Here is a 56,359-nt window from a genome sequence, read left to right on the forward strand (position 1 = left end):
AGCTCGGAATTGCTGAAAGTACATGTGGCGTAACTGGCTGCGCGGTCAGCTCGACGAGATCGAAAAGCGGGGGCTCTACCGTCGGCGCCAGGTCGTCGAAGGGCCTCAGGGCGCCGAAGTCACCGTCGACGGACGGCGTGTGGTCAACTTTTGCAGCAACGACTATCTTGGGCTCGCGAACCATCCGGCCGTCGTCGCAGCGTTCCGGCAGGGAGCCGAGCGCTATGGCGTCGGGGCCGGCGCGGCTCACCTGGTCTGTGGTCACGGTCGCGCTCATCATGCATTGGAGGAAGAACTGGCCGAATTTACCGGCAGGGAACGCGCCTTGCTGTTTTCCACCGGCTACATGGCCAATCTCGGTGTGATTTCCGCTTTAGCGGGGCGCGGCGATGAGGTTTTCGAGGATCGCCTCAATCATGCCTCGTTGCTCGACGCTGCGCTGCTTTCGGGCGCCCGGCTCAAGCGTTATCCCCATTCCGATCCTGCGGCGCTGGGGCGCGAGCTGGAGCTCTCCGCCGGAAAGCGATGTCTCATAGCGAGCGACGGAGTATTCAGCATGGATGGCGATCTCGCTCCGCTTCCCGCTTTGGCGGCGTTGGCCCGGCAACGGAGCGCTTTGCTGATGATCGACGATGCCCACGGTCTCGGGGTAACGGGAGACGGCGGGCGCGGCAGCCTGGCTCGGTTCGGTTTGACTCCGGACGATGTGCCGGTGCTCGTCGGCACTCTCGGAAAGGCATTCGGCACCTTCGGCGCATTCGTCGCCGGTAGCGCAGATCTTATCGAGTTTCTGATCCAGCGCGGCCGTACCTATATTTACACGACGGCCATGCCTCAAGCCGTGGCGGAAGCAACCCGGGCCAGCCTGCGCCTGATTCGGGAAGAATCCTGGCGGCGGGACAGAGTGAACGGTCTGGTACATCGCTTCCGCACCGGGGCTGCGCAGATAGGGCTGCGTCTCATGGAATCCGATACCCCGATTCAGCCGATCGTGGTAGGCGACAATCAAAGCGCCGTGCGAGCGAGCGAGGTCTTGCTGTCCGCCGGCTTCCTGGCCGCCGCCATTCGGCCGCCGACCGTTCCGGCGGGTACGGCGCGCTTGCGTTTCACATTTACCGCCGAGCATACCGAGGCTCAGGTGGACCGGCTTTTGGGGGCGCTGGCCGATCTGCCGCTTGAAACATTCGGCAGCAACGGGGGTGAGGATCGTAGTATGACCAACGAGGCCCTCCCGTCTCCCGCAGGTCATTCGGGATGAGAAAGCGAGATCTGTTGTACCGGGAAACTTTCGGTCAAGGGCCGGATCTCGTTATGGTGCATGGCTGGGGAATGCACAGCGGTATTTGGCGGGATTTTGCGGAGATGCTGGCCGCCAAGGCTCGGGTCACTTTGGTCGACCTTCCGGGGCATGGGCGCAGCGAAAGCATCGCCGACTTTTCCATCGATCATCTTGCCGATGCCTTGATGGAGACCGCGCCGGAGCGTGCCCACTGGCTGGGCTGGTCGCTGGGAGCTTTGCCCGTGCTGCACATTGCGGATCAATGCCCGACCCGCGCGAAAAGCATCATCGTCGTGGCCGGAAGTGCGCGTTTCGTGGCCGACTCGAAGAACCGCGGAGCGGAAAACGATTGGCCGGGCGTCGATCCCGCGCTGCTCGCGGAGTTTGCTTCAGCCTTGGAAGAGGATTATGAAGGCACGATCCGGCATTTTCTCGGGCTTCAAATCTTCGGCATGGAGAACGCGAGGCTACTGGTCAAGGAGTTGGCGGCGAAAGTGGCGGAATGCGATCCCCCCGATGGGGCGGCGCTGCACAGCGGGTTGAATTTGCTGCGGCAGGCCGATTTGCGCGAAGTCTTGCGTCGATCAATCGTTCCCAGCTTGATTATTCTGGGGGCGCGGGACCGATTGGTTCCCAAGTCCGCCGGGGCGTCGATGCAAGCGCTGAACCCTCGAAGCGAATTGCATGTGATCGATGGGGCGGCCCATCTGCCGTTTCTCACGCATCCCGCGGAGACCGCCTCGTTCATTACGGATTTCGTCGCAAGACATGATGGCTGTTGAATCTTTGCCAACCAGCGAATGCGGCTCCGACGGCCGTCCCGATAAGCGGTTGATCGGTCGTTCTTTTGGCGCAGCCGCGGAACGTTATGACGGACTCGCTGAATTGCAGCGCAGGGTAGGCGAGAAGCTGCTGTCCCGTTTGGCGGGTATGAGCCTCGCTCCGGAGAGAATCGTGGATGCTGGTTCCGGAACCGGGTATTTGGCGACACGGCTGATTGAGCTGTATCCAAAGGCGGACCTCGTGGCTTTGGATATCGCTGAAGGCATGCTGCGTTTCGCCAAGTCGCGGTATGGCGAGTCGGGGGCCGGACGGTTGGTATGCGGCGATGCCGAGGCAATGCCATTTCGGGACCGTTCGATCGACCTGGTTTTTTCCAATGTGGCGATTCAATGGTGTTCCGGCCTCGACTCCGTATTTCGCGAAATCGGGCGCGTCTTGAGGCCGGCCGGTATCGCTCTTTTCAGCACGTTTGGTGCCGAGACGCTGAAGGAACTTCGGTCCGCATGGGCATCGGTCGACGATTACTCCCACGTCAATCGGTTCGGCGATTCTGCGGCGGTGAGGTCGGCCCTGCGAGAGGCGGGATTCCAGGAAATCGATGTCGCCGCCGAGGTCCATAGGCTGGAGTACGGCTCGGTTTATGACTTGATGCGAGAATTGAAGGGCCTTGGTGCTCATAATGTAACGCTAGACAGACCGCGCCATTTAACCGGCAAGGGCGCGTTGCGGCGCATGATCGCGGCCTATGAACGGCAATCGGGCGGCAGTGGTCTGGATGCCACCTTCGAGGTCGTTTATGGGTGTGCCAGAGGTCCCGCGAAATGTCGTTGAAGGCGCGCGGTATCTTCGTGACGGGTACCGACACCGGCGTCGGCAAGACCATCATAAGCTTGGGGTTGATGCGGCTGTTACAGGACGCCGGACTGAAAGTGGCGGGCATGAAACCGGTGGCGACCGGAGCATTTTGGCAGGATGGACGGTTGGTCAACGAGGATGCCTTGACGCTTCAGGCGAATGCGTCGATTCGGCTGGACTACAATCAGGTCAATCCATTCGTTTTCGAACTCCCGGTTTCGCCCCATATCGCCGCCAAGAAGTCGGGCCGAGAAATCGACTTTCAGCGTATTCTGCAGGTCTACGAGGAATTGGCCGGGTCCGCCGACTACGTGGTGGTGGAAGGTGTCGGCGGCTGGGAGGTGCCTTTGAACGAGCGGCAGCGGGTGGCCGATCTAGTCGGGGTGCTTGGCCTCCCTGTGTTGCTTGTGGTGGGGTTGCGTCTCGGTTGTTTGAATCATGCTTTGCTGACCCAGTGTGCGATCGAAAATGCCGGCGCGAATTGTATAGGCTGGATTGCCAACCAAATCGAACCGGATTTTTTATTGTCTACCGAAAATATCGAGACCTTGGATCATTCGCTCGATTGGCCGTTGCTGGCCGTCGTGCCGTTTAATAGTGAGAAAGAGTTTGTTGCGCGGGATATTTTCCCTACTGTGGTAAAGGATAAAATCTTGCATGCGCTGTATTCATAAGTTACAGTCTCGCGGCTTAAGCTGCGCTAGCTGCAGGCCGGTTTTCTCAGGTGTTTTTGGTTCTGTTTGAGCCCGGACTCGAGTTGGTGTCCGACTCATGAATCGTGCCGAGGTCGGAAGTTCGAATGATCGAGTCAGAACGGGATGCTAGGCCTGGCAGCCAACGATTCGTACTGACGCCGAATGCGTCCCTAAACGGTCGTCAAGCATCGTTTCTGATGCTCGGAATCGCCTTGGTGATGGCGGTTATCGCAGGGAGCTTTGCATCGATGGGTGCGTGGCTCGTGTTGCCATTTTCCGGGGCGGAATGGGTTCTATTGGCCTATTGCTTCAGGCTTGGTCTGAGAAACTGTAGGATTCGCGAAGTCATTACGGTCACGGAGACCTTGGTTCAGTTGGAGCGAGGTTATGGCACACCGGAGCAGATCTACCGATTTCAGCGCGCATGGGTTGCGCTCGATTGGACTGAATCGCCGATAAAAGGGTACCCAAGCCGTTTGTCGTTTCGCTCCCATGGAAAGGAAATTGAAATCGGCCGATTTTTGGCCGAGCCCGAGCGCGCGGCGCTCGCGAGCGAATTGCGAAAGATTTTGTTTGATAGCAAATGATTAGACACAAAGCATTTCTATAGACTGAGGAGAGGGCTCCGTGAATAAGATAAGACGACTGCTTGCTGGGTTGGGGTTAGTGTTATGGGGGGAAGCGCACGCCGACTATGCACTTAACATGACGCCGGGCGTCACCGAGGTCAGCCGCGATATCCACGATTTACACATGTTGATTCTGTGGATTTGCGTAGTGATCGGCGTAGGCGTGTACGGCCTCATGATTTACTCGATCATGCATCACCGGAAATCCAAAGGAGTGGTGCCGGCGCAGTTTCACGAAAATACAAAACTCGAAATCGTTTGGACGGTTATTCCTTTCCTCATTCTTTTGGGCATGGCTATCCCGGCAACCAGCGTGATGGTCAAGGCTTATGACACCAGTGGAGCGGACATGACCGTCAAGGTCACCGGCTATCAGTGGAAGTGGCGCTATGAATATCTCGACGAAGGCATCGATTTCTTCAGTACCTTGGATGCCAAAAGCAATGAAGCCCGCCAATTGGGTGCCAATATCGATCCCGCCTCAATCCCTAATTATCTGCTGAACGTCGATAATCCTTTGGTGGTCCCGGTCAACAAAAAGATACGGTTTCTGTTCACGGGCGCCGACGTGATCCACTCCTGGTGGGTACCTGACCTCGGCTGGAAGAAAGATACCATTCCAGGCTTCGTGACCGACGCTTGGGCGAAGATCGAGAAACCGGGCATTTACCGCGGGCAGTGCGCGGAACTTTGCGGCCGCGATCATGGCTTCATGCCTATTGTCGTAATCGCCAAGACCAACGAGGAATATAAACAATGGGTTGCCGAGCAGAAGACTAAGGCTGAAGTAGTCAAGGCCGAAGCGACCAAGGCTTTCACCATGGATGAGCTGATGGCGAAAGGGAAGGAGGTTTATAACTCCAGTTGCGCGGGTTGCCATCAGGCCAATGGCGAAGGCATCCCGGGAACTTTCCCGGCGATCAAGGACAGTCCGGTTGCGACCGGCTCGATGGATGAACACCTTAACGTCGTACTGAAAGGCAAGGGAGACATGATGCCTGCATTCGACGATTCGCTCAATCCGGTGGAAGTCGCCGCCGTAGTGACTTATCAGCGGAACGCCTTCGGCAATAACAAGGGCGACATGGTTCAGCCGTCCGAAATCAAGTCGCAACATTAATCGATTAACAGTAGATGAGGTGAAGTGCTATGTCATCAGCAGTGGCAACTCATGATGAGCATCATGACCATGGCCCCGCCAAAGGGATCATGAGATGGGTGTTCACTACCAACCATAAGGACATCGGAACCCTATACATGACCACCGCCCTGATCATGTTCCTGGTCGGAGGCGCTATGGCACTGGTCATTCGTGCCGAGCTGTTCGCACCCGGCATGCAGTTCGTGGATCCGATGTTCTTTAACCAAATGACCACATTGCACGCCCTGGTCATGGTGTTTGGCGCGGTCATGCCGGCTTTTGCAGGCTTGGCAAACTGGATGATCCCGATCATGATCGGTTCGCCGGATATGGCTTTGCCCCGGTTGAATAACTGGAGTTTCTGGCTTCTGCCTTTCGCCTTGCTGCTCCTCGCGAGCACGCTGTTCATGGAGGGCGGTGCGCCGGCAGCCGGGTGGACGCTCTATCCGCCTCTGGTTCTCCAAGGCGGCGCGCATCTGCCGTTTGCCATCTTTTCGGTCCACTTGCTGGGTATCTCGTCGATCATGGCGGCGATCAACATCATCGTCACCGTGTTCAATATGCGCGCGCCCGGCATGACGCTGATGAAGATGCCATTGTTCGTGTGGACCTGGGTCATCACCGCATTCCTCTTGATCGCCGTCATGCCGGTGTTCGCAGGCGCGGTGACCATGCTCCTGACCGACAAGTTCTTCGGCACGAGCTTCTTTAATGCAGCCGGTGGCGGCGACCCAGTGCTTTATCAGCACTTGTTCTGGTTCTTCGGGCATCCCGAGGTTTACATCATGATTCTGCCCTCGTTCGGGGTGATTTCCATGATTATCCCGACGTTTGCGCGCAAGCCGCTGTTCGGTTACAGCTCGATGGTTTATGCCACGGCTTCGATCGGGCTCCTGTCTTTCGTCGTCTGGGCGCATCACCAGTATACCGTCGGCATGCCGCTTGCCGGGGAGCTGTATTTCACCTACGCCACGATGTTGATCGCCGTGCCCACCGGGGTGAAGGTGTTCAACTGGGTCTCCACGATGTGGAAAGGCGCGATGACCTTCGAAACGCCGATGCTATTCGCCATCGCTTTCGTGGTCCTGTTCACGATGGGAGGCTTCACTGGGCTGATGATGGCTATTTCGCCTGCCGACCTCCAGTACCATGACACTTACTTCATCGTCGCCCACTTCCACTATGTGTTGGTGCCCGGTGCGGTATTCGCGCTCTTCGCGGCGACCTATTACTGGCTGCCCAAGTGGACCGGCCACATGTATGACGAGCGTTTGGGCAAGCTACATTTCTGGCTGTCGACCATCTCGGTCAATCTGTTGTTCTTCCCGCAGCACTTTTTGGGACTGGCCGGCATGCCGCGCCGGATTCCGGATTACGCGACCCAGTTTGCGGAATTCAATGCTTGGTCGAGTGTCGGTGCCTTCGTTTTCGGTTTCTCGCAACTGATTTTCGTTTACGTGATCATCAAGGCCATCCGCGGCGGCGAGAAAGCGACCGACGAAGTTTGGGAAGGCGCGCACGAGCACGGTCTGGAATGGACTTTGCCGTCTCCGCCGCCCTACCACACTTGGACGACGGCACCCGAGATCAAATAGGAAACGAAGCGGTCCCCGCCTCTAGGGCGGGGACTGTGGTTTAACGCTATGGATATTCGAAAAAAGAACGTACTGTTGGCGGTCGTCATCGCGATTATCGCGCTGATGCTCTACATCGGTGCGATCCTTAAATTAATTACTACGTCATCCGGTCAGTGAACGATTCAGAAAGCAGAAAAGTCAATAAGCGATTGATTTGGTCAATCGTCTTAGTGGCTGTCGGAATGTTCGGTTTCGGCTTCGCCATGGTTCCGCTGTACAACGTGTTCTGCGAGGTTACGGGACTGAATGGAAAAGTGAAAACGGAGGCGGTCGCGGACGCCGCTTATGTAGTCGATCAATCGCGGGAACTGACGATCGAATTCATCACCTCGGTCAATGAGAACATGCCGCTCGCTTTCCGTGCGGAAAAAAACAAGATGAAGATACATCCGGGGCAGTATTACACGGTCAAGTTCTATGCCGAAAATACGACCGATAACAAAATGGTCGGGCGTGCCATTCCCAGCGTAGCTCCCGGCGTGGCCACGGAATACCTGAACAAGACCGAGTGCTTTTGTTTTTCCGAGCAAGAATTCGAACCGCACAAATTGCGCGAAATGCCGGTTCGATTCGTGATTGATCCGTCCATTCCGGAAAACGTGAAGGATATGACCCTTTCCTACACGTTCTTCGATATCACCGACAAGAACCAGAACTGACGAGAGAAAGATCAACAATTTCAAAAGCAGGGGAATGTAATGGCTACGAAAGACGCGTACTATCTACCGCACAAAGCGAACTGGCCCATCGTGGGATCGATCGGCCTGACGACTTTGCTCGTGGGATTTGCTAATTATCTTAACGGATCGAGCATCGGTGGAACCTTAATGGTGCTGGGAGCGGGCATCGTGATCTTCATGATGGCCGGATGGTTTGGCTCGGTGATAAAGGAAAGCGTCGCCGGGTTGTATAACCAGCAGGTGGACGGTTCGTTTCGAATGGGGATGATTTGGTTCATTACCTCGGAGGTATTCTTCTTTGCCGCATTCTTCGGCGCGCTCTTTTACGCACGTATCTACTCGGTGCCGTGGCTGGGCGGAGAAGGTAATTTCTCTGCCGGAGCGACTGGAGACTTGTGGCAGGGCTTTCAGGCGATGTGGCCGACCAACGGACCGGGACAGGTGGGCGGCGAGTTCGAACCCATGGGCGCGTGGGGCGTTCCGGCTCTGAATACTCTGATCCTGTTGAGCAGTGGCGGAACCGTTACCTGGGCGCACTGGGGATTGCTGGCGAATAATCGCGGACAATTGATCAAAGGTCTGATCGCCACGGTTGCCCTAGGTTTTCTGTTCGTGATTCTGCAGGGGGTCGAGTACCACGAGGCCTACACCGACATGGGGCTGACCTTGGGCTCTGGAATCTACGGCTCGACGTTCTTCATGTTGACCGGGTTCCACGGTTTGCACGTGACCATCGGTGCCATCATTCTTACGGTTGTCTTGCTACGGAGCATACGCGGACACTTCAACCCGGAACACCATTTCGCATTTGAAGCGGCAGCCTGGTATTGGCACTTTGTCGACGTGGTGTGGTTGGGCCTCTTCATTTTCGTCTACTGGCTGTAACCCGCCACTGCTTTTTACCAAAAGGGGCGCTACTCTCCTCGGGTAGCGCCCCTTTTGTCTATCCGCCCGGAAATTCGAATAAAGGTGTCAGGCCGATTATTGTCGAGTCGGGGAAGACGGAAGTCTTATTTCATTGGTAAATAGGCCGCCGATATCGACGCGGTCGAAATGATAACGGCGGTTGCAGAATTCGCAGCCAACCTCGACTGAATCCTCTTGCTCCAAAATCGATTCCACCTCGTGATTCCCCAAGGTGAGCAGGACGGATTCGATGCGCTCCCGCGAGCATCCACAGCGGAAGGAGATCGGTTCCGAGTCGAAAAGCCGTACCGACTCTTCATTAAAGAGGCGATACAACAGTTCTTGACTGGGTAAATTCAGTAACTCCCCCTCGGTAACCGTATCCGCCATGTATTCGACGCGCATCCAATCGTCGCGATCGCGCTGTTTGGCGGGCAGTTCCTGGATGAGCAATCCTGCTGCGCGCTGTTCGTCGGCCGCTAACCAAAGTCGTGTCGCCAGTTGTTCCGAGCGTGAAAAATACGTTTCGATAGCGCCGGCCAGATCGTCTCCCTCGAGAGCGACGATACCCTGGTATGGTTCGGAATCCTCGTTCTGGACCGTCAACACCAAGTGCCCCGGACCGTAGATGTCGGACAGCGTTTCTCCCGTTACTTCGCCGCGCCAGTGTGCGAGTCCGCGAATAGTTCTCTGGTGCGTTGCCTGCGCCACTAAAGTATTCAGCGGTCCGTGGCCTTGAGCCTGAAGAATCAAAGACCCCTTGAACTTGATGGTGGCGGATAGCAATAGCACGGCAGCAAGTGCTTGTCCCAACTGGCTCGAGACGGCAGGGGGGTAAGGATGGCGTTCGAGCACGGCTTGCCAACTCGCGTCGAGCCGTACGAGTTCGCCTCGTATCCCGAGATCTTCAAACAAGAACCTTTGGAAACTGTCGAATTCACTCATCGTCTAACCAAAAAGTTTTAAGGAATGTCACTTTGCCTTTTAATAGGCAGAAACTGCTAGTCTACAAGGTTCTGCTGGCGATATTCATGCGGCTTCTGATTGACAGATCACCGAAGAGTAAATTCCATGTTTACGAAAAAGCTTTCGCTGCCTGATGACGATTCCGCTCTTCCCGGCCGAATGGAAAAAATGCCGGTTCCGGAGTTGCATTTTGTAAATGGACATCGGATGGAGCCGCCTTATCCGGAAGGATCGGCAATTGCGGTTTTCGGTCTTGGCTGCTTTTGGGGTGCGGAGCGGAAATTCTGGCAGACTCGCGGTGTTTATGTAACGGCAGTCGGCTACGCCGGCGGAACTACGCCCAATCCCACTTACGAAGAAGTATGTAGCGGGATGACCGGTCACGCCGAGGTGGTACGCGTGGTCTACGATCCTAATAAAGTCCGTTACCAAGATTTGCTGAAACTATTTTGGGAGTCCCACAACCCTACACAAGGCATGCGCCAGGGCAACGACATCGGGACGCAATACCGCTCGGTCATTTTCACCTATACGCCACGCCAGAAAGAACTGGCTATCGTTGCCCGCGATGCTTATCAAGCAGCCTTGAGCCAAAAAGGATATGGGCGAATCACCACCGAAATCCGCGAGGCTCCCGAATTTTTCTATGCGGAACCCTATCACCAGCAATATCTGGCCAAGAATCCCGGCGGATACTGCGGTTTAGGCGGTACCGGAATAAGTTGCCCTACTGAATTTGGCGCGAGCGTACACACCGACACCGATTGATAGCACTTAACTCCTTTGGCTATTATCGGGCGTCTCACAATATTAAGAGTTTCCATGAAAAGAATTCTGTTGATTGCATTTTTCACATTGGGCCTTTCAGCTTGTGCGACCTCACCTTTGGGGCGCACCCAGTTCATGATAATGCCAGAGGACCAAATGGCGGCCATGGGGGCACAGGCCTTTGTCAACATGAAACAAAAATTGCCCATCGATCAAAGTCCGCAAACGAATCAATACGTTGTGTGTGTAGCCGGGCCGATTGTTAAGGAGGTAGGGGGGGAATGGGAAGTCACGGTGTTTCAAGACGAATCGCCCAACGCATTTGCACTGCCCGGCGGGAAAATCGGTGTACATACCGGCATACTTCGGGTCGCCCGGAATCAGGATCAGCTCGCGACAGTCATTGCGCATGAAGTCGCGCACGTGCTTTCTCGGCATTCGAATGAGCGAGCTTCCCAGCAGGTGGCCGTGCAACAAGGGCTGAATGTCATCCAAGCGATAACCAATCCGACTACTCAGACGGGCCAAGTGATGATGGGGGTATTGGGCTTAGGCGCCCAATACGGTGTTCTTATGCCGTATAGTCGTCTACAGGAAAGCGAGGCCGATTTGCTCGGATTGGAACTGATGGCCAAAGCAGGCTTCAACCCGCAACAAAGCATCGATCTCTGGATCAATATGGAACAAGCGGGCGGTGGGCAGCCGATAGAGTTTCTTTCGACTCATCCGTCTCATGCTACTCGCATGCAAGAGCTTAAACAAAACATGCCCAAAGCCCTGGAAATGTATCGAAACGCACAGGCAATGGGTAAAAACCCTCGTTGCGGTGGTTGATCCGGCATCCCGGGCGATGCGCGTTCGCGCAAAAAGAAAAGTGCAGGGAGAAAGATCCCTGCACGTCAAGAGGAGGATTGTGAGCACTAAACGTGCGTCTGGTCTCAGCTAGGAGCAGCTCCTAACGAGTGATTAACATTCTAGCAGTGAAACTTGTACGCGAAATGTGACAAATTGTCGCGCAATCCAAGGATTCGCGTGTTGAAAGGAAATAATCCATCGGGAAATAAAAAAGGCAGAAGAGCTAGTCTTCTGCCTTAATGAGGAGGCTATAGCGCACAGCTACAGATAGCATCTGATCGTCGGCCTGCTACCGTCTTGCCGGTTCCTTAAGCATCAGAAACCACGATCTAATACTAGCAGTCACATTAGTAATCAAAAATGTGACAAATTGTCGCATTCGCCCAACAAAGTCGGCCATTTACAATCCGCTCCATGAACTCAAACCCGCTCATGAACATTCCCACTCCGGCGGACACGGAAACCGACGCCCGTCAAAACCTTCGCTGGCTGTTCGTTTTACGCAATCTTATGATTACGGGGCAAGCGCTTATCGTTCTCATCAGTGTCTACGGATTGGAGATACCGCTTAGCGAAGTGCCTCTTACAGCCATCATGACGGCGCTAGGCGCCTTCAACTGGTGGACGTGGTTGAGGCTCAGCAATCCCCGCCCGGTCGCCGAAATGGAGTTGTTCATGCAACTTTCATTCGACGTCCTGGCGATTACCGCGATTCTCTATTTCACCGGGGGCGCCACCAATCCCATGGCCTGGTTTTTCCTGCTTCCGCTGATTATCGCGGCTACCGTGCTGCCCCAGTTTTATACCTGGTATATGGTGATCTTCACTTCCGGGTGTTACACCATACTCATCGGCTTTTACCAGCCGCTTCCCGACATTCAAGCCGTAACTTTGCACGGCGACGCCCCGCCCGCCGTTCAGGCCCTGATGGAGGACCACAGCATTGAACTGCACGCGTTCGGCATGTGGTTCGGGTTCGTATTCAGTGCCGTTCTCGTGGCTTACTTCGTCGTAGAGATGGCGAAAACACTGAGAGAGCGTGAACGCCGCTTGGCTGAAGCTCGCGAGCAGGCTTTACGGAACGAGCGGGTTGTTGCGCTGGGGACGCTGGCGGCCGGTGCGGCGCACGAGATGGGCACCCCGCTGGGAACCATGGCGATCCTGATTCATGAAATAGAGAGCGAATGTGAAGGCGCCAAGCAAGACGATTTGTTGGAAAAAATGAAAATCCTGCGGGAGCAGGTGGTCCGCTGCAAAAAGGCCCTTTCGGTCATGTCGGCGTCGGCCGGTGCAATCAGAGCCGAATCGGGCCACGTAATGCCGCTGACGAACTATCTGGAGGAAACGGTGGATAGCTGGCGGAAACAGCGTCTCAACGCCGAGTTGGAATACGAAAAGGTTGGGCCTTTGCCTCCGCCGTGCATTTTGGCCGAGGATACCCTTACCCACGCTTTAGTTAATATTCTCAACAATGCCGCCGATGTTTCGCCGCGTGGGATAAAGCTGCGCGCCCGCTGGAGCTTCGAGCGCGCGACTTTGGAGATCCTCGACCAGGGACCTGGCATTGCCCCTACGCTATCCCAGCGTCTGGGAAAGGCGCCGATCACGACTAAAGAACATGGGTTGGGGGTCGGGCTATTCTTGGCATTTGCCACTATCGAGCGCCTGGGCGGTCGAATAGAGATGTTACCTCGTGTCGAAGGCGGCACCTGCACTCGCATCGAACTTCCATTGCTGCGTCCGAATTAAGATCTATGAACAGTGCAAAATCCTCATCCGATACCCCTCGTCCCAGTCTGTTATTAGTCGATGATGACCCTACGTTCTGCGGAGTTTTGAAGCAAGCCCTCGAGAAGCGCGGATTCGAAGTGCACGCCGCTCAAGACCTCGAAACCGGCACCGCGCTGACGGAGCAAATCGAGCCCGAGTACGCGGTGATCGATCTGCGCATCGGCCACGATTCCGGACTGGTTTTGGTCAAGCGGCTCCACAATCTCGACGCCAACACCCGTATCGTCGTCTTAACCGGGTACGCCAGTATCGCCACGGCCGTCGAAGCCATAAAGCTAGGTGCGATCCAATATCTCACCAAGCCCGCCGATGCCGACGAGATCGTCGCGGCCCTCCACAAGGATCAGGGCGACGTCTCCGTTGAAATCAAGGAAAAGCCGCTCTCCGTTCGGCGCCTGGAATGGGAGCATCTGCAAAAAGTTTTGATCGAGCACGGCGGCAACATCTCCGCCGCAGCGCGGGCGCTGGGGATGCATCGCAGGACTTTGCAGCGGAAGCTGGATAAGCGGCCGGTGAGGGAGTGAAGTAAAGCGGGAGCGTCTTTCTCTCCGTTCCTATGCTTCGACGCCTAGGGTTTCGAAGCGTGATTTCCGTTTTTATGAGAGCGTTGCGGGCTTGTTTTCGGGCGGCGGTTGTGCGGTTCTCAATCGCTATCAGCAGGCAATCTCGTCAACATAGAGCGTTTTTCTCCGCGGTTTTGCGATGAGCATCGGAAATGCGTAGGTTGGCAATCCTTTGCCGACAAAGTCGTCGCCGACGGCGTGTGCCGGCAAAGGATTGCCAACGTGCCTCGGGCGCAACGCAAAACCGGAAAACGTTCTAGCTACTATGGTCAGCCAACAGAATTGGATGGCCAGCACTTGGAGTCTTACTCCGTAAGCCTTTGGTATCGGAATTCGTGGCAAACGCTGTATCACGATGCCTCTTTTGCCGATAGGCAATCGCTTCCGCTTCGCTTTTCGGCAGTGGCGGCTTCATCGAGTTTGCAGGTAGGAAAGCCAGGGCAGTCGGCCCAATCCTCTTGCCTTTGGTCTGACACAAAAATAGACGACTCGTTTTTGTCTAACGGAGCCGAAGGGTGACATTTTGCGTCAGTTTCTGACCTCGCATATCCCTGTTCAAGGGCTCTCTTTCCTTTCTGAATCTCGGAATCACGCATCCTGCCTGCATCCGGAACGCTGGCATGGCCTGTGCAATAACCTAGCCGAGAGCAAACAACGCTTCTTATTCAACCCTCCTTTAACTCAATGGAGTTCGACATGAACGCGAATATGAATATGAGACAGCAAGGTGGTTTTACTCTGATCGAATTGATGATCGTTGTAGCGATCATCGGTATCCTGGCGGCTGTCGCGGTGCCGGCATATCAGGACTACACGGTCCGCGCCAAGATTTCTGAAGCTTTGGGGCAGGCCGATATGGCAAAGAATACTGTAGCTGAATATCGCCAAACGCAAAACTCTTTCCCTGCAGACAACCCGGCAGCAGGCCTTGCTACGGCGGCTAGTTTTGCCAGCAGATATGTAACATCACTTACCGTTCAAAACGGTGTTATTACGGTGGCCGTAAATCCGACGGCAACGGGTACAACTGGAAACGTCATTATGACCCCGACTGTAGGAGACGCGGGGCAGGTAAATTGGACTTGTACTGGGAGTATCCCCAAGAAATACCTACCGTCTAGTTGCCGTTAAGAAGCACTAACTACGTCCTCTCCGCCGGGCAGAGGGCAGCGGAAAAACTTGATGCGGAGGCTTACGTTTCAAGAGTTCGTCAGTCAACAGCTGTTTAAGGGTTTTTCCTTAATTCAACACAAAAACTTGACCCCTCCATGCGAGGGGTTTTTGTTGGGCCATGAATACCACGCTGCATAACCATGCTATTGCTCTGCTAAGTCTGCTCGTTATAACGGGAGCGGCTTATTTCATTTATTCGGCTGCCTTGGGGGGGGCGTTTAACTTTGATGATGCGCCGAATCTGCAAGCGCTAGCCTTCATCGAGGATCTGCCGTCGGCGTTGGCTTTCATAGTGAGCGGTGATGCGGGCCCACTTGGGCGACCCATTGCGCTGGCCAGTTTCGCCTTGCAATTTTCCGCCTGGCCACATTCGCCTGAAGAGTTCTTATATACCAATATCCTGATTCATCTCATCAACGGTTTGTTGGTTGCTTGGTTCGCTTTGCGCTTGGCGCGGGTGAAGGAGGATATCAGCGGGTATGCCTTGCCATTTGCATTAACGCTGTTCAGCTTGTGGACATTACAGCCATTGCTGGCATCGGCCTCCCTGATGGTGGTGCAGCGGATGACCACGTTATCGGCAACTTTTGTGTTGGTCGGTCTTGTCGGTTATCTAGCAGGCCGTCAGCGTATCGTTCACGCAAGACGTCGAGGATGGCCAATGATGGTGGGCAGCTTGGGCGTAGCGACACTCCTGGCGGTTCTGACCAAAGAGACGGGTGCCCTGTTGCCTGTTTATGTTTGGGTCTTGGAATACACATTGTTTGATAGCCCACAGAACATTCGGATATTTAGTGTATGGAGGCGACTGCTCCATGTGCCTGTCGCTGTATTGCTAGGTTATACAATTCTCCAATTGCCACACATTTTTGAGGTCACCCAGAGAGGTTTTTCAGCCTGGCAACGACTTGTCAGCGAAGGACCAATTCTCTGGACTTATTTACGCCTAATAGTGTTGCCTAAGTCTTCGGACCTAGGGCCATTTCATGACGATATCGCGGTTTCGGCGAGTTTAATTGAATCCCCTCAAGCGTTCTTGGCGTGGTCGGCCTGGGGTGTTTTGATTGCTACGGCAATATTGCTTCGCCGGCGGTTTCCATGGTTCAGCTTTACTGCAGGTTGGTTCTTGCTTGGTCATGCGCTGGAATCCACCCTTTTTAATCTGGAACTTTATTTTGAACACCGCAATTATCTACCCAGTCTTGGTCCACTGGCCTGGATCAGTGCATCAGTGTGGCGGGTTCCGAAAAATTACAAACGGGTAGTAGTTGGAGTTACTGCAACTTACGTGTTGTTACTAGGTTTTGTGCTTCATGAAGTCACGGCTGCATGGGGCAGTCCGGACATTGCAGCAAGGTTATGGGCTGATAAGCATCCTGCTTCTGAAAGAGCACAGCAGTTTTTAGCCAATAGATTGATAGCAGGGGGCGACGTTAAGCTTGCTTTGTCCGTCATCGAAAATGCCTATGACCGTGATCCTTTCAACATCGGGTTAGCTTTGCAGGCTGTGCAGTTGTCGTGCGCCTTGGGTGAGGATGTGTCCGTAAAAGTTGAACAAAGTCTCGTTACGTTATCTCGTGCTCGAGTGGACTATTCTATATTGGATACGCTGGAAATGATTTTGAATCAATATCAGCAGCGAAAGTGTCTTGGTTTAACCCAGGAGGCTATGCACCGGCTGATCGATAACTTATTGGCTAACCATCACTACCAAGGATTGGCCATCACTCGGTTTAAGTTGCACCACGCCAAGGCGCGTTTATTTTTCGAAAATCGGGAATTGGATCCGACAGTTCGGCATCTTGAGCAGGCGTTTGAAGCGCTACCGGACCTGGACACCGGGGTGTTGATGGTCGGTCTCTTAAATAGTGCAGGACTCCGGGATGAGGCTTTAAAGAAGCTCGAGTTTTTCAAGCAATCGCTTCCACTGAACCCGGTTCTAAGGCAGCAATGGAAAGAGCGCTTAAATGAAGTTGCGGAAGACCTTCGTCAATCTGCTAACGGATTCTAGCGTGAGCGAGGTTGTTTGCAGAGAAGAGCGCGAGAAACAGCTGGTTGTTTATTTATTGTTGAGTCACCGCTCTGCAATTCTCCCTTAAGCAGTGTCTGATAAATCAATCATCTAAGAAGGCGATTGCCCGATTTCATCAATCAGACGCAAAAATTATCATTTGTAGGCTAGTCTTAATGCCGACCTAAACAAGCGGCTAATAGATAGTTCATGAACTCGACTGAATCAGGTTTCGCCGGACGGGAAAGTCGCCAAGAAGCAATATCTATTGTTATACCTGCCAAGGATGAGGCTGGCAGTTTAAGATGGCTGTTACCGGAAATTCGCAGACAAATGCCGAACGCGGAAATTCTAGTGGTCGATGACGGTTCGACCGACGAGAGCGTGGCAGTTTGTCATAGTGAAAATGTCAGGGTTATTAGCCACCCCTACAGCATGGGAAATGGCGCCGCTATCAAGACGGGAGCTAGGCACGCACACGGCGACCTGTTCGTATTCATGGATGCCGATGGACAGCATGATCCTGCGGATATTCCGAGATTGCTGGAAAAGCTGGGTCAGGGCTACGAGATGACGGTAGGAGCAAGGCATCCTAGCAGTCAGGCGTCTTTTGGGCGCCGCGGCGCAAATTGCTTTTACAACAAATTGGCTTCGGCGATGACCGGACATCAAATCGAGGACCTCACATCGGGTTTCCGTGCAGTTCGCGCCAGACATTTCCGCAAATTTCTATATTTGCTGCCGAATGGATTTTCCTATCCAACTACCAGCACAATGGCTTTTTTTCGATCTGGGTTTCCGGTTGCGTATGTGCCAATCCACGCTAGAAAGCGCGAAACGACTGGCACCAGTAAGATCCGAATAGCGCAGGACGGATTTCGGTTCTTTATCATTATTTTGAAAATCGGCACTTTATTCTCGCCCATGCGACTTTTCCTTCCCCTAGGCGCTATGCTGTTTTTTAGCGGTCTAGGTCTTTATATCTATAATTATTTAAGTCAGGGACGATTTACCAATATGAGTGTATTTTTGCTTTTGTCGGCGCTATTTATATTTTTGATAGGTATATTATCGGAGCAAATATCTTCATTGCATTATCGAGGGGTCGAAGAAGATTTTCGCCGTACCAAGCGGGACAATTGGCGGTCCGGTATTTAATCGAAAACTAAGCTGTTATTTAATATTTAGATGAGTCGACCTAAGGCTATGTTATGGAGTGCAAGAAATGCATGCGATGGGAGAACGATTTCGACGGTTCAACGCCGATTAGAATGTTATCTAGGGCGTGTCCACTCTGCGGAGGAGAAGGAAGCAAGGATCGCATGGCTAGCCGTTATTTACATCTCCCGTTTGATAGTTTTCAGATATTGAGATGTCGGTCGTGCCAAATTCGTTGGCTAGATCCAGTACCCTTGCCGGATTACCTATCGCGCCTTTATGACCGAAATTATTTCGAACCGGAATTAGAAGCCTTTTCCTATGAGCGTCAGGTTCGGGAAACAAGCGTCTGTTTCCAGGAAACGGCGGCGGCGTTTAAACAGAGACTCACGGGGGACGCAACGGTATTAGATGTTGGATGCGCCACCGGTGATTTCCTTTTGGCACTGCGGCAGGCTGGGGTAGATGGTCTCGGTCTCGAACTTTCTTCCTATGGCATTGAAAAAACGGTGGATAAGGGACTGAAAGTCGTGCAGGGCGATTTATTTGCGTCGCAGCTTGATGGGCTATCGTTTGGCGGTGCTCACCTTTCTCACGTGCTCGAACACTTACCGGACATACGTGGTGCCATGGCTCGCTTGCGCTCGCTTTTGAAACCAGATGGATTGGTATATATCGAGGTCCCGTATCAATTTGACGGTTTCACAGATCGTTTTGATCGGTGGCTTAATCGTGGCCCTCGGCAATTCGGATCTTTCAGTATTCACCATTGTACATTTTTCACGCCTGCATCGCTTTCTACGCTGTTGATGATCCATGGATTCGAGATGTTGTCACTGACAACCTATCTGCCCTGCCGACGTGCGGTTCGAAAGCCTACACTTCGTAAAAGTTTTCTTTGCCTAGGGCTGTGGCTAAGCAACCGAATATTGCAGCGGGGAGATGTAATATCAGTCTGGGCTAAACGTCTACCCGATTAATGCACCACTTGCGGAAAGTTATCGAGGCTACACTCGGTCAGGTTGTTGGGCGAAGTGTCAACTTTCTTATTCCGTTTGTGCTTTTGCATCTTTATTCGCCTAACACGGCGACCGATCGCTTTCTTCTTGCGTTTTCCGTTGCATTTTATTTCTGTGGCACCATGGCCAACTCATTGAGTGATGCTAGCGTACCTCGGGTCGTTTCGAGGCGCCCGTTACTCGCTGGCTGTTATAGGATGCAGTTAAGTGCTGGGCTTGGTGTGGCTGCAGTGGTTGCCGTGTGGCTGACGAGTCCACCTGAGAATGGCGTACCATATCCGTTATTCGCTGGCATTTTCACCATGGTTGGAGCAGCGGTCTATGCGTCGTTTCCCAGCGGTATTCTTAATGCTCGGGATAAATATGCATTGCCAGGTTTGCTTTGGGGCTTGCGCGTCATACCGTTGCTCTTCTGGGGAGTGGTGCGTCCCGAGGCCGAGGAATTGGGTTGGCTGATGTTTGGTATCGGATGTGCGGATTTAGTCAGAGCTTTCTGGCTTGACCGTAGGGCGCTACACCAAGATTTCCCCTCGGAGCAAGGAGGCTGGAGCAGTCTCGATTCCTATATTCCGGTTGTGCTTGCGTCGATCTTTAGCGGATTAAATCCCATTGTGGATCGGTTTATTGCGGTACTTGCAGGTGAGGGCGCGGTTTCGGTCTTAGAAGTCGGCGAACGCTTTTACGGTCTTCTCGCTACTTTCGCTACCATTGGCGTGATGAACCTAGTTTTGGTCCGCCTCAGCCAGGCTTGTGACTGTGCAACTTTTGAGAGCTTATATCAGCGGCTGACTAAAATTGCTGTTTTATGGGCCGCCGCTTGGACCTTGCTGGGATGGAGCGGCTGGGTCATCCTTGGAGACTGGCTGATGGCGCACGTCATACGTGTTACGCCAGAACAAGTCTCCGTAATTAATTCGGTCTATTTTTGCAACTTAATCGGGCTTCCCGCTTTCATACTAGGTTTGGTCGGTGCGCGCGCGTATTTGGCCCGCGGCTGGCAGCGTTCATTGATAAGGCTCTCAATTTTGTCAGTGATTGTTAACGCTGGTTTGAGTCTTATATTGTTTTATATCTTCGGTGTGCCGGGAATCGCTCTTGCAACCTCCAGTGTCTATATCACGGTTACTTTGACCATGTATGTGCACCTGTTCCAGCTAAGCCGAAAAGTACCTCTCGATAGTTATCAATCATCGCCGTAAGCGAAAACCGTTCTCGAGCATGTGTCTCGATGGCTTTGCGGTTGAGTTGAGCGACGTTGGCGAGCGCATGTTTGATTCCCTGAGCTAGTATTTGCGTTTCGCATCGTCCGATGAGAAAACCATTCTTTCCTTCGACAATTAGTTCGTCGGCCCCCGTGTCGGCTTTTACCGCGAGAACAGGCGTGCCAACACTAAGAGCTTCGATCAGTGCGTTGGACGAACCTTCGACTCGCGAGGACAGTACGAAAAGAACTGCTCGTCGTACTAATTCAGTTGGGTTTTCCATAAAGCCCATGAGGATTACTCTATCGGATAGACCGAGTCGCTCTATCAAGAGTTCCAGTTTCGACCGTTCGCTACCTTCTCCGATAATGAGTAGCCGGTATCCCGCTAATGATGCGCCGAGCAGGGAGAAGGCTTCGATGAGGGCATCGAAGCCTTTTTGTGGGTGTAAACGTCCGACTGCAATTAGATATGGCGCAGGGGCCTGTATGGGCGTTTTATTTACGGAATCAAGTCGGGCTGGATCCACGGCGTTCGGAATGACAGCTAAATTTCTTGAAGAGCGGTTGACGAATCCGAGGAATGATCTCCGCATGGTTTCAGACAGAACGATGATTCGGTCCGCTTGCAGGTAAGTATAGCGATATAAAAATCTGGTCAGCCGAGGGAATCGCCAGTACTGCATCCATCCGTCTGGCATCAAAGCTTCCCGTACGACGATTCGTACTTCACTGGGGAATAGTGGCCGCAGTAGCAAGATGGCGATATTAATGTCCGACAGAGTGCTGAGAATGGTTCGCGGGCGTTTCTGCCATACCAAGCGGATAAGTGCTGTGACCCATCCTAGCGTGCCTCCCAGGTCTACAATTTCAACTCTGGAGTCGATATGTGGAATCAATTCACCTATCGGTCGCACAAGCGCTAGCGTTATCTTTCCTGAGCTACAAAGGTTGTTTACGACTTGAAGCATGACCCGCTCGGCGCCGCCCGGTTTGAGGTTCGGCAGCACCACGACCACGTTTGCTCGCTTGGAGGTCATGGCGGCGTTTTAGTTAGGACTAACATTCATTGTTTGGAGGTAACGATCGATGAGATCCTGTGTCCCGCTGGCTAAACGTTTATTAGCGACGTGAGGGTCGTCTCTTAAAATTTTTATTATGGTGCTGGCTAGAGCCTCGGGGTTGGAAACTGGAACGACGTTCTTGTGATTTTGCGGATCCAGCACTTCGATTATGGAATCATCGTAGGCAGTAGCTACGACTGAGATGCCCAACATCTGTGCTTCCAGAATAACGTTCGGGTAACCTTCCCATAGGGAGGACGATACGAGTAACCGGGCGCCGGCTAGCCAACGATAGGGATTTGAGTCAAAACCCGGCATCTCGACTGCTGCGTTCAAGTCTAGCTCGGCGATACACTCTTCAAGATAAGGGCGCATGATTCCTTCGCCCAAAATCAAGAGCCGTGCCTCTACTTGTTGTCGAACGATAGCAAATGCGCGGATCAGTGTTACGAAATCTTTCTCAGGCACCAAGCGTCCAACTCCTATGATCACTGGTGGCGAATTCGCCTTAAACCACGGATGATCGAACGGTTCTCCAGCCATCTGTTGAAGTTTTTTTAGGCCGATAGGATTCGGAATTACCGTGACTTGGTGGGGTTCTAACTTCAGCCTGTAAATGAGTTCTTTGCGCATAGTCCGGGTAAGGGCGATGACTGTGTCTGCTCTGGAATAAAACCACCGCATGAGATACAGTCGAGCCGGGTGTTTTAAATTCCGGAGAGAGCTAGCTTCTCTGACGACAACGCGAGTATTGCTACGTGCTAACTTATGTGCTAGTAGAGCGGCAAGATTAGCTCCGGTTAATGTACTGAGTAATGCGGTCGGTTGTTCCCGTTGAAGATATCCGACTAGCTTTAAAGTTGTAGAGATTCCCAGGCCGATTAACCCGGGACCGGGTTTTCCGGCTCGAAGATCTATAGTTCGGACATTCGTGGGGATTTCCGGCAACAATTCGCCCTCGGCACGGGCCAAGACCAAATCCACGGTGTGTCCCCGCTCGGCGAACGCTTTCGCAAGGGTCAAAAACACGCGCTCTGCTCCACCAATTCGTAAGTCGGGGACGAAAAGGGCAATGCGAGTCATCGTCGGGTGCCGTGCCAGAGCAGTAGTATATAGAGACTCCAGAGTCGCAGACTGCGGTCGCGCACACCTTTGCGATGTTCCCAAAGCATTCTTTTCACAAAGGCAGGATTCAACGGCTCGTGGAATGATTCCAGTCGTTGGATCAAGTTATCGCCGATCTTTCCTCGAATCCAAGTATGCACCGGTACTCCGAACCCTTGCTTGCGGCGCTGCCACACGTCTTTAAGCAAAATTTCGTTAAATGCTGCATACAGGATGCGTTTCCCCGCGAAAACATTGCGGTGCCACGAAGTGGGGAAACTGAAAGCCAATTCGACGACCTTTCGATCAAGAAACGGCGCACGGACTTCCAGACTATGCGCCATGCTGGCGCGGTCTACCTTAAGCAAAATATCTTGAGGCAGATAGACCAGAGCGTCGGCAAACATCATGCGGGGCAGGTCGTCTAGAGTTGTTTCACACAGAATCTTCGGTGGGGTATGTCCACGGCCTGCTAATTCTGGAGCGAGCATTTCCAGTTCCGTTTCTGAGAACATTCGTGCGCATACATAGGGTGTTTCTGATTCCAGCCGATCGACCACATGGGTGAAAAGATGGGCTTTCTTCAATATGCTGCGGCTGTGATGTGCCATGGGCTCGGGAAGAAATCGTATGGCCCGCTCCGCTGTCTTGCGTAGGATCCGGGGAAGGCGCGTATACCACCGTAGGATCTGCCGTGCCTGATAGCGCTGATAGCCGCTGAACAATTCGTCACCGCCGTCTCCCGATAATACGACTTTTACGTGACAGCCAGCCAGTTGCGAGACGCTTGCGGTTGGCAGGAGAGATACGTCGGCGAAGGGTTGGCCGACATGGTTTAGTATCAGTGACTCCAATGCTTCCGGTGTTTCAGGAGGAAAGGTATCCTCGGTATGTCGGGTAGCCAGATGCTCGGCGACTTTCCTTGCATGCACACGTTCATCGAAAGCCGGTTCAACGAACCCCATGGTGAACGTGCGCAAAGGCCGTGACATCCTGCTTTGTGCCAGCGTCGCGATCAGAGAAGAATCGATGCCACCGGAAAGAAAAGCGCCGACTTCAACATCTGCTACCAATCGGCTATCCACCGCTTGGATGAGGGTGTCTCGGAGTCGCTCTTCGGCCTCGATTTTCGATCCGGAGTATCTGTCTGGCATCAAGGTCCAGTAGGCTGTTTGCCGGAAGCCGCCGTCGGAGCTCCAAAATAACAAGTGCCCTGGCAGGACTTCGTTGACGTTCTTGTAAGCCGTAGTGCCGGGAAGATAGAAACCGTAGCGGAGGTAATCGGCCAAGCTATCAGGGTCTTCGCTCCACGCTTGAGGGACCAGTCTGGATAAGGCCGGCAGTTCCGAGGCGCAGGCGATGGAGTAGTTGTCCTCCTGGTAGTAAAGCGGTTTTTTTCCCATACGATCCCGCGATAGCATTAAGGTTCGGGAGACCGTGTCCCAAAGGCTTAAGGCCCACATACCCTCCATCCGTCGCAGAAACGATTCCCCATGGAGGACGAGCCCAGCCAGTACCACTTCTGTGTCTCCATTGGTGTGGAACCTCCAGAACGGGGCGAGGTGGGTGCGCAATTCTTTGAAATTGTATATCTCGCCGTTGTATGCTAGCCAATATCTGCCTGAGGGATCACTCATAGGCTGACGGCTGGCCGCCAGATCTACGATGGAGAGACGGCGGTGTCCTATACACCAATATTCACCAGATTGCAGCCCGAATTCATCGGGGCCGCGGTGGTGCATCAGGTTCAGTGCCTGCTGGATTCTTGCCCGATTTTCGCCCGTTTCCCGAGTTTTTCGATAAAGAAAGGCGAGTCCGCACATTCAATGTTCACCTGCTACTAGCGACATGTATATAGGGCTTGTATACCTGCAGATAGCTCTCTGCGGTACGATTCCACGTTAAATCCTGATCGATGAGAGATTGCTTCGCCGAACTACCCAGCTTTCGGCGCAAAGCTGTATCAAATGCCAGTCGCTTTAGGTGGCTAGCAAGAATATCCGAATTCCCCGGCTCAAATAGCAAGCCGTTGATACTGTCGATGACCAATTCAGCTACACCGTCGATACTGGTTGCCGCGAGCGGTAAGCCCGCGGCCATTGCTTCCAGAATGGCATTGGGTCTTCCCTCGGAGACGGAGGTAAACACAAACACATCTGCGTTAAACAGTTGTGCCGGGATTTCTTCGGGTGGAAGAACTCCTAGAAAATGTACGTGCTTTCCCACCTTTAAATGCTGGGCCAGTTGCTCAAGGCGGGCTTTCTCAGGCCCATCGCCAATCACGATCAATCTAGAGTTTTCGATATTTGCTTTTGCGAAAGCTTCTATGGCTGTATGAATAGATTTTAGAGGTGTTAGATTTCCGATTGTGATAAACGTAATGCCAAAATCCGATACCTGATAATTCCGGTCGATTAATAAGAATTCATCCGCTACACCGTTGGGAATCACAAGCAATTTATTCCGCATCGTAGGAAAAAATTGTCCGACCAACGTGCAAATAGCATCACTGACGCACACGATCTTGCGATTAGTGGCTAGGCAGGTTTTGAGAAAGATGCGGTCGATTACGGAGTTTTGAATTCGCGCTACGTCGCTACCCCGCAATGTAGTAATCACTGGTATCCCTAAAATACAGCCTGCCATCCCGGCAATTGCGCCACAGGCGGCCCAGTTTGCATGGATGATGTCCATATGGCGAAAGTGTCTTAGGCAGGACAAAAACATGGCGGCTATGAATAACGGCATGAGCAAAACAAGCCAGCGATGGTTGCGGAGAGCGACCGGAATCCCGCCCGGCTGATGAGCAATCGTTTGAAAGCGCCGGGGTGCATAGCAGAAAAAGCGAACAGCGTAGGGAAGCGAGCAACAGTCTATAAATGCAATATTGGATGCAGGGGTTATAACGGATACATTCGCATGTTGCGCCAAGTGTGCTACCAACCGTTGGACAAAAACGCCGCTGCTTGGGTTGGTGCGCAGCGGAAAGGACGTCGTGAGAACGCCGATATTCATGGGTCTGGTTCGAATCGGTGATGTTGTGCTTCGTTAAGCATAGCGCACGACTTGCTGGATAGAGGTATGAGGGGCGCTTAAAGAAGGAATGGATGATTTGCCGCCGAAAGCGAGGGGGCGGGCCTACCAAAATAATGTAAACTCGGAAGTGAGTTTTTGTTTAATTGGGCGCGGTTTATGGGCCGACAATAAGACTAAATCACCGATACCGCCGGATTTTTTGCACATGTGCCCTGCGTCGGATAACGGTCCAACAAAATTGCGACTGTTTTTTCTGTTTCATGCGCGCCACTCTAAGTAGCCACCGAGTACTAGCTTTATCTGAAGTCACGCCTGCCACTTTCGCCCGCAGGGAAATGTAGGTGCGTCAGCTTGTTGATCCGGTAAGTCCACAATTTTTGGAATGCGGGCACGGAGTTGATCGGTGACCTGCCGCCATGCCAGTCTGGAACACTAGTGAGACCGACGTTGGCGTGTTGCCGCATATTGCCGCGACCGGAAACTTGACGAGAACAATAAGAACCCCGGATGCGCTCCATGCACCCGGGGTTATCGCCCGCTTGGTTGGCTATCAAGACAGATCGTGGTGGTTATCACGCGGGGTGCGGCAGGCTTTCGTAATTTTGCGGAACGCCGGACCAATCAGGGTGCCGGGAACCGTTCGGCAAGTCGATCCTCACTCCAAGGTAATGCGTCGTCAACCAAAGCGCCGATGGCGGGGTGTTTGTCCTAGGTTCGGGAAACATTATCCAGGCTTTTTCTTCAACTGCCGATTCAAGTCCAGCAGTTGTTGCTCAAGCTTTGGCAGAGACTCACGAATGGTATCCCATGCGACTTCCAGATTGATCTCGAAATAGCCGTGGGCCATTCTGTTTCGCATACCTCGCATCGGTTTCCAGGGTATTTCGGAATGCTCGGCAGCGAGGTCCGGATATTCGTTGACCAATTTAGTGGCCGCCGCGCCAATGACCAGAATATTCAGTATCACCGCCTGCTGCGTCTTACGGATCAGCGAAAAAGTTCTCCTTTGTCACTCCGTTGGTGTATTCGCGTGCCAGCCGGATGGCTTCAAGCATATGACCCAGGTAATCAGCCGCACGAAGTCGGTGTTTGTCGTCGCTCACAGCGGGGCGGCCTCCTGGAGAACCTTGCTCCGGATTTCCGCAGGGAGGTCTCCGGGCGTAAGCAGGTCGACCGGCACGCCGAGTAACTCTTCAAGCGCGATCTGCAGTCCACCGAGATCAAGCAGCGTCGTTCCGGGAAGGGGATCGATCAGGATGTCGAGATCGCTCCGATCGGTATCCTCGCCGTACAGAACAGAGCCGAATACGCGGGCATTTCGGGCACGGCTTCGGTCGACCAACCGACGGATATCTTCACGATGCGCTTGCAGAGCTTCGGAGGGTTTCATGTGAATAGGCTAGGCGCTTGTAATTTGTGGCGCGTTTAACCGGTAGCGCAGGCGTTGTTCATCCAACTGGCGCCCTTTGACTGGGCTTAAGAGGTCATCTATATATTATGTATATTTTGCCAGCTTTGAGTTCCTTGATCCGAATTCTCTGTGAGCGAAAAACAAAAACCCCGGATGCGCTCCATGCACCCGGGGTTATCGCCTGCTTGGTTGGCTATCAAGTCACGTCCTGGTGGTTATCCCTAGAGGATAGCTGTCCTTACCTCCTTGTCGGCGACTGAATGAGTGTGGCAGAAAATTCGTTTCAGACTAAGTCGGAAAATGCTGAAAATTGTGTAAGCTTTGGCTTACATACCGAGCGGGGCGTCCATTGTCGTGAATCGGGCTTAGCAAGACCGCGTGGCCGTTATATCATTAAGGGCCGATTTATTATTCAGAAGATCTCTTGCCGTTCATGATTAGCCGTATCGCCGATGTTGACCGCAATACACTGGAAACCCAAGTGCGGGTTTGTCTGAACCTGGATGGAGTCGGCACGGGTGTTTTCGAAACCGGCGTTCCTTTCCTCGACCATATGTTGGATCAGGTGGCACGGCACGGATTGATCGACCTTGAGGTACGTGCGAAAGGCGATCTGCACGTTGATGCCCACCACACGGTGGAAGACATCGGCATTACGCTGGGCCAGGCGGTGGAAAAAGCTTTGGGGAGCAAAAAGGGGATACGGCGTTACGGTCATGCCTATATTCCCCTGGACGAAGCTTTGTCGCGCGTCGTGATTGATTTTTCCGGGCGGCCAGGTTTATCTTACGACGTAACTTTTACGCGTGCCCGGATAGGCGAATTCGATGTCGATTTGTTTCTCGAGTTTTTTCGGGGATTCGTCAATCACGCAAAAGTCACCTTACATATCGATAATCTGAAGGGACAAAATGCCCACCATATTGCCGAAACCGTGTTCAAGGCTTTCGGTCGTGCCATGAGAATGGCCATAGAACCGGATACCAGGATGCAGGATGTCGTCCCTTCGACTAAAGGAATGATTTAGAAAACTTATACGGAACTCTCGCCCGATTCGCTTTTATCCATGTCTTCCGTTGCAGTCATCGATTATGGGATGGGAAATCTGCATTCCATAGCCAAGGCGCTTCAACACGCCCACTCCGAAACCGCCGTGATTGTCACGGACAATCCCGAAACAATTCTCAATGCCGACCGGGTCGTATTCCCGGGGGTCGGGGCGATCCGCGATTGCATGAATGCATTGGCTGATCGGGACCTCGTAACCATCATCGAACGGGCGGCGGCCTCGAAACCGCTCTTAGGTATTTGCCTGGGGATGCAGGCCCTGCTCGAGGAAAGCGAGGAAAACGGCGGAACAGCTTGCCTGGGTTTGATTCCCGGCCGGGTCGTACGCTTCGCCGATGGAGTGGCGGACGCTGCCGGTCAGCCCTTGAAAATTCCACATATGGGATGGAACCGCGTCAGCCAGCAGGAGGCCGATCATCCGTTATGGCGAGGCATCGCTTCCGACAGTTGGTTTTATTTCGTTCACAGCTACTTCGCGCGACCGACTGATTCCCGAAACGTTGCGGCGACCACCGACTATTCGGAACCCTTCGCTTCGGCGCTGGCGCGCGAAAACATCTTTGCCGTTCAGTTTCATCCTGAAAAGAGCCAGGAAGCCGGATTGCGATTGCTGGCTAATTTTCTAAACTGGGACCCGGGGCGATAAGGCACCGATCATTCACTCTATCCGTTACTGAGGATTTTTTTATGCTTTTGATACCTGCTATCGATCTGAAAGATGGCAAGTGTGTCCGTTTGCGGCAGGGCCGCATGGAAGACGATACGGTCTTCTCCGACGACCCGGTGGCGATGGCGGGGAAATGGGTGTCGGAGGGGGCGAAGCGCCTTCATTTGGTGGATTTGGACGGTGCCTTTGCGGGGATTCCGCGCAACGCGGAGGTTATCCACGCCATACGCGAAGCTTATCCGGATGTACAAATCCAGGTGGGCGGTGGAATCCGGGATGAAGAGACGATTCAGGGTTACCTGAACGCCGGCGTCGATTACGTCATCATTGGTACCAAGGCAGTCAGTGCGCCTCATTTCGTGCGGGAGGTCGCGGCGGAGTTTCCGAACCATATTATCGTCGGTCTGGACGCGAAGGACGGCAAAGTAGCGATAGACGGCTGGTCGAAGTTGTCGCATCATGATGTGATCGATTTGGCTCAAAAATTCGAGGACGATGGCGTTGAAGCCATCGTTTACACCGACATCAGCCGGGACGGCATGATGGAGGGCGTCAATGTCGAGGCAACCGCAAGGCTGGCTCGCTCCATACGCATTCCGGTGATTGCGTCGGGCGGCATCCGGAGTATTCAGGATATTCACGCCCTGGGCAGTGTGGTTGGCGACGGCGTCATGGGCGCCATAACCGGCCGCGCTATTTATGAGGGCACCCTTAACTTTGCCGAAGCCCGTAAAGTAGCGGAAGAATACTGATCCATGCTTGCCAAGCGCATTATCCCCTGCCTGGACGTCGACAATGGACGCGTGGTCAAGGGCGTCCGCTTCGTCGATATCAAAGATGCGGGAGATCCCGTCGAGATTGCTAGGCGTTACGACCGGGAGGGCGCGGACGAACTGACTTTTCTCGACATTACCGCCAGTTCGGACAATCGCCACACGATGGTGCACGTGGTGGAGCAAGTGGCGGGCGAAGTGTTTATCCCCCTTACGGTAGGAGGCGGCATCCGAACGCTCGAAGATATCCGCCGCATGCTGAATGCCGGCGCCGATAAGGTCAGCATCAATACCGCCGCAGTCGCCCGGCCGGAGTTTGTGCGCGAAGCGGCGGAGCGTTTCGGCTCTCAGTGTATCGTCGTCGCTCTCGATGCCAAGCAGGTGTCCGAAGATCCAAAGCGGTGGGAGATCTTTACTCACGGCGGGCGCAAGCCGACCGGCCTTGATGCCATCGAGTGGGCGCGTCGCATGGTGGCTTACGGAGCCGGCGAAATCCTCTTGACCAGCATGGATCGGGACGGCACCAAACAAGGGTTCGATCTGGAACTGACTCGCGCAATCAGCGAAGCCGTATCCGTTCCGGTGATCGCCTCGGGCGGTGTCGGCAATTTGCAGCACCTGGCCGACGGGATCTTGCAGGGCAAAGCCGATGCGGTGCTGGCAGCCAGCATTTTCCATTTCGCCGAATACACCATTCGGCAGGCCAAGGAATACTTGGCGGCTCAGGGCATCGAGGTGCGGCTATGACGGCGTGGCTCGACGAAATCCGCTGGACGTCCGAAGGGCTGGTTCCAGTCATTACGCAGGAGGCGGCCACGGGGCAGGTCCTCATGTTCGCCTGGATGAACCGGGAAGCTTTGCGGCTTACCAGCGAGGAAGGCTACGCGGTCTACTGGTCGCGCTCGCGGAATCGGCTTTGGCGGAAGGGCGAGGAATCCGGGAATCGGCAGAAAGTTCTGGAAATTCGCCTGGATTGCGACGAGGATGTGATTTTGCTCGCGGTCGAACAGGCCGGCGGAATCGCCTGTCATACCGGACGGCATCACTGCTTTTTTCGGGTGCTGCGGGATGGCTGCTGGGAGACGGTGGAACCTGTCCTGAAATCTCCGGAAACGATGTATAAGCGCTGATATGGACGTGTTGAAGGAGTTGGCTAGGGTGCTCGAGGAACGGAAATCTCAGGATCCGCAAAAATCCTATGTGGCGAGTCTTTATGCCAAAGGGCTCGACGCTATCTTGAAAAAAATCGGCGAGGAGGCCACCGAAACCGTAATGGCCGCCAAGGACGGAAACCTCGACAAGATTGTCTACGAAGTTGCGGATTTGTGGTTTCACAGCCTGGTATTGCTCGCTCATCAAGGGTTGAGTCCGGATCAGGTATTGGCCGAATTGCAGAGGCGGTTCGGTCTCTCGGGGCTCGAAGAAAAAGCAGGACGCGACGACAAGTCCGGTTAGAGCGTTTTTCACCGAAGTTCAGTGGTAAGGATAGGGAAATTCGTAGGTCGTTGAGGAGCTTTGTCGGCAAGGGATTGCCGACCTACGAAATCTAAAGCGTTTTTCATCGCGGTATAGCGGCGGGCATTGGAAAACCGCCCCGTACCCAGTCGAAGTAGGTCGGCAATCCCTTGCCGACGCTCCACCGGACGTTCATGGAATCGAGCCGAAACGCAGATGCAACGCCCAGGTCGTTGAGCTGCCCGCGATCAGGAAGCCAAGCACCGCGATCCAGGCCTTGCGGCGATATCGTTTGGTCAATGTGCCCTGTGGAACGACCGATAGCAGATAAGGACGGCCATAACCGGGCTTTTTCATCAGGTGGAACTCGGTTTGCTTCGTTCTTTTGCGCCAGGATGCCATGACTTCACGCTCGGCGTGCTGCCGCGCGATTTCCCACTCCTCCGCATCGATCTCGCCGTCGCCGTTCTTGTCGAAGCGCTTGAGAAGCTCGGAACGGTTTCTCTTCCAGCGGATTAACAGATCGCCTACCTCGTTATGGAAACTGGTGCCTTCGGAACTTCCGAGAGACACGAACTGGCCGATCGCATAAAGCGGATCGTTTGCCTCGATGCGGTATTCCGTGTAGCGATACGGTCCGGACGAGAACAGTGAATCCCAAAATCCGGTTTGCAGCGGTGCGTATCCTGGTCGCGCGAGCTGCCCGCGCCATTTGAGTCGAATGGACGGCATGACCTCCGCGCCTTCGGGATCGACAATGCACCGTCCGGTGTCGTCTTCCAGGTGGAAGATGGCCTCGCTAACGCCGCTCTCAATGGTTTGCCATCGTGTCGTGCGGTGGCCGTCTTCATAGTCGGTCACTTGCTTTTCAACTTTGTAACTGTACCAAACGCAGCGTGCGCCGCTAAGCGGGGCATGGATCGGCTCGCCATCCATCAATTGGGCTCGACCGTCGAGTTCGACGTAACCCTGGGCTGCCGACCGGACCTTGGCCGTGGGCGTGTCGGCGATCAGGCGAGCGCGATGCAGCCAGCGGAATGCGAGAAAGAAGAAGGCTACCCCGGTCAGGGCGACAAGCCCTGTCGCCAGCCAGAAGTGCTGTGGAGAGGATTCGAGGATGAGGTCGCGAAATAGCACGGCTTTCGCCTCAGCCGAACAGCGCCTTTAGATCCACATCGCGTTTTTCTTCTTCCGTGAATTCCAGCAATTCGAAGGGTCTGAAGTTGAATAACCGGGCAATGATCACATCCGGAAATTCTTCCAGCCGGACATTGTTGTTATTGACGCTCTCGTTGTAGAACTCGCGCCGGTCGGCAATCGCGTTTTCCAGTCCGGTTATCCGGGACTCCAGTGCCCGGAAGGAAACGTCCGCCTTCAGTTCGGGGTAACTCTCCGCTACCGCGAAGAGCTGCATCAATCCTTGCCGCAGCTGGCTTTCCGCCGCCCCGAGGGCATGCAGATTGGCGGACTCTCGGGCCGCAGAGATCCCGGCACGGGCCTGCATTACTTTTTCCAGCGTGTCCCGCTCGTGTTGCATGTACTGCTTGCAGGTTTCGACGAGTTTTGGCAATTCGTCGTGACGCTGTTTGAGCAGCACGTCGATGTTGGACCACGCTTTTGCGGTATCATGCTTCAAATTGACCAGCCGGTTGTAGATCAAGATGGCGTACACGATCACGAACAAGATCGTGCCGACCAGAATGAAACCGCCTACGCTCATAATCTCTCCTCGCGTTCTTGAAGTTGAATCAGGGCTTGGAGAAGTATAGACGGCGGGCCCGGCGCATCATTTGATCAATCGGAGTGTCGTAAGGTGACGATTCAGATTTATAACGGTGTCGAGCCGAAATTGGGAACAGGAACTTACATTGCCGACAGTGCGCTGGTGATCGGTGACGTGACATTGGGCAACGACGTCTCCATTTGGCCGATGGTGGTCGCGAGAGGCGATGTGCACCGAATCGAGATTGGCGACGAAACCAATATTCAGGACGGCTGCGTGCTGCACGTCACCCAACGAAGCCGCTACAACGAAGAGGGCAATGCCTTGATCGTCGGGCGGGGTGTCACCGTGGGGCACCGGGCGGTACTGCATGGGTGCACCATCGGTGATCTATGTCTGATCGGCATCGGTGCGGTGATCATGGACGGTGCCGTCGTGGAGGACCGGGTAATGATCGGTGCGGGGGCTTTGGTGCCGCCCGGCAAGCGTTTGGAAGGCGGTTTTCTTTACGTGGGATCGCCGGCGAAACAGGCACGCCCGCTCAAGGAGGCCGAGCTGGAATATTTAAGTTTTTCCAAGGACGGTTACGTGCGTTTGAAGAATCAATATCTGAGTGATGCCAGATTGCTTGGCGCTTAGCACTAGCGACCACGCTCCCGATTGAGAATGTCGATCACGGGATGCGTTTCCGGCCGTATGCCCCGCCAGATAAAAAACGCCTCGGCCGCTTGTTCGACCAACATGCCGATGCCGTCAACGCTGACATCGGCCCCCACATCTTTTCCCCATCGGACGAACGGTGTGGGCTCCGTCCCATAGGCGAGATCGTAGCAACATCCGCCGGCTCGGAGAATATTCTTCGGCAGATCCGGCAGTTCGCCAATCAGGCTGGCGGCGGTGGCGTTCAGAACGAGATCGAAGGATTCCGTGCCCAAGTCTGAAAAGCCGCATCCGGCGATCGGGCCGAGATCCCCAAGCTCCTCTGCCAGCCGGACCGCTTTGTCGGGTGTGCGGTTGGCGATCACCAGGCAAGACGGACCTCGCTCCAACAGTGGACCAATAATGCCGCGGCTTGCGCCGCCCGCGCCCAAAAGAAGGACTCGGCGGTTTTCCAAGGAAAGTCCGAGATTGACCGTAAGGTCTCGCATCAAGCCGACGCCGTCGGTGTTGTCCCCGTAAATCGTTCCATCCGGACGTAAGGCCAAGGTATTGACGGCTTTGCTGCGTTCCGCGCGCTCACTTTTGGAATCGGCAATTTTCCAGGCGAGTTCCTTGAGGGGAACGGTGCAATTCAAGCCTTTCCCGCCACCGGCGAAAAAGTCTCGCACGCGGATTTCGAACGTTTCCGGCAGAACGTCTTGCGCGGTATAGGTCAGGCGCTCTCCGGTCTGTTCTGCAAAAAGCGCGTGAATACGGGGCGATTTGCTGTGGCCGATGGGGTGACCGAAGACGGCATAACGATCTGCTGGCAGCATGACTAGGTGAATCCGGCGGAAATCTTGATGAAGACAGTTTTAGGTTTCAGCCTTTGCGCAGTTTAGGTGCTCTGTCTCATGGCGTCTTCGCGAAGCCATTCGGCAACGGTCCTGGCGTAATAGGTCAGAATGGCGTCCGATCCGGCGCGCTTGAGCGCCAGCAAAGATTCGAGCACGGTCTTGCGCTCGTCGAGCCAGCCGTTTTGTGACGCGCCTTTGAGCATGGCGTATTCCCCGCTGACTTGATAGGCGAACGTAGGGACGCCGAAGCGGTCTTTGACGCGGCGGATGATGTCCAGATAAGGCAATCCCGGTTTGACCATGACCATGTCCGCGCCTTCCGCCAAATCGAGCTCGACTTCCCGCAGGGCCTCATCGGAATTGGCGGGATCCATCTGGTAAGTGTATTTGTCGCCGCTCCCCAGGTTGGCCGCCGAGCCCACGGCATCTCGGAAAGGTCCGTAGAAGGCGGAGGCGTACTTGGCGGAATAGGCGAGAATACGCGTGTGTACGAATCCTTTCTTTTCCAATGCGTCCCGGATTGCGCCGATGCGCCCGTCCATCATGTCCGAAGGCGCCACGATGTCGGCGCCGGCTTCCGCATGGGACAGCGCCTGTTTCACGAGTACTTCGACGGTTTCGTCGTTGACCACGTAGCCGTTTTGATCTACGAGCCCGTCTTGGCCGTGAGTCGTGAAAGGGTCTAGAGCGACATCGGTGATGACACCCAGTTCCGGCAGCTGTCGTTTCAGTAGGCGTACCGCTCGTTGCACCAAACCCTCAGCATTGTAAGCCTCGCGTGCGTCATCCGTTTTTTTGTCGGGTGACGTTACGGGAAAGAGTGCGATGGCGGGAATGCCAAGCCGAAAAGCCTTTTCGCTTTCGCGTAACAGCAAGTCGATGCTTAGTCGCTCGACGCCGGGCATAGAAGCGACCGGTTCCCGCCGATTTTCGCCTTCCAAGATGAAAAGAGGGTAAATCAAATCATTGGTGGAAAGCTGTGTTTCCCGCACTAAGCGCCGGCTGAATTCATTCCGTCTCATTCGGCGCAAGCGAACATTGGGGTAAGAAATGCTATTATTTAACGACATGGTGGCCGGTTTATTGCGTGGGACACAGAGGAACTCGGTAGTTTAGTGCATGCCGCCGAGTTATGATAAGAATATTAAAAAGTCAGCAGGAGTTTTTAAATGAAATTTACTAAGTCTTCCTTCGGCCTGGCAAGTTGGGCCGTTGCATTGTCGTTGCTGTTAAGCTTCTGGGGAGCGGCAGCGTGGGCGGAGGAAGGATTACTCCCTCCACAGCAGGTTATCCAGCACAGTGCCGACGAGCTGCAAACCACGCTGCAAAAGCCGGAATACAAGGGCGATTTCAGGAAAGCTACTCAGTTCGTTGATGGCATCATCGAACCGCATGTGGATTTCGATCGTGTGTCGATGTTGATTTTAGGAAAGTATTGGAAGACGGCGACGCCCGAGCAAAAAGAACGTTTTAAAAAGGAATTCCGGATGCTGCTTGTGCGTACGTATACCACCGCCTTTACCGAATACGCCAACTGGAAAATCCGTTATCTGCCGCTGCAGATGAAGCCGGAGGACAAGAAGGTTATGGTCCGTACCGAAATTCTCCAGGCGGGCGCTCAACCCGTGGCGGTCAACTATCGAATGGTGTTCACCAAAAACGATTGGAAAGTGTACGACGTATTGATCGAGGGCATCAGTTTGCTACAGAACTATCGTGCCAGCTTTACCGATGAGGTTGCCCGTACCGGCTCCCTCGATCAATTGATTTCACACCTGGCAGAGCGCAACGCTACCGCCATGAAAGAGCCGCTCGGGGCAGCGGGCGGCGGCGATAAAAGAGGCTCATAGCCAGTCTCTAGGTTTCAGGTAATTCTTGTACAGATTATCTTCGGCGCTACCTTCCTGCGGCTTCCAGTTATAGCGCCAATGCGCGATCGGCGGCAGAGACATTAGAATGGATTCTGTCCTGCCGCCCGATTGCAATCCAAACAAAGTTCCTCGGTCATAAACCAGGTTGAATTCGACGTATCGTCCGCGGCGATAGAGCTGAAATTCGCGCTCCCGTTCGCCGTAGGGCACATCCTTCCGTTTTTGGACGATCGGAACATAAGCCTTGATGTAATGATCTCCGACGCTGCGCAAAAAATCGAAGCAGCGATCGAACCCCCATTCATTGAGATCGTCGAAAAATAATCCTCCGATGCCCCGGGTTTCATTGCGGTGTTTGAGAAAAAAGTATTCATCGCACCAGCGCTTGAACTTGGGGTAAATATCTTCGCCAAAGGGAAGACAGGCATCCCGGGCTACAGTGTGCCAATAAATCGCATCTTCTTCGAAGGGATAATAGGGTGTGAGATCGAAGCCGCCGCCAAACCACCATACCGGCGTTTCGTTTTCCTTCTCCGCGAGGAAAAAACGGATATTGGCATGAGAGGTCGGGACATATGGATTCAGAGGGTGAATGACCAGGGATACGCCTACGGCTTGAAATGTCCGGCCTGCGAGTTCTGGCCGATGCGCAGTGGCGGAGGGTGGCAGATTTCTGCCGAACACGTGGGAGAAATTGACGCCGCCTTGCTCGAACGTTTTTCCGCCGGTCAATACGCGGGTTCTTCCTCCGCCGCCGCCATTGTATTGCCAAAGGTCCTCCAAAAATCGTGCGTCTGGTTCCTCGTTTTCCAGGGCGAGACAGATTTTGTCTTGGAGGTCTTGAAGATAAGCTTTAACTTGTAAGATATCGGGTGTGTTCATTCGGCGATCTTCCCGTAAAAGTCGAGTGTGGATGGGAGTCTCCGGGATGTTGTTCGGCTCGAGCGCTTTGCGGCTTTCTTCTTCTAAATGGACGACGAGATTGTAGCACGGTGGAATAGGGATGTTGTTGCCTCGAAAACATTATGAGTCCCGAAGGGGAAACGGAAACCAACAAGGTAAGCGGCGCCCCAAAGAATGGCGGCAACCCATTGAACGAGAATGTCCAATTGTAATTTGAGCCTGAAGGTATATTCGGATCTGTTTTCGGTGCTTGGGCAGCCGTACTTGCGTACTTGGCTAGACCGGTTGCCGACTCGGTTGGACGCGGTTTTTAGCTCCGCGCGGCATGGCGATTGGCCGGCTTGGCAGGCCGCACTCGATGGCCTGCCAAAAATCGATGCGTCCGTGGTCGATTTGAATGCCGATAGCATCCTTGTCGATGGGGGATGCAACGAAGAACAGCGGGACCGTATCGAGAGTCTGCTGCTCAGGCTTCATCCGTGGCGCAAGGGTCCATATGCCATTCATGGCATTCATATCGATACTGAATGGCGCTCCGATCTTAAATGGCGCAGGCTGAAAGATCATATTCAGCCGCTTGAAGGCCGAACCGTGTTGGATGTCGGCTGTGGAAATGGTTACCACGCCTGGCGCATGATTGGATGCGGGGCCGAGTTGGTGATCGGAGTTGATCCGACACTCTTAAGTGTCGCGCAATTTCTGGCGATCAAGCATTTTGCCGGCGATTTTCCGGTTCATGTGCTTCCCTTGGGTATAGAGGATGTTCCGCTCAATCTTCGTGCCTTCGACACCGTTTTTTCGATGGGGGTGCTTTACCATCGTCGTTCGCCTTTCGATCATCTTTTGGAGCTCAAGGGCTGTCTCAGATCCGGCGGTGAATTGGTCTTGGAGACTTTGGTCGTCGACGGTGGGCTGGGTCAGGTTTTGGTGCCCGAGGATCGCTATGCGCAGATGCGCAATGTGTGGTTCATTCCGTCCTGCGCTACCTTGTTATCGTGGCTAAGGCGATGCGGTTACCGAAACGGTCGGGTTGTCGATGTGACGAGGACCACAGCGGACGAGCAACGCTCCACGGACTGGATGCGCTTTCAGTCTTTGTCCGATTTCCTGGACCCGGCCAACCCGGAACTGACGATCGAGGGCTTGCCCGCGCCGGTGCGGGCGGTGTTCATCGCCGAGAGCCCTTAGAATCGGAAACCACCGCTGGCGTAAAATTATCCCTCTATCCTTTGTTCCTCCCTCGCATATTTCTTCATGAAAACACCCTGTATCGGTTTTGTCAGCCTTGGCTGTCCCAAGGCGTTGGTAGATAGTGAACGCATTCTGACCAAGTTGCGTGCCGAAGGTTACAGCCTCGTTCCGACATATAAGGACGCTGATCTTGTCGTTGTGAATACCTGCGGATTCATCGATGCCGCGGTCGAGGAGTCCCTGGACGCCATAGGCGAGGCTTTGAAAGAGAACGGTAAGGTCATCGTTACGGGATGTCTGGGCGTTCGCGAGAGCGAGATTCGATCCCGCCATCCTCAAGTGCTGAAGGTTACCGGCGCCCATGCCTATGAAGAGGTTGTCGAGGCGGTGCATGAGCATTTGCCGCCTCTTCACGATCCTTTTGTCGATCTGGTGCCGCCGGAAGGAGTCAAACTAACGCCTCGCCATTATGCTTACCTGAAGATCTCCGAGGGCTGCAATCATCGCTGCACGTTTTGCATTATTCCGAGCTTGCGCGGTGATCTGGTCAGCCGCCCCATCGGCGACGTGATGGCGGAAGCGGAGCGCCTAGTTTCGGCTGGAGTGAAGGAACTGCTCGTCGTATCGCAAGATACCAGCGCCTACGGCATCGATTTGAAGTATCGAACCGGCTTCTGGGGCGGGCGTCCGCTCAAGACCCGCTTCTATGATTTGGCCAAGGCTCTGGGGGAGTTCGGGGTTTGGGTGCGGATGCATTATGTTTATCCCTATCCCCACGTGGATGAAGTGATCCCGCTCATGGCGGAGGGAAAAATCCTGCCCTATCTGGACATTCCGTTCCAGCACGCCAGCGCCCGAATTCTGAAGCTGATGAAGCGTCCGGCAGCCGCAGAGGATGTCTTGGCCCGGATCGCCGAGTGGCGGAACATCTGCCCGGAAATCACGCTTCGCAGTACGTTCATCGTCGGCTTTCCGGGGGAAACCGAGGCGGATTTTGAGCAGCTGTTGGCGTTTCTTCAAGAAGCCCAGCTCGACCGGGTCGGGTGCTTTACCTATTCGCCCGTCAAGGGCGCGGTTGCCAACGAGTTATCCGATGTTGTGCCGGAAGCCGTGAAAGAAGAACGCCTCGCGCGGTTTATGGAGGTTCAGGCTCAAATCAGCGCTGATAGGCTGCAGTCGAAGATCGGGTTGCAGGAAATCGTTTTGGTCGACGAGGTTGTGGAGGAGGGAGCGGTCGCTCGCAGCCGGGCCGATGCTCCTGAAATCGATGGCCAAGTATTTATCGATGGCGCGACCCATTTGAAGGTCGGCGACTGGGTCGAGGTGGTTCTTGAGGATGCCGACGACCACGATTCGTGGGCGCGTCTCGCAAACCGTTAGATTTGTAGGCGGCTATCCGGCGAAGAAAGATAGCCGCCTCGTTCTGCGAATCGAATCAGCCGTGGTGATGTCCGCCCGGGCCATGTACGTGGCCGTGATCCAACTCATCGGGCGTAGCATCGCGAACGTCCGTGATTTCAACCTCGAAATTCAAAGTAAGGCCGGCCATCGGATGATTGCCGTCCAGGACTACCTCGTCATCGTCTACGCCGATTACCGTAAGCAGCTGAAGACCTTCCGGAGACTGCGCTTGAAATTGCATGCCAGGCAGTATCTCTTGTCCCTCTTCAAAGGCCGTTTTCGGTACCGACTGAATAAGGTCGTCGTCTCGCAAGCCATACGCTTCTTCCGGCGGAATGCTGACCTTGAGCTTGTCGCCCACGGCGCGACCGGTTAACGCATTCTCCAGTCCGGGAATGATGTTGCCCATGCCGTGAATATAGGCCAATGGACCTTGATCCTTGGAACTGTCGAGGATGTCGCCGTCATCGCTGGTGAGGGTGTAGTGGATATGGACCACTTTGCGGGGTGATACTTGCATGAGATACCCTTGCTGTCGCGGTGGTTGAAATTCCCATCATAACGAGTTTTCACTATGATAGACAGCGTTTTTCCGATTTAGATCAAGCGACAAAGCGATAAGGAGATTTTTTGGGTTTCCCGGCGGGTTTGCTTTGTTCCTTGTAGATGAGATACACGAAAATCCCCATCAATGCTGTCAAAATCCCGCATTTCACCCGCAGCAGAAAATCCAGTTTCGCGATCCAGTGCGGATGAGAGAGGATGAACTCGTTCATCTGGCTGAACCAGTTCTCAAACATAAGCACGACTCCTCGAAATACTCTGGATGAGTGAACTTTCTTCTTAGAACCGATCTTACTCGTTTGAATCCGTAATTTTTCAAAAATCGGTGTTGACGATCTGAGCCGATCGACGCTGTTGTCATACGGAAGCAGATCGAGGGTCCGGCACGTTGAGTGTGCCCGCCGCCTAAGGTAACATTCCGGCTTCTTTTAGGTCTAACGAACAAGATACTCCTCTGCCAATCTTCAACTTCGTCAAAAGGTTGTTCAAATTGCCGCAGCCCAAGCCGGAGGCAGCGGTGAGCGTTAGGATTTATCCGCGATCTGAACACATGATTTCCCGATCGATGATCAGCGATAACGCGCTAAAGGTGCTTTATCGCCTGAAGAAATCCGGGTATCAGGCTTATTTGGTCGGCGGTTGCGTACGCGACTTGCTTTTGGGGCGCGAGCCGAAAGATTTCGACGTGGTAACCAGCGCGCATCCCGAAGAGATCAGGGCGATTTTCCGCAATTGCCGTTTGATCGGTCGGCGTTTTCGCCTCGCTCATGTGCATTTCGGCGAGGAAATTATCGAAGTGGCAACCTTTCGAGGGCTCGCAGGCGAGGAGAGTCACGGGGGGCGCATCATCGAGAATGGCCGCATCCTTAGGGATAACGTCTATGGAACCATCGAAGAGGACGCCTTCCGCCGCGATTTCACGGTTAATGCGTTGTATTACAACATCAATGATTTTTCCGTGGTGGATTACGTCGGCGGCATGGAGGATCACAAGGCCGGTATGCTGAGACTAATCGGCGACCCGGAGCAACGTTATCGGGAGGACCCGGTACGGATGCTGCGGGCGTTACGCTTCTCCGTCAAACTCGGCTTTACCATTCATCCGAGCTGCGCCGATCCGATCAAACGGTTTTCGAGTCTGCTACAGGAAATTCCGCCGGCTCGTCTTTATGAAGAGGTTCTTAAGCTGTTCTTGTCCGGTTATGCGGTACAGACTTTCGAACAGCTCAGGCACTACGGTTTGTTCGCGGCACTGTTTCCCGAGACGGAGCGGTGTTTGGCCAAGGAGCAGCAGGGGTTTCCGCTGACATTCTTGGCCAAAGCCTTGGAACGGACCGATCAGCGAGTGCAAGAGGGAAAACCGGTAGCGCCATATTTTCTGTTCGCGGCCTTGTTGTGGGAACCGGTTCGGGCGGGCGCGCAAGCCCGAATCAAGGCCGGAGAAAGCGATATATTGGCCTATCAGGAAGCTGCGGGTGAGGTGATTGCACGGCAAGTTCGTCATACCGCTTTGCCCCGGACGGTCAGTCTACCGGCTCGGGAGGTTTGGGCCTTGCAGCCGCGTTTTGAACGGATTGTCGGCTCACGGCCGTTTCGTTTGTTGACCCATCCCCGCTTTCGTGCCGCTTATGATTTCCTGTTGCTCCGGGCCGAGACCGGAGAGGCCGAGCCGTCGCTCGCCGAGTGGTGGACTCGATTCCAGCAGGCCGACGAAGCCGAGCGGAAAGCCATGACGAGTCCCGGCCGGCGCCGCTCCGGCAGATCGCGGTCGCGTAAACGCAAATCGCGCTCTGAATCTTCTGCCAATGTTTCCGTCTGATCATGTTGTGCCATTCGATAAAACGGCGGCCTATATCGGTCTGGGCGCCAATTTGGGCGATCCCATCGAAACCATCAAGTCGGCGCGCTCGGCTATTAGTAAGATAGAGGGTATCCGGGAGTTGGCTTTTTCGAGCCTTTATCGCAGTGCGCCCATGGGACCGGGCGATCAGCCCGATTACATCAATGCCGTAATGTCGGTCGAAACGACATTGGGGCCGCTGGAGTTGTTGCGCAAACTTCAGGCCATAGAGACGGCTCACGGGCGGGTGCGCAAGGGCGAACGCTGGGGACCTCGGACGCTGGACCTGGATTTGTTGCTGTACGGGCGCGAAATCATAGCGAGCGAAGTGCTGACCGTCCCTCATCCGGGAATCGCGGACCGCGAGTTCGTGCTGTATCCGCTCGAGGAGATCGCGCCGGAGCTCGAGATTCCCGGCAAGGGGCGATTGGCTGATCTGGTTCGGAAGTGTCCGCAACGAGGATTGAGGGTAATCGAGCATGTATGATGCGGCCAAGGCTTTGACTATTCCGGATCTCGCGGCGATGAAACGGCGCGATGAAAAAATCGTGGCTCTTACCGCTTACGATGCCAGCTTCGCCAAACTCATGGACGATGCCGGCGTGGATCTGGTTTTGGTCGGCGATTCCTTGGGAATGGTCGTGCAAGGCGAGCCGACGACGTTGCCGGTGACCTTGGACGATATGGTCTACCATACCCGGTGCGTGGCGCGCGGAATTCGCCGCGCCGTATTGGCGGCGGACATGCCGTTCGCCAGTTATTCCGGTCCGGCGCAGGCGATCGACAGCGCCGCTAGGTTGATCCGGGGCGGAGCACATATGGTCAAGATCGAAGGCGGACGGAAGCGGGTCGAGATCGTTCGTGCCTTGGTAGAGCAGAATATTCCCGTTTGCGGTCACTTGGGGCTGCTGCCTCAATCGGTTCATCAGGTCGGCGGTTATCTCGTGCAGGGAAAAGAAGAAAAAGCCGCACAGGCAATCCTCGAGGATGCCTTGATTCTTCAGGAAGCGGGTATTAGTGTGTTGGTGCTCGAATGTGTGCCGGCGACCTTGGCCGGCGAGATTACGGCGGCTCTCGATATCCCGACGATCGGCATAGGTGCGGGTCCGGGCTGTGGGGGCCAGATTCTCGTACTGTACGATATGCTCGGCATCACGCCGGGCAAGCGCCCCAAGTTTTCCAGAAATTTTCTTCAAGGCGCCGAGGATATTCCGTCGGCTATCCGCAATTACGCAGACGATGTGAGATCCGGCCGGTTCCCGGCGTTGGACCACAGTTTTTAGCGGTTCTTTCGGCGGATAATCCAAGGCTCGTCATGCTCATTATCGAATCCATAAGCGATTTGCGCCAAGCCGTGCGGGAATGGCGTTCGAAAGATCTTTCCGTGGCTTTCGTGCCGACCATGGGAAACCTGCATGCCGGGCACGTGCATCTTGTCCGCGAGGCGAAGCAACTCGCCGATAAGGTTGTGGTGAGCGTCTTCGTCAATCCGACTCAATTCTCTCCCGGCGAAGATTTCGATGCCTACCCGCGAACGCCCGCGGAAGATGCGGAAAAGCTTCGCAGCGCGGCAGTCGATCTCCTGTTCATGCCTTCGGTGGTCGAGCTGTATCCCACGGGTTCGGGGGTTACAACTTTCGTCGAGGTGCCGGGTTTGTCCGATGAACTCTGCGGTCGGTTCCGGCCGGGACATTTCCGAGGCGTCGCCACTATCGTCAGCAAGCTCTTCAACCTGGTGCAGCCCGATATCGCGCTGTTCGGCGAAAAGGATTATCAGCAGCTGTTGATAATCCGCCGTATGGTGGCGGATCTCGATTTTCCCGTGCGCATTCGCGCCGTCCCGACCGTCAGAGAGCCGAGCGGATTGGCGATGAGTTCTAGAAATGCGTATCTCACGAGCGAGCAGAAGGAACAGGCGGCTATCTTGTATCGCTGCCTTTGCCTCGCGGCGGAGGCAATTTGCAGGGGCGATAGCGATTTCGACCGTATCGAACGGCAGCAGATCGAAACCTTGCAAGCCGCCGGATTTCGTCCGGATTATTTCAGCATCCGGCGCGAATCCGATCTGGTACCGGCAGGACAGGACGATTCCCATCTCGTCATACTGGCAGCGGCCTGGCTGGGCAAAACTCGCTTGATCGATAACGTTCGGCTGACGCGCTCCTAATGAATGGGAGCGCTAATTCTTTCCGTTCAAGGCGGTCGTGATGATGTCGCTATTGACGAATCGGCCGGCTTCGGTTCGGACGAATTCCTCGAACTCCCGTGCCACTGCGGACAGGCGTTTGCCGGCCCGATGCACGATGTACCATTGGCGCATGATGGGAAACGATTCCGCATCTAAAACGACCACCCGGCCGTCTTCCAGTTCGCGTTCTACGGTATGTATTGAAACAATGCCAAGCCCGAGTCCTTCTTCCACGCCCTGTTTGATGGCGCCGTTGGTGTTCATTTCCATGCTGGCGGAAATTTGCACGCCCTTTTCCGACAAGAAGCGCTCGACCGCATTGCGGGTGCCGGATCCCTGCTCCCGCATGAGGAAGGTTTCATGATTCAGTTCGCTCAACGGAATGCTCTTTTGGCCCGCCAACGGATGATTGGCGGGGGCGATGACGACCAAGGGGTTGTCCATAAATGCTTCTGCCGTCAAGTCCTGATCCTCCGGCGGCTGCCCCATCAGTACGATGTCGGCCTCATTGTCGTCGAGTTGCTGGAGCAGCCCTTTGCGGTTGGTGACTTTAAAGCTGACCTTAACTTTCGGATAACGCCGGCAAAAATCGGCCAAAAGGCGGATAGCGAAATAATGAACGGTACTGGCAACCGACACGGCCAAACGCCCGCCTTCCGTGCCTTTCAGTTCCTCGATCAGTTGTTCGGCTTCTTCCAATTGCAACGAGATGGTGCGGCTCAGCCGATATAGTTCTTCCCCGGCCCGGGTCAGGTAAATTTTTTTGCCCAACCTCTCGAATAACGGCAAACCGATGACATCCTCGAATTGTTTGATTTGCATCGAAACGGCAGGTTGCGTCAGATAAAGCTCCTCCGCCGCGCGGGTGAAGCTCAGGCGGCGTGCCACCCTCTCAAAGACTTTTAACTGCCGAAGTGTAATGTTCATGCTTTCGCGCCAACAGGCAATCTATAAAGAATTATTTATCTTGAAAGTATGGACTCATTGATTCTTCTTATGCAATATCCTCAGGCCGGTGTTCAGTCGCGATCTTAAATTCAGCAAGGGTAGCGCAGAGCTTCGACGTGGCGGCAGTCTGCCACCGTCGTTCCGTGCACTATGGTTGAATTAGGCGTTTTCAGGGGGCGGCGGTGATGAGGTGGTTGGTCGATATCGCTTTTTGCCCGTACTGCGTCGTCGCCGCTTGCATCGGGTTGGATGCAGTCTGCCGTGAATTTAGGGTGGCCTCGTGGTCCATACATGCGCCCGTGCGGTTAGAATAACGAAATAGGAGGAGGCTCTCATGTCCAAGAAACATCCCGTCATCGCTGTCACCGGTTCGTCGGGTGCAGGTACGACTACCGTAAAACAGGCGTTCGAGCATTTGTTCTTTCGGCTGAACATTGAGCCGGCGGTGGTGGAGGGTGACAGTTTTCACCGTTACGACCGTGCCGAAATGCGTAGCCATATCGCCAATGCTCAAGCGGAGGGCCGGCATTTCAGTCACTTCGCCGTCGAGGCGAACCTGCTCGAGGATTTAGAAAGCTTGTTCCGGCAGTACAGCGAAACTGGCACCGGCAAGCGTCGCTATTACATCCACAACGAGGAAGAAGGCCAGCGTCTGGGGGGGTACAAACCGGGTACCTTCACGCCGTGGGGCGATATTCCCGAGGGAACCGACTTATTGTTTTATGAGGGATTGCACGGCGCTGTGAAGAACGAGGTCGTGAATATTCCGCAATATGCGGACCTCTTGGTGGGTGTGGTCCCCATCGTCAATCTGGAATGGATTCAGAAAATCCACAGGGATACTGCGGAACGCGGCTACAAGCCGGAGGACGTGACCGATACGATTCTGCGACGCATGTACGATTACGTGAAGGTCATCACTCCGCAGTTCTCCCAGACGGATATCAATTTTCAGCGAGTGCCTCTGGTCGATACCTCGAACCCATTCATCGCACGTGACATTCCGTCGCCGGACGAAAGCCTCGTGATTATCCGCTTCAAGAATCCACGCAAGTTCAACGTAGATTTCCAAAATCTTTTGTCGATGATCAAGGACTCGTTCATGTCCCGCTACAACTCGATCGTCGTGCCCGGCGGCAAGATGGGGCTGGCCATGGAAATCATTTTCCGCCCCATTCTCGAGCGGATGATGGAAGAGAAGAAAAATGCTTGACCGAGGCCGAACATGCGACAAGGCGGCTTTTTCAAGGCCGCTGTAAATTCGCGTATGCGAGCATCAGCCACTTGACTCCGGATTCGGCAAAATTCACCTGAACCCTGGCTTGATTGCCTTCCCCCTCGTACTGAAGGATAACGCCTTCCCCGAATTTTGCGTGGCGAACACGCTGTCCCAGCTTAAAAATACCGTTATTGTCGGTGGTGCTGGTTGACGGCTGTGAGGAAATCATGGGTCGGCCGATGCTTCCGCGCATGCGGACTTCCTGAAGATGTTCGGACGGAATCTCCCGTAGGAAACGCGAGGGGCGGGGATAGGTTTCCTTGCCGTACAACCTCCGGGCTTCGGCATAGGTGAGGTAAAGTTTGCGCTTCGCGCGGGTGATGCCGACGTAGCAAAGGCGGCGCTCTTCTTCCAGGCGTCCCGGTTCTTCCAGCGATTGCAGGCTGGGAAACAATCCTTCCTCGAGTCCAGCGATGAACACCAATTCGAACTCCAGTCCCTTGGCCGCATGCAGGGTCATGAGCTGAACGCAGTCCTCGAACTCGTCGCTTTGATTCTCCCCGGCCTCCAGCGCGGCGTGGGACAGAAACTGGTCGAGCTTTGAAAGCTCCGTATCCAGTTGCGGCTCGTATTCGAACTGGCGGGCGGCGTTGACCAATTCGTCCAAGTTTTCGATTCGCGCTTCGGCCTGTTCGCCCTTTTCCTTTTCATAATGGGCTCGGAGACCCGAGGTGGGAATAACATGCTGCACCTGTTCCCAAAGAGAAAGCTCGGCCGTGTCTCGGGTCATGGTCTCAATCAGTTGCAGAAAGCCGGCTAAGGGATTCCTGGCGCGGGTGGGCAACGCGGCGTCGCGGCCGAGCATTTCCGCCGCCTGCCAAAGAGAGCAGCGCTCCGAGCGGGCTAAATCACGGATCAAGTCGAGTGTCTTGGCGCCGATGCCGCGCACGGGCGTATTGACGACTCGTTCGAAGGAGGGGTCGTCATGGCGGTTGGCGATCAGGCGGAGATAAGCGAGAGCGTCCTTGATTTCCGCCCGTTCGAAGAAGCGAAGTCCGCCGTAGACCCGATAGGGAATTCCCATGGCCAGCAATTTCTCTTCAAACTGGCGGGATTGAGCGTTGGAGCGGTAAAGGATTGCCGCATCTCGGCGGGCGTTACCTTCTTGCCCCCACTGCTTTATCCGCTCGGCCACGAAATAAGCCTCTTCCTGCTCGTTGAAGGCGGCATATACCGAAATCGGCTCGCCGATGCCGCCGTCGGTCCATAGGGTTTTTCCGAGTCGGCCTTCGTTATTCGCGATGAGGGCGTTCGCGGCATTTAATATGTTGCTGGTGGAACGGTAGTTCTGCTCCAGCCGAATCAGACGGTGACTTGGATAATCCTTCTGAAATTTATGGAGATTCTCGACTTTCGCACCGCGCCAGCTGTAGATGGACTGATCGTCATCGCCAACGACGAACAGATTCTCGCGCTCGCGGGTGAGAAGCCGCAGCCAGGCGTACTGAATTCGGTTGGTGTCCTGGAATTCGTCTACTAGTACGTGATGGAAACGGCGCTGGTAATGATCCAGCACTTCGGGTGTATCCCGCAGGAATTCGTGGGCGCGCAACAGCAATTCGGCAAAATCGACCAGGCCCGACCGCTCGCAGAGTTCCTCGTAAGCCAGATAGATGCGCTGCATCTGTTTTTGGAATGGATCGTACGACTCCGGCAGGTGACGGGCTCGGCGTCCTTCTTCTTTGTGGGCATTGATGAACCATTGTACTTGGCGTGGCGGCCAACGGGCCTCGTCCAGGTCGAGACTCTTGAGCAGACGACGGATGAGCCGATGCTGGTCGTCCGAGTCGAGGATCTGGAAGGCATCTGGCAATCCCGCTTCCTTGGCATGACGGCGCAACAGGCGGTGCGCGAGTCCGTGGAAGGTGCCGACCCATAAGTTTTGAGCGGATATGTTCAGCAGACTTTCGATACGTCCGCGCATTTCGCTCGCCGCTTTGTTGGTGAACGTGACTGCCAGGATGCCGTGGGGCGACGTGCCTTCCACCTGCATCAACCAGGCGATGCGATGTACGAGTACGCGGGTCTTGCCGCTTCCGGCGCCGGCCAATACCAGAAGGGCCGGAGTGGGCGAAGTTACCGCCTCTCGCTGAGCCGGATTCAGGGGATCGATAATCGGGGTAATGTCCATGGTGCTATTTTAATGGAATCAGCTTGCGCGATTGATATGAAGCTTGCACAATCGCACTCTCTTTGAGAGAGGAGGTTAGCGATGAGTTTCGATATAAAAAAAATGACTAAACGCGAGCTCAACGTCGGGCTTAAAGACCAGAAAATCCGTTACGGTGTCGGCGCCGCACTGGCGCTAGTCTCGGTATTTCTGGCCAATATCCCGCTGTTGATCGTAGGCGGTATTCTATTGGCTTCTGCTCGTCTTCGCTGGTGCCCCGTCTATTCCGGGCTCGGTAAGAACACGGTAGATCCGACTGAAGAGCAAGCTAGTTCCACCAGTTCTCAGACGGATCATTAAACCGGCTTTCATCGACTGGACCTCGTCGGTCCCAGTGCTACACGGCGCAGGGAAGCGCCGAAATACTCGCCTTCTGCCTTGTCGCGCGCAGCGCCAAGTTGTCTTTGAATAGTCATGTTCGGTAACTCGCCGGCGCTTGAGTCCGCTGCCGAATCCGTCTCCTCCCGTCTCCAACGATAGACAATTCGGGAAAGAATTCATCGTAATCAGTCTAAGTTTCGAGCTGAACTTCACGTAAGAATTTTACGTGGAGATTTAATAACGAACGATGAATTTATTGGGGTTGCATGTTGCGTATCCTTAAAGGCTTTATCGCTGTTTTTTTTCTATTTGGGGTTCCGAGTCTCCTTCCGGGATCTATAGTGCGAGATTCCGTCTTTGTTGTCCGGCTTCTGTTTGAAAACCCGCCGACCACTCTGCCGGTTCCCGTCGCCGGTGTTAAACCACGAAATCTGCAAGATACATGGGGAGCGATAAGAAGCGGCGGCCGAACGCATGAGGGGATTGACATCTTCGCTCCCAAAGGAACCTCTGTCCGTTCGACTACGCACGGGATTGTTATGAGAGTCGGACAGAATCGATTAGGCGGGAATGTCGTCTCGGTGTTGGGGCCCGGCCGTCAGGTTCACTATTACGCTCATTTCGAACGTGTGGCACCGATCCGGGTAGGGGATATCGTATGGCCAGGCGATCTTTTGGGTTACGTAGGGAATACGGGTAACGCTCGCACTACGCCGAGCCACCTTCACTATGGCCTCTATCTTCCAGGGGGTAGAGCTATCAATCCATTTCCTCTGCTCGCCGGAAATTAGCCTTCGGTGTCGTTTCGCGTGTGCCGCGTTGTCGTTCAGGGGCAAGCGATTCTTATATAAAGAAGCTTGGTCAACGTTTGCATCTATCGATCATTATAGTTTCTTGTGAGGAATCAATATTTATATAATTTTGATTATTGTAAACGTAAAGTGGCGTAATATGATGGAACCGCTGGCGATCATTAGTCGGTTGATACCCGCGGGAGGTTTAAATGATTGTGATGACTTGGGTTGAGCTTCTGTTAACTGGCTTGCTTGTGGCTTCCGTAGCCTTTTCGATTGGTTTCTGTATCAACAACTACGCAAACGTTAATAAAGAGGGGAGCATCGGATTTATGAAGAAGGCGACGAAATGAGTTTGCTTTCTCCGGGGCTTTTGCAGCCCTGGGGCGATGTTTTCCGATTCGTGCATGATCGATTTTTGTAATTTTCCGGGGGATGGTGGTCGTTAGGCCTATTCCTCGGAAAAGCTTCTCCATTCCGGAATGATCTTTTTCGTCATTGTCTGATCTAGTCGCCGCCAGCGACGCCGATTTCATTCAACTTCATCTGCAAATTTTTCGATGGATAGAGGCATTGCCTCTATCCACGACAGAACTCTATTCCCTTCATGGCGCGTATCCCAACCGATCAACGAGTTTGGCGTGACGGGTTTCGAGCAATATCGCCCTTCGGGTTGGATCGCCGATCAAGCCCGTTTTTGCCGCGCTCGCGCAGTGAAAACTGACAATCCGCTGATTCACGGTTTCTCGTCGAGTTCATCGAGCACCGAAGTCTCTCTCGGTGTATGTAACAAATTGTTGATTATTAAAAAGAACCTTCCAGTCGAGGCGCCTTCGTCGAGGTTGGTTTCGACTATGCCATTGCCCCGAAAAAATATTCAAGGATCTTGCTTGACTTGGTTGCAGATGATTTCTATATTCCATTCAGGTGGTAATAAGTGGAAAAAAATGGAGCCCAATGGAAGTAGGGGGATTTCTTGTTTCGAGGCGTTAACTCCATCAATCTCGACGAAAAAGGTCGTCTGGCCATGCCTACGCGTTATCGAGCGGAGTTGCATGAGAATTGTGACGGCCAATTGGTGGTTACGGTCGGTCTGGACAAATGCCTCATGCTCTACCCGCTTCCCGAGTTTGAAGAGATTGAGCGCAAGCTGGTGAAGCTTCCTTCTCTAAATAAACAGGCAAAGCGTTTGCAGCGCCTGTTGATCGGCCATGCCACCGAGTGTGAGATGGATGGCCAGGGACGGTTTCTGGTTCCCGAGCCTTTGAGGAAGTTCGCCGGATTGGAAAAGCGTGTGGCGTTGATCGGTCAAGGTAATAAATTCGAGATTTGGGACGAGGATTCCTGGAATGCCTCTCGTGACGAGTGGATCGAAGAGGAGCGCCTGGAGAGCCTGGAGGACTTGTCGCCCGAGTTGGGATCTTTGGCGCTGTGAGTCAGGAAGATCGGGCGCACCGGCCGGTCATGCTGCGTGAGGTGCTGGATGGTTTGGCACTGAAGGCTGACGGCTTGTATGTCGACTGCACGTTCGGGCGTGGCGGACATAGTGGAGCAATCCTCGATAGCTTGGGGCCGGAAGGAAGACTGCTGGCTTTGGACAAAGATCCCGAAGCCGTAACCTCCGAAGAGGCCCAGCGGCTTATGACGGATCCGCGGTTTGCCCTCGAATACGGCAGTTTTGCGAGTCTGCGCGAATTTGTACAGCTCCGCGGATGGTCAAGTCATGTCGCCGGAGTGTTGATGGATTTAGGCGTGTCTTCGCCTCAGTTGGATGAGGCGGGCCGGGGATTCAGTTTTATGCGCGACGGTACTTTGGATATGCGCATGGATACCGGCCGAGGCATGACGGCGGCCGAATGGCTCGCGGGTGCGTCCGAGAGCGAGCTGGTCAGCGTGCTTCGGGATTACGGCGAGGAGCGTTATGCCCGGCGCATCGCCGGGGCGATCATCGAGAGGCGCTCGAAAAGCCCGATCGTATCCACGGGTGAATTGGTCGAGCTCATCGAAAAGGCCGTTCCCACGCGAGAAAGAGGCAAACATCCGGCGACGCGGAGTTTCCAGGCGATCCGCATCTTCATAAACAGAGAGCTGGAGGAGCTTGAGCAGGGACTGCGGCAAGCCATGGATGTACTAAAGCCCGGCGGGCGGTTGGTGGTCATAGCTTTTCATTCATTGGAGGACCGGATCGTGAAGCGATTTATGCGTGATGAGGAGCGCGGAGGGGCGGTGCTCTCGCATTTTTCCTTGCACCCTACCGAGCCTGGAAGGCTGAAGCGCATCGGTAAAGCTCGCATGCCGGAGCCGGAGGAAGTTCGAAGCAATCCGCGTGCTCGAAGTGCGGTCCTGCGCGTGGCGGAGCGCATCCAATCATGAGATTTCTGCTGATGTTGCTTGTGGTGGCCGTGGCCTCTGCCTTGGGTGTTGTGTACACCAAGTATCGCTCGAGGATGTTGTTCGCCGAGGTTCAGCAGCTCGAGCAGGAGCTGGACGCCTATGACGAGGAATGGGGACAGTTGCAGCTCGAGCAAAATACGTGGGCCGAGCATAGCCGTATCGAGAGGCTGGCGCACGGCCGCTTGGGCATGATGTTGCCTGCTAGAGAATCAATCATTTATATCAAACCTTAGACGTCGCGCCGAAATATGTTGATTATCCAACCCAGGCCGGTAAATGAGGCAGACTACAGCGGTCGCTGGTATTTTCTGTTGATCGTTATGCTGGTCGCCATGACGGGTTTGATCGGACGCGCCGTTTACCTACAGGTGTTGGATCGACAATTCTTAAAACGTCAAGGCGATCTGCGTCACGTCGGGATATTACCGGTGCCGGCGCACCGGGGGCGGATTTTTGATCGTAACGGAGAGTTGCTGGCCATCAGCACGCCGGTCAAATCCATCTGGGTCAATCCGAAGGAGTTCCGCGAGGCACAGATTCCGGCGGACAAGCGCAAAGCCTTGGCGGATCTTCTAGGCCTATCGTCCGGCGCGCTCGAGAAACACGTCGGAAGCGACGAGCATCGCAGTTTCGCTTATCTGAAGCGAAGGATAAGCCCAGAATTGGCCGACCAGGTGATTGCGCTGGGCATCGCGGGTGTTTATTCGGAGCGCGAATATCGTCGGTACTATCCCACCGGAGAAGTGGCTGCTCACCTGGTCGGCTTTACCAATATCGATGACAAGGGCCAAGAGGCGATGGAATTGGCCTACGACGATTGGCTGAAGGGCGTGGAGGGCGCCAAGCGGATAATCCGTGACGGCAAGCGGCGCGTCATCGAAGACTTGGAAAGCATCAGGCCGCCGGTACCCGGCAAGGATCTTGCTCTGAGCATCGATCAGCGCCTGCAATATTTAGCGTATCGAGAACTCAAGAAAGCCGTACTTCAGCATCAAGCGCGCTCCGGCTCTTTGGCGTTGCTGGATACTCAGACGGGTGAAGTGTTGGCGATCGTCAATCAGCCTTCCTACAACCCCAACAGCCGTACTCAGGTCAAGGGCAGTGCGTCGCGCAACCGGGCGATCACCGATATTTACGAGCCGGGTTCGACGATGAAACCGTTTGTTGTGGCCCTGGGCCTGGAGCTCGGACTGTACCGCCCCGATACCGTGATCGATACGGCGCCGGGTACGATGCGCGTGGGACACAACATCGTCAAGGATATCCACAACTATGGCGTTCTCGATGTTGCGCATGTCCTTCAAAAGTCGAGCAACGTGGGCGTCACCAAGATCGCGCTCAACTTGCCTTCGAAAAAGTTCTGGGCGTTCTATAACAATCTAGGTTTCGGCCAACCTTTGGAGACCGGTTTTCCCGGTGAGGCCAATGGTCGCCTTGCGGACTATCAAGGCTGGAGTCCGTTCGAACAGGCGACCTTGTCCTTTGGTTATGGCGTATCCGCCTCGACGTTACAGCTCGCGAGAGCTTACCTGTCCTTGGCCAATGACGGGGTGATGCCCATGGTAAGTCTGGTCAAGCGAAACAACTCACCCGAATTGCATCGGATCATGTCGGCCCAGACCGCTGGCGGCGTGCGCGCAATGCTGGAGCAAGTCGTGACCCGTGAAGGGACCGCGCTGAAGGCTGCCATTCCAGGCTTTCGCGTGGCCGGCAAGACCGGGACGGTCAAGAAAAGCGGGGTGGGCGGCTACTCATCTTCACGTTATTTGTCGGTTTTCGCGGGAATGGCGCCCGCAAGCAAGCCACGCCTAGTCATGGTGGTCATGATCGATGAGCCGTCAGCAGGCGAGTATTACGGCGGAGCGGTGGCCGCGCCTGTTTTCTCGCGTGTCATGGAGGGGGCTTTGCGATTGTTGAACATCGCCCCGGATCAGGGAGATATCATGCCAATCCTCGCCGCGCAGCAGGATGAGCCCGCATGACGACCGTCGAAACACAGATTCGGGCGCATAGGCTGGATGCCTTATTGTCCGGCTTTGTCGATGCTCCCGTTTCGCGTTCGGTTGAGGTCGGCGGACTCAGTCATGACAGTCGGCGCACTCGTCCAGGCGATCTTTTCGTGGCGCTGGCGGGACACCGTTCGCATGGCATGCACCATGCCGAACAGGCGATTCGGCAAGGTTGTTCGGCCATCATTTATGATCCTGCGGATGACGGCGATGTTTTGGCAAGGGGTATTGCCGGAATGCCCTGCATGCCGGTCGAGTCGCTCGACCAAAAAATCGGCTTTATCGCGGATCGTTTTTTCGGCGAGCCGTCCGCGTTCTTGGACATTGTCGGCATTACCGGCACCAACGGCAAAACCTCGTGTAGCCACTTCCTCGCCGATGCACTTTCGGCTAAAGCGCCGGCTGCCGTAATCGGAACTCTGGGCTGGGGGGTGCCCGGCTCACTCGAGATTACTCACCACACCACGCCGGACGCCATCGAAGTTCACGATCTTTTGGCTCGCCTGCACGGCCAAGACGTCAAGTTCATAGCCATGGAAGCCTCGTCCCACGGCCAGGTTCAGGGTCGACTCAACGGCGTCCGTTTCAAGGGGGCGCTATACACGAATTTCAGCCGTGATCATCTGGATTACCACGGTACGATGGATGCCTATCTGGAAGCAAAGTTACGTCTTCTGGCTTGGCCGGGGCTCGAATTCGCGGTTTTCAACGCCGATGATCCGATCGCCGACGCCATTTTGAGCCGGGCACCATCTCATCTAAAATTGGTCGCTTTTAGTTCGCGCGAGCGAAAAATCGGATCTGGAGCCGTGGTCTCCGTAAGCGTCGTACATCAAGATTCGCAAGGAATCGCTTTTCAGGCACGGTATCGTCAGCAGCTTGCCGATGTGTTCGCACCGGTCTACGGCGATTTCAACGTGGAAAATCTGGCTGCTTCCTTGGCCGTTTTGCTTGGTTTGGATTGCGAATTGCCCGAAGCAGCGGAACTGCTCAAGAATGTTCGCCCCGTGCCCGGACGCATGGAACGATTTTCCGAGCGAGGGCGGACCGCTGTCGTGGATTACGCCCATACCCCCGATGCCCTTGCCAGTGTTTTGAGGAGCTTGCGTCGGCATTGCGAAGGAAAGTTGTGGGTGGTTTTCGGGTGTGGCGGCGACCGCGACCGCGGCAAGCGGCCGCTGATGGGTGCCGTCGCAGAAGATCTGGCCGACGGCGTCGTATTGACCGATGACAATCCCCGCTCCGAGAATGGTGACCAGATCATCCGGGATATTCGGTCCGGTTGTCGTCTCGGTAATACCGTCACGATCCGCGATCGCCGTGAAGCCATCGCCTGGGCACTCGAACGGGCGGCTGTCGGCGACATCGTTCTGGTAGCTGGAAAAGGACACGAAGACACCCAAGAAATTCAAGGCCAGAAATATCCTTTCAGTGATCGCGAAGTGGTAATGGAAATCCTTTCCGCACTGGAGTTGCCGAGATGAAGATGCGTCTTTCCGAATTCAGCACGATTGTCGGCGGTGAGCGGCATGGCGACGATGTGGCATTCGAGAATCTAAGTATCGATACCCGGTCTTTGAAGCCCGGTGATCTCTATCTGGCTATTCGCGGAGCCCGGTTCGACGGCAACGAGTTCGTCGCCCAAGCGAAATCGGCGGGTGCCTGTGGAGCAGTGGTCGAGCGCTGGACCGATTGCGAATTGCCACAAGTGAGGGTCGAAGACGGACGAATAGCGCTCGGACGGTTTTCGGCGGCTTGCCGCGATCGTTGGACCGGTCGTTTAGTCGGCATCACCGGCAGCAACGGAAAAACGACCGTCAAAGAGATGATTGCGGCCATCCTGGGAGTTGCCGCACCGGTGCTCAAGACGCAGGGCAACCTCAATAATGATATCGGTGTTCCTTTGATGTTGTTGCGGCTGGCGGACGAATACCGTTTTGCAGCAATAGAAATGGGTGCGAATCATCCGGGCGAGATTGCTTACGTCGCCGGATTGGCGAAACCGGACGTCGCCGTAATTTCCAATGCCGGAGCGGCGCATCTGGAAGGTTTCGGCTCGCTCGAGGGCGTGGCGTCAGCAAAAGGAGAATTGATTGCTTCACTCGGGCCGGACGGTGCTGCCGTGCTTAACGCGGACGATCGTTTCTTCGGACGCTGGCGCGAAATGGCCGGCTCCCGGGAGGTCATCAGTTTCGGCTTCGGCCCCGATGCTGTGGTACGCGCCGATGCGGATTCCATACGAACGGGCATAAGCGACGGTAAGTTCCGCTCGTCCTTCGATCTTCTATATCAAGGAGGCCGTTATCCTCTGGCTTTGTCCTTGGCTGGAAATCATAACGTGACGAATGCGCTAGCGGCGGCAGCGGTGGCTTACGCACTGGGTTTCGATATCGAACAGATACGGACAGGGCTTTCCCGCGTTGTTCCGGTGCCGGGGCGCGTCGAGCCGGCAAACGGCATTCGAGGATCCTTGTTGATTAACGATGCCTACAACGCCAATCCCAATTCCTTTCGGGCCGCTCTAAATGTGCTACGGCAGCTTTCGGGCGAGCACTGGGTTGCCTTGGGCGCATTCGGCG

At 54.6% G+C, this 56,359-nt stretch carries 58 protein-coding genes (1 of these 58 only partly in view); 41 read left to right on the top strand and 17 right to left on the bottom strand.

All coding sequences use genetic code 11. The annotated features are described in order from the left end of the window. The first annotated feature begins 22 nt into the window (after positions 1-22). The 9 genes from bioF to ACWJJK_RS02715 all read left to right on the top strand — a co-directional run bounded on the left by bioF (position 23) and on the right by ACWJJK_RS02715 (position 8,584). Positions 23-1,258, top strand: coding sequence for an 8-amino-7-oxononanoate synthase (gene bioF, locus ACWJJK_RS02675; RefSeq protein WP_210023753.1), 1,236 nt, complete (start codon positions 23-25; stop codon positions 1,256-1,258). Continuing rightward, positions 1,255-2,061: a pimeloyl-ACP methyl ester esterase BioH gene (gene bioH, locus ACWJJK_RS02680; RefSeq protein ID WP_077732743.1), complete on the top strand. Its 807-nt coding sequence runs from the start codon at positions 1,255-1,257 to the stop codon at positions 2,059-2,061. Before bioF ends, bioH begins: the two co-directional genes overlap by 4 nt. Next, positions 2,048-2,893 (top strand): malonyl-ACP O-methyltransferase BioC, encoded by an 846-nt coding sequence (bioC, locus tag ACWJJK_RS02685; RefSeq protein WP_347257320.1) that lies wholly within the window; start codon positions 2,048-2,050, stop codon positions 2,891-2,893. The genes bioH and bioC overlap by 14 nt, the downstream gene beginning before the upstream one ends. Beyond that, positions 2,884-3,591 (top strand): dethiobiotin synthase, encoded by a 708-nt coding sequence (bioD, locus tag ACWJJK_RS02690; RefSeq protein ID WP_210023755.1) that lies wholly within the window; start codon positions 2,884-2,886, stop codon positions 3,589-3,591. Before bioC ends, bioD begins: the two co-directional genes overlap by 10 nt. 125 nt (positions 3,592-3,716) lie before the next feature. Continuing rightward, positions 3,717-4,199, top strand: a complete 483-nt coding sequence (locus ACWJJK_RS02695) for a DUF2244 domain-containing protein (RefSeq protein ID WP_210023756.1) — start codon at positions 3,717-3,719, stop codon at positions 4,197-4,199. Positions 4,200-4,239: 40 nt separating this feature from the next. Further along, positions 4,240-5,361, top strand: a complete 1,122-nt coding sequence (coxB, locus tag ACWJJK_RS02700; RefSeq protein WP_077732746.1) for a cytochrome c oxidase subunit II — start codon at positions 4,240-4,242, stop codon at positions 5,359-5,361. 29 nt (positions 5,362-5,390) lie between these two features. Continuing rightward, the gene (gene ctaD / locus ACWJJK_RS02705; protein WP_086135132.1) at positions 5,391-6,977 is read left to right on the top strand and encodes a cytochrome c oxidase subunit I; all 1,587 of its coding nucleotides are present in this window, start codon (positions 5,391-5,393) and stop codon (positions 6,975-6,977) included. A 155-nt stretch (positions 6,978-7,132) separates the two neighbouring features. Further along, positions 7,133-7,678: a cytochrome c oxidase assembly protein gene (locus ACWJJK_RS02710; protein ID WP_077728531.1), complete on the top strand. Its 546-nt coding sequence runs from the start codon at positions 7,133-7,135 to the stop codon at positions 7,676-7,678. A 39-nt stretch (positions 7,679-7,717) separates the two neighbouring features. Then, entirely contained in the window at positions 7,718-8,584 is an 867-nt protein-coding gene (locus tag ACWJJK_RS02715) for a cytochrome c oxidase subunit 3 (protein ID WP_454128626.1), read from the top strand. Positions 8,585-8,680: 96 nt separating this feature from the next. Here ACWJJK_RS02715 and hslO read toward each other — a convergent pair whose 3' ends face one another. After that, positions 8,681-9,550, bottom strand: a complete 870-nt coding sequence (gene hslO / locus ACWJJK_RS02720; RefSeq protein WP_454128627.1) for an Hsp33 family molecular chaperone HslO — start codon at positions 9,548-9,550, stop codon at positions 8,681-8,683. Positions 9,551-9,676: 126 nt separating this feature from the next. Here hslO and msrA point away from each other — a divergent pair, with 126 nt between their 5' ends. The 9 genes from msrA (at position 9,677) to ACWJJK_RS02765 (ending at position 20,108) form a co-directional block, all read left to right on the top strand. Then, positions 9,677-10,339 carry a peptide-methionine (S)-S-oxide reductase MsrA gene (gene msrA, locus ACWJJK_RS02725; RefSeq protein WP_454128628.1) on the top strand — a complete coding sequence of 221 codons (663 nt, stop codon included), beginning with the start codon at positions 9,677-9,679 and terminating at the stop codon, positions 10,337-10,339. A 54-nt stretch (positions 10,340-10,393) separates the two neighbouring features. After that, positions 10,394-11,173 carry a M48 family metallopeptidase gene (locus ACWJJK_RS02730; protein WP_156880836.1) on the top strand — a complete coding sequence of 260 codons (780 nt, stop codon included), beginning with the start codon at positions 10,394-10,396 and terminating at the stop codon, positions 11,171-11,173. A 453-nt stretch (positions 11,174-11,626) separates the two neighbouring features. Continuing rightward, complete coding sequence (locus ACWJJK_RS02735; protein ID WP_077728526.1) at positions 11,627-12,943, top strand: ATP-binding protein; 1,317 nt, start codon at positions 11,627-11,629, stop codon at positions 12,941-12,943. A 5-nt stretch (positions 12,944-12,948) separates the two neighbouring features. After that, positions 12,949-13,509: a response regulator transcription factor gene (locus ACWJJK_RS02740; RefSeq protein WP_434131171.1), complete on the top strand. Its 561-nt coding sequence runs from the start codon at positions 12,949-12,951 to the stop codon at positions 13,507-13,509. A gap of 735 nt (positions 13,510-14,244) precedes the next feature. Next, positions 14,245-14,679 carry a pilin gene (locus ACWJJK_RS02745; RefSeq protein WP_434131169.1) on the top strand — a complete coding sequence of 145 codons (435 nt, stop codon included), beginning with the start codon at positions 14,245-14,247 and terminating at the stop codon, positions 14,677-14,679. A 160-nt stretch (positions 14,680-14,839) separates the two neighbouring features. Next, on the top strand, positions 14,840-16,732 hold the full coding sequence (locus tag ACWJJK_RS02750) for a hypothetical protein (RefSeq protein ID WP_434131167.1): 1,893 nt from the start codon (positions 14,840-14,842) through the stop codon (positions 16,730-16,732). A 210-nt stretch (positions 16,733-16,942) separates the two neighbouring features. Continuing rightward, positions 16,943-17,890, top strand: a complete 948-nt coding sequence (locus ACWJJK_RS02755) for a glycosyltransferase (RefSeq protein ID WP_434131164.1) — start codon at positions 16,943-16,945, stop codon at positions 17,888-17,890. A gap of 164 nt (positions 17,891-18,054) precedes the next feature. Next, the gene (locus ACWJJK_RS02760) at positions 18,055-18,870 is read left to right on the top strand and encodes a methyltransferase domain-containing protein (RefSeq protein WP_434131162.1); all 816 of its coding nucleotides are present in this window, start codon (positions 18,055-18,057) and stop codon (positions 18,868-18,870) included. Between the two features lie 236 nt (positions 18,871-19,106). Then, the gene (locus ACWJJK_RS02765) at positions 19,107-20,108 is read left to right on the top strand and encodes a lipid II flippase MurJ (protein ID WP_434131161.1); all 1,002 of its coding nucleotides are present in this window, start codon (positions 19,107-19,109) and stop codon (positions 20,106-20,108) included. Here the strand turns inward: ACWJJK_RS02765 and ACWJJK_RS02770 are convergent. The 6 genes from ACWJJK_RS02770 to ACWJJK_RS02795 form a co-directional block, all read right to left on the bottom strand. Next, on the bottom strand, positions 20,032-21,150 hold the full coding sequence (locus tag ACWJJK_RS02770) for a glycosyltransferase (protein WP_434131158.1): 1,119 nt from the start codon (positions 21,148-21,150) through the stop codon (positions 20,032-20,034). The two genes, ACWJJK_RS02765 and ACWJJK_RS02770, sit on opposite strands and share 77 nt — an antisense overlap. 9 nt (positions 21,151-21,159) lie before the next feature. Next, a complete protein-coding gene (locus tag ACWJJK_RS02775) occupies positions 21,160-22,257 on the bottom strand; it encodes a glycosyltransferase (RefSeq protein ID WP_434131155.1) in 1,098 nt (365 codons plus the stop codon). Next, entirely contained in the window at positions 22,254-24,101 is a 1,848-nt protein-coding gene (asnB, locus tag ACWJJK_RS02780) for an asparagine synthase (glutamine-hydrolyzing) (protein ID WP_434131152.1), read from the bottom strand. Before asnB ends, ACWJJK_RS02775 begins: the two co-directional genes overlap by 4 nt. Before the next feature lie 7 nt (positions 24,102-24,108). Next, positions 24,109-25,293, bottom strand: a complete 1,185-nt coding sequence (locus tag ACWJJK_RS02785) for a glycosyltransferase (protein ID WP_434131149.1) — start codon at positions 25,291-25,293, stop codon at positions 24,109-24,111. A gap of 745 nt (positions 25,294-26,038) precedes the next feature. Continuing rightward, complete coding sequence (locus ACWJJK_RS02790) at positions 26,039-26,281, bottom strand: HepT-like ribonuclease domain-containing protein (RefSeq protein WP_240502388.1); 243 nt, start codon at positions 26,279-26,281, stop codon at positions 26,039-26,041. Between the two features lie 132 nt (positions 26,282-26,413). Next, positions 26,414-26,704, bottom strand: coding sequence for a nucleotidyltransferase family protein (locus tag ACWJJK_RS02795; protein WP_077728519.1), 291 nt, complete (start codon positions 26,702-26,704; stop codon positions 26,414-26,416). Between the two features lie 454 nt (positions 26,705-27,158). Between ACWJJK_RS02795 and hisB the strand changes: the two genes are divergently transcribed. The 6 genes from hisB to ACWJJK_RS02825 are packed head-to-tail and all read left to right on the top strand — an operon-like array spanning position 27,159 to position 30,688. Then, complete coding sequence (gene hisB / locus ACWJJK_RS02800) at positions 27,159-27,752, top strand: imidazoleglycerol-phosphate dehydratase HisB (RefSeq protein ID WP_434131145.1); 594 nt, start codon at positions 27,159-27,161, stop codon at positions 27,750-27,752. A 39-nt stretch (positions 27,753-27,791) separates the two neighbouring features. Beyond that, positions 27,792-28,439 carry an imidazole glycerol phosphate synthase subunit HisH gene (hisH, locus tag ACWJJK_RS02805; protein ID WP_077728517.1) on the top strand — a complete coding sequence of 216 codons (648 nt, stop codon included), beginning with the start codon at positions 27,792-27,794 and terminating at the stop codon, positions 28,437-28,439. Positions 28,440-28,480: 41 nt separating this feature from the next. Beyond that, entirely contained in the window at positions 28,481-29,212 is a 732-nt protein-coding gene (gene hisA, locus ACWJJK_RS02810) for a 1-(5-phosphoribosyl)-5-[(5-phosphoribosylamino)methylideneamino]imidazole-4-carboxamide isomerase (protein WP_077728516.1), read from the top strand. Between the two features lie 3 nt (positions 29,213-29,215). Further along, the gene (gene hisF, locus ACWJJK_RS02815; protein WP_434131142.1) at positions 29,216-29,980 is read left to right on the top strand and encodes an imidazole glycerol phosphate synthase subunit HisF; all 765 of its coding nucleotides are present in this window, start codon (positions 29,216-29,218) and stop codon (positions 29,978-29,980) included. Next, positions 29,977-30,363 carry a phosphoribosyl-AMP cyclohydrolase gene (gene hisI / locus ACWJJK_RS02820; protein ID WP_434131140.1) on the top strand — a complete coding sequence of 129 codons (387 nt, stop codon included), beginning with the start codon at positions 29,977-29,979 and terminating at the stop codon, positions 30,361-30,363. Before hisF ends, hisI begins: the two co-directional genes overlap by 4 nt. A 1-nt stretch (position 30,364) precedes the next feature. Next, complete coding sequence (locus ACWJJK_RS02825; RefSeq protein ID WP_077728513.1) at positions 30,365-30,688, top strand: phosphoribosyl-ATP diphosphatase; 324 nt, start codon at positions 30,365-30,367, stop codon at positions 30,686-30,688. A 192-nt stretch (positions 30,689-30,880) separates the two neighbouring features. Here ACWJJK_RS02825 and ACWJJK_RS02830 read toward each other — a convergent pair whose 3' ends face one another. Then, positions 30,881-31,825 (bottom strand): GIDE domain-containing protein, encoded by a 945-nt coding sequence (locus tag ACWJJK_RS02830; RefSeq protein ID WP_077728512.1) that lies wholly within the window; start codon positions 31,823-31,825, stop codon positions 30,881-30,883. Between the two features lie 10 nt (positions 31,826-31,835). Beyond that, positions 31,836-32,408 carry a LemA family protein gene (locus ACWJJK_RS02835; RefSeq protein WP_077728511.1) on the bottom strand — a complete coding sequence of 191 codons (573 nt, stop codon included), beginning with the start codon at positions 32,406-32,408 and terminating at the stop codon, positions 31,836-31,838. A 93-nt stretch (positions 32,409-32,501) separates the two neighbouring features. Between ACWJJK_RS02835 and ACWJJK_RS02840 the strand changes: the two genes are divergently transcribed. After that, on the top strand, positions 32,502-33,050 hold the full coding sequence (locus ACWJJK_RS02840; protein ID WP_077728510.1) for a gamma carbonic anhydrase family protein: 549 nt from the start codon (positions 32,502-32,504) through the stop codon (positions 33,048-33,050). Positions 33,051-33,052: 2 nt separating this feature from the next. Here the strand turns inward: ACWJJK_RS02840 and aroE are convergent, their stop codons facing one another. Together aroE and hemB are read right to left on the bottom strand one after the other, a co-directional pair. Further along, complete coding sequence (gene aroE / locus ACWJJK_RS02845) at positions 33,053-33,886, bottom strand: shikimate dehydrogenase (protein WP_077728509.1); 834 nt, start codon at positions 33,884-33,886, stop codon at positions 33,053-33,055. 62 nt (positions 33,887-33,948) lie between these two features. Further along, positions 33,949-34,977: a porphobilinogen synthase gene (gene hemB, locus ACWJJK_RS02850; protein WP_077728508.1), complete on the bottom strand. Its 1,029-nt coding sequence runs from the start codon at positions 34,975-34,977 to the stop codon at positions 33,949-33,951. 99 nt (positions 34,978-35,076) lie between these two features. Here hemB and ACWJJK_RS02855 point away from each other — a divergent pair, with 99 nt between their 5' ends. After that, positions 35,077-35,757, top strand: a complete 681-nt coding sequence (locus tag ACWJJK_RS02855) for an MlaC/ttg2D family ABC transporter substrate-binding protein (RefSeq protein WP_077728507.1) — start codon at positions 35,077-35,079, stop codon at positions 35,755-35,757. Here the strand turns inward: ACWJJK_RS02855 and hemF are convergent. Then, on the bottom strand, positions 35,752-36,660 hold the full coding sequence (hemF, locus tag ACWJJK_RS02860) for an oxygen-dependent coproporphyrinogen oxidase (protein ID WP_077728506.1): 909 nt from the start codon (positions 36,658-36,660) through the stop codon (positions 35,752-35,754). The genes ACWJJK_RS02855 and hemF overlap by 6 nt on opposite strands. A 219-nt stretch (positions 36,661-36,879) precedes the next feature. Here hemF and cmoB point away from each other — a divergent pair, with 219 nt between their 5' ends. Next, a complete protein-coding gene (gene cmoB, locus ACWJJK_RS02865) occupies positions 36,880-37,869 on the top strand; it encodes a tRNA 5-methoxyuridine(34)/uridine 5-oxyacetic acid(34) synthase CmoB (RefSeq protein ID WP_077728505.1) in 990 nt (329 codons plus the stop codon). 66 nt (positions 37,870-37,935) lie between these two features. Next, on the top strand, positions 37,936-39,252 hold the full coding sequence (gene rimO / locus ACWJJK_RS02870; RefSeq protein ID WP_077728504.1) for a 30S ribosomal protein S12 methylthiotransferase RimO: 1,317 nt from the start codon (positions 37,936-37,938) through the stop codon (positions 39,250-39,252). A gap of 55 nt (positions 39,253-39,307) precedes the next feature. On the opposite strand, the gene ACWJJK_RS02875 is transcribed toward rimO, so the two are convergent. Together ACWJJK_RS02875 and ACWJJK_RS02880 are read right to left on the bottom strand one after the other, a co-directional pair. Next, positions 39,308-39,793, bottom strand: a complete 486-nt coding sequence (locus tag ACWJJK_RS02875; RefSeq protein WP_077728503.1) for an FKBP-type peptidyl-prolyl cis-trans isomerase — start codon at positions 39,791-39,793, stop codon at positions 39,308-39,310. Positions 39,794-39,875: 82 nt separating this feature from the next. Further along, a complete protein-coding gene (locus ACWJJK_RS02880; protein WP_077728502.1) occupies positions 39,876-40,073 on the bottom strand; it encodes a hypothetical protein in 198 nt (65 codons plus the stop codon). 179 nt (positions 40,074-40,252) lie between these two features. Between ACWJJK_RS02880 and pcnB the strand changes: the two genes are divergently transcribed. The 4 genes from pcnB to panC are packed head-to-tail and all read left to right on the top strand — an operon-like array spanning position 40,253 to position 43,844. Beyond that, the gene (pcnB, locus tag ACWJJK_RS02885; RefSeq protein WP_077728501.1) at positions 40,253-41,656 is read left to right on the top strand and encodes a polynucleotide adenylyltransferase PcnB; all 1,404 of its coding nucleotides are present in this window, start codon (positions 40,253-40,255) and stop codon (positions 41,654-41,656) included. A 7-nt stretch (positions 41,657-41,663) separates the two neighbouring features. Beyond that, on the top strand, positions 41,664-42,164 hold the full coding sequence (folK, locus tag ACWJJK_RS02890; RefSeq protein ID WP_434101531.1) for a 2-amino-4-hydroxy-6-hydroxymethyldihydropteridine diphosphokinase: 501 nt from the start codon (positions 41,664-41,666) through the stop codon (positions 42,162-42,164). Then, the gene (gene panB / locus ACWJJK_RS02895) at positions 42,157-42,960 is read left to right on the top strand and encodes a 3-methyl-2-oxobutanoate hydroxymethyltransferase (protein ID WP_077728499.1); all 804 of its coding nucleotides are present in this window, start codon (positions 42,157-42,159) and stop codon (positions 42,958-42,960) included. The genes folK and panB overlap by 8 nt, the downstream gene beginning before the upstream one ends. 32 nt (positions 42,961-42,992) lie before the next feature. Beyond that, complete coding sequence (gene panC, locus ACWJJK_RS02900) at positions 42,993-43,844, top strand: pantoate--beta-alanine ligase (RefSeq protein ID WP_156880278.1); 852 nt, start codon at positions 42,993-42,995, stop codon at positions 43,842-43,844. A 12-nt stretch (positions 43,845-43,856) separates the two neighbouring features. Here the strand turns inward: panC and ACWJJK_RS02905 are convergent, their stop codons facing one another. Further along, positions 43,857-44,792, bottom strand: coding sequence for a LysR family transcriptional regulator (locus ACWJJK_RS02905; protein ID WP_077728497.1), 936 nt, complete (start codon positions 44,790-44,792; stop codon positions 43,857-43,859). A 355-nt stretch (positions 44,793-45,147) separates the two neighbouring features. Here ACWJJK_RS02905 and ACWJJK_RS02910 point away from each other — a divergent pair, with 355 nt between their 5' ends. After that, positions 45,148-46,026, top strand: a complete 879-nt coding sequence (locus ACWJJK_RS02910) for a phosphoribulokinase (RefSeq protein WP_077728496.1) — start codon at positions 45,148-45,150, stop codon at positions 46,024-46,026. Between the two features lie 31 nt (positions 46,027-46,057). Here ACWJJK_RS02910 and uvrD read toward each other — a convergent pair whose 3' ends face one another. Beyond that, positions 46,058-48,223: a DNA helicase II gene (gene uvrD / locus ACWJJK_RS02915; protein ID WP_086135149.1), complete on the bottom strand. Its 2,166-nt coding sequence runs from the start codon at positions 48,221-48,223 to the stop codon at positions 46,058-46,060. 81 nt (positions 48,224-48,304) lie between these two features. Between uvrD and ACWJJK_RS02920 the strand changes: the two genes are divergently transcribed. Together ACWJJK_RS02920 and ACWJJK_RS02925 are read left to right on the top strand one after the other, a co-directional pair. Next, complete coding sequence (locus ACWJJK_RS02920; protein ID WP_077728494.1) at positions 48,305-48,562, top strand: YgaP family membrane protein; 258 nt, start codon at positions 48,305-48,307, stop codon at positions 48,560-48,562. A 287-nt stretch (positions 48,563-48,849) separates the two neighbouring features. Further along, a complete protein-coding gene (locus ACWJJK_RS02925) occupies positions 48,850-49,374 on the top strand; it encodes a M23 family metallopeptidase (RefSeq protein WP_454128629.1) in 525 nt (174 codons plus the stop codon). 242 nt (positions 49,375-49,616) lie between these two features. On the opposite strand, the gene ACWJJK_RS02930 is transcribed toward ACWJJK_RS02925, so the two are convergent. Then, entirely contained in the window at positions 49,617-49,913 is a 297-nt protein-coding gene (locus tag ACWJJK_RS02930) for a hypothetical protein (RefSeq protein WP_156880276.1), read from the bottom strand. A 440-nt stretch (positions 49,914-50,353) separates the two neighbouring features. On the opposite strand from ACWJJK_RS02930, the gene mraZ reads away from it, so the two are divergent. The 6 genes in view from mraZ to ACWJJK_RS02960 are tightly spaced (at most 15 nt apart) and all read left to right on the top strand, a layout consistent with a single transcriptional unit that may run on beyond the window. Next, complete coding sequence (gene mraZ, locus ACWJJK_RS02935) at positions 50,354-50,812, top strand: division/cell wall cluster transcriptional repressor MraZ (RefSeq protein ID WP_077728492.1); 459 nt, start codon at positions 50,354-50,356, stop codon at positions 50,810-50,812. Further along, complete coding sequence (gene rsmH, locus ACWJJK_RS02940) at positions 50,809-51,750, top strand: 16S rRNA (cytosine(1402)-N(4))-methyltransferase RsmH (protein ID WP_454128630.1); 942 nt, start codon at positions 50,809-50,811, stop codon at positions 51,748-51,750. The genes mraZ and rsmH overlap by 4 nt, the downstream gene beginning before the upstream one ends. Further along, positions 51,747-52,004 (top strand): cell division protein FtsL, encoded by a 258-nt coding sequence (gene ftsL, locus ACWJJK_RS02945; RefSeq protein ID WP_077728490.1) that lies wholly within the window; start codon positions 51,747-51,749, stop codon positions 52,002-52,004. Before rsmH ends, ftsL begins: the two co-directional genes overlap by 4 nt. 15 nt (positions 52,005-52,019) lie before the next feature. Beyond that, positions 52,020-53,753 (top strand): peptidoglycan D,D-transpeptidase FtsI family protein, encoded by a 1,734-nt coding sequence (locus tag ACWJJK_RS02950; protein ID WP_077728489.1) that lies wholly within the window; start codon positions 52,020-52,022, stop codon positions 53,751-53,753. Next, positions 53,750-55,264 (top strand): UDP-N-acetylmuramoyl-L-alanyl-D-glutamate--2,6-diaminopimelate ligase, encoded by a 1,515-nt coding sequence (locus tag ACWJJK_RS02955; RefSeq protein WP_454128631.1) that lies wholly within the window; start codon positions 53,750-53,752, stop codon positions 55,262-55,264. The genes ACWJJK_RS02950 and ACWJJK_RS02955 overlap by 4 nt, the downstream gene beginning before the upstream one ends. Next, a protein-coding gene (locus ACWJJK_RS02960) for a UDP-N-acetylmuramoyl-tripeptide--D-alanyl-D-alanine ligase (protein ID WP_434110199.1) crosses the window boundary here: on the top strand, positions 55,261-56,359 show its 5' portion. Its footprint extends 275 nt past the window's final position; 1,099 of the gene's 1,374 nt are visible here — the first part of the coding sequence; its start codon is at positions 55,261-55,263; the stop codon falls past the right edge of the window. Before ACWJJK_RS02955 ends, ACWJJK_RS02960 begins: the two co-directional genes overlap by 4 nt.

It is taken from the genome of Methylocaldum gracile, assembly GCF_053646815.1.

Coding starts and splice junctions, on each gene's coding strand:
- bioF (WP_210023753.1), top strand. CDS start 23: ATGTGGCGTAACTGGCTGCGCGGTCAGCTCGACGAGATCGAAAAGCGG.
- bioH (WP_077732743.1), top strand. CDS start 1,255: ATGAGAAAGCGAGATCTGTTGTACCGGGAAACTTTCGGTCAAGGGCCG.
- bioC (WP_347257320.1), top strand. CDS start 2,048: ATGATGGCTGTTGAATCTTTGCCAACCAGCGAATGCGGCTCCGACGGC.
- bioD (WP_210023755.1), top strand. CDS start 2,884: ATGTCGTTGAAGGCGCGCGGTATCTTCGTGACGGGTACCGACACCGGC.
- ACWJJK_RS02695 (WP_210023756.1), top strand. CDS start 3,717: ATGATCGAGTCAGAACGGGATGCTAGGCCTGGCAGCCAACGATTCGTA.
- ctaD (WP_086135132.1), top strand. CDS start 5,391: ATGTCATCAGCAGTGGCAACTCATGATGAGCATCATGACCATGGCCCC.
- ACWJJK_RS02715 (WP_454128626.1), top strand. CDS start 7,718: ATGGCTACGAAAGACGCGTACTATCTACCGCACAAAGCGAACTGGCCC.
- hslO (WP_454128627.1), bottom strand. CDS start 9,550: ATGAGTGAATTCGACAGTTTCCAAAGGTTCTTGTTTGAAGATCTCGGG.
- msrA (WP_454128628.1), top strand. CDS start 9,677: ATGTTTACGAAAAAGCTTTCGCTGCCTGATGACGATTCCGCTCTTCCC.
- ACWJJK_RS02730 (WP_156880836.1), top strand. CDS start 10,394: ATGAAAAGAATTCTGTTGATTGCATTTTTCACATTGGGCCTTTCAGCT.
- ACWJJK_RS02735 (WP_077728526.1), top strand. CDS start 11,627: ATGAACATTCCCACTCCGGCGGACACGGAAACCGACGCCCGTCAAAAC.
- ACWJJK_RS02740 (WP_434131171.1), top strand. CDS start 12,949: ATGAACAGTGCAAAATCCTCATCCGATACCCCTCGTCCCAGTCTGTTA.
- ACWJJK_RS02745 (WP_434131169.1), top strand. CDS start 14,245: ATGAACGCGAATATGAATATGAGACAGCAAGGTGGTTTTACTCTGATC.
- ACWJJK_RS02750 (WP_434131167.1), top strand. CDS start 14,840: ATGAATACCACGCTGCATAACCATGCTATTGCTCTGCTAAGTCTGCTC.
- ACWJJK_RS02755 (WP_434131164.1), top strand. CDS start 16,943: ATGAACTCGACTGAATCAGGTTTCGCCGGACGGGAAAGTCGCCAAGAA.
- ACWJJK_RS02760 (WP_434131162.1), top strand. CDS start 18,055: ATGGCTAGCCGTTATTTACATCTCCCGTTTGATAGTTTTCAGATATTG.
- ACWJJK_RS02765 (WP_434131161.1), top strand. CDS start 19,107: ATGCAGTTAAGTGCTGGGCTTGGTGTGGCTGCAGTGGTTGCCGTGTGG.
- ACWJJK_RS02770 (WP_434131158.1), bottom strand. CDS start 21,150: ATGACCTCCAAGCGAGCAAACGTGGTCGTGGTGCTGCCGAACCTCAAA.
- ACWJJK_RS02775 (WP_434131155.1), bottom strand. CDS start 22,257: ATGACTCGCATTGCCCTTTTCGTCCCCGACTTACGAATTGGTGGAGCA.
- asnB (WP_434131152.1), bottom strand. CDS start 24,101: ATGTGCGGACTCGCCTTTCTTTATCGAAAAACTCGGGAAACGGGCGAA.
- ACWJJK_RS02785 (WP_434131149.1), bottom strand. CDS start 25,293: ATGAATATCGGCGTTCTCACGACGTCCTTTCCGCTGCGCACCAACCCA.
- ACWJJK_RS02795 (WP_077728519.1), bottom strand. CDS start 26,704: ATGAAACCCTCCGAAGCTCTGCAAGCGCATCGTGAAGATATCCGTCGG.
- hisB (WP_434131145.1), top strand. CDS start 27,159: ATGATTAGCCGTATCGCCGATGTTGACCGCAATACACTGGAAACCCAA.
- hisH (WP_077728517.1), top strand. CDS start 27,792: ATGTCTTCCGTTGCAGTCATCGATTATGGGATGGGAAATCTGCATTCC.
- hisA (WP_077728516.1), top strand. CDS start 28,481: ATGCTTTTGATACCTGCTATCGATCTGAAAGATGGCAAGTGTGTCCGT.
- hisF (WP_434131142.1), top strand. CDS start 29,216: ATGCTTGCCAAGCGCATTATCCCCTGCCTGGACGTCGACAATGGACGC.
- hisI (WP_434131140.1), top strand. CDS start 29,977: ATGACGGCGTGGCTCGACGAAATCCGCTGGACGTCCGAAGGGCTGGTT.
- ACWJJK_RS02825 (WP_077728513.1), top strand. CDS start 30,365: ATGGACGTGTTGAAGGAGTTGGCTAGGGTGCTCGAGGAACGGAAATCT.
- ACWJJK_RS02835 (WP_077728511.1), bottom strand. CDS start 32,408: ATGAGCGTAGGCGGTTTCATTCTGGTCGGCACGATCTTGTTCGTGATC.
- aroE (WP_077728509.1), bottom strand. CDS start 33,886: ATGCTGCCAGCAGATCGTTATGCCGTCTTCGGTCACCCCATCGGCCAC.
- hemB (WP_077728508.1), bottom strand. CDS start 34,977: ATGTCGTTAAATAATAGCATTTCTTACCCCAATGTTCGCTTGCGCCGA.
- ACWJJK_RS02855 (WP_077728507.1), top strand. CDS start 35,077: ATGAAATTTACTAAGTCTTCCTTCGGCCTGGCAAGTTGGGCCGTTGCA.
- hemF (WP_077728506.1), bottom strand. CDS start 36,660: ATGAACACACCCGATATCTTACAAGTTAAAGCTTATCTTCAAGACCTC.
- cmoB (WP_077728505.1), top strand. CDS start 36,880: ATGTCCAATTGTAATTTGAGCCTGAAGGTATATTCGGATCTGTTTTCG.
- rimO (WP_077728504.1), top strand. CDS start 37,936: ATGAAAACACCCTGTATCGGTTTTGTCAGCCTTGGCTGTCCCAAGGCG.
- ACWJJK_RS02875 (WP_077728503.1), bottom strand. CDS start 39,793: ATGCAAGTATCACCCCGCAAAGTGGTCCATATCCACTACACCCTCACC.
- ACWJJK_RS02880 (WP_077728502.1), bottom strand. CDS start 40,073: ATGTTTGAGAACTGGTTCAGCCAGATGAACGAGTTCATCCTCTCTCAT.
- panB (WP_077728499.1), top strand. CDS start 42,157: ATGTATGATGCGGCCAAGGCTTTGACTATTCCGGATCTCGCGGCGATG.
- panC (WP_156880278.1), top strand. CDS start 42,993: ATGCTCATTATCGAATCCATAAGCGATTTGCGCCAAGCCGTGCGGGAA.
- ACWJJK_RS02905 (WP_077728497.1), bottom strand. CDS start 44,792: ATGAACATTACACTTCGGCAGTTAAAAGTCTTTGAGAGGGTGGCACGC.
- ACWJJK_RS02910 (WP_077728496.1), top strand. CDS start 45,148: ATGTCCAAGAAACATCCCGTCATCGCTGTCACCGGTTCGTCGGGTGCA.
- uvrD (WP_086135149.1), bottom strand. CDS start 48,223: ATGGACATTACCCCGATTATCGATCCCCTGAATCCGGCTCAGCGAGAG.
- ACWJJK_RS02920 (WP_077728494.1), top strand. CDS start 48,305: ATGAGTTTCGATATAAAAAAAATGACTAAACGCGAGCTCAACGTCGGG.
- ACWJJK_RS02925 (WP_454128629.1), top strand. CDS start 48,850: ATGTTGCGTATCCTTAAAGGCTTTATCGCTGTTTTTTTTCTATTTGGG.
- ACWJJK_RS02930 (WP_156880276.1), bottom strand. CDS start 49,913: ATGAAATCGGCGTCGCTGGCGGCGACTAGATCAGACAATGACGAAAAA.
- ftsL (WP_077728490.1), top strand. CDS start 51,747: ATGAGATTTCTGCTGATGTTGCTTGTGGTGGCCGTGGCCTCTGCCTTG.
- ACWJJK_RS02950 (WP_077728489.1), top strand. CDS start 52,020: ATGTTGATTATCCAACCCAGGCCGGTAAATGAGGCAGACTACAGCGGT.
- ACWJJK_RS02955 (WP_454128631.1), top strand. CDS start 53,750: ATGACGACCGTCGAAACACAGATTCGGGCGCATAGGCTGGATGCCTTA.